Source organism: Olivibacter sp. XZL3 (assembly GCF_004368405.1).
Classification (GTDB): Bacteria; Bacteroidota; Bacteroidia; order Sphingobacteriales; family Sphingobacteriaceae; genus Olivibacter.
Genome location: NZ_SBJH01000008.1, coordinates 229,551 through 274,830 on the forward strand (window position 1 = coordinate 229,551; position 45,280 = coordinate 274,830).

Below are 45,280 nucleotides of genomic sequence, written 5' to 3' on the forward strand. Positions count from 1 at the left end.
TCGGTATAGCAACCATTTTCTGGGGAATTGTCGGCATGTCAGTCGGCCTCCTGGTAGCTGTACAACTGGTATGGCCGTTCATGAATTTAAACAGTCCCTTTACCACCTTTGGACGCATTCGGCCTTTACACACCAATGCCGTTATTTTCGCCTTCGTAGGTAATGGCATTTTTATGGGGGTCTACTACTCGTTGCAGCGGCTTCTCAAAGCGCGGATGTATAGCGACCTACTGAGTCGCATTCACTTCTGGGGCTGGCAGCTCGTTATTTTGGCCGCCGCCATTACACTGCCACTGGGTTTTACCACATCACACGAGTATGCGGAGCTTGAATGGCCTATTGACATCGCTATAACCCTTATTTGGGTGGTTTTTGGTATCAATATGTTCGGTACCATCATCAAAAGACGCGAGCGCCATATGTATGTGGCTATCTGGTTTTATATTGCGACCTTTGTAACGATTGCGGTACTTCATATTGTAAACTCCGTTGAATTACCCATTTCGGCCTGGAAAAGTTACTATTTATATGCGGGTGTACAAGATGCTCTTGTACAATGGTGGTATGGTCATAACGCGGTCGCTTTCTTTTTGACAACCCCCTATTTGGGCATGATGTATTACTTTCTGCCTAAGATGGCCAATCGGCCAGTTTACTCGTATAAGCTTAGTATATTACATTTTTGGTCGCTCATCTTTATCTATATATGGGCCGGTCCGCACCATTTGTTATACACATCTTTGCCGGGTTGGGCGCAGTCATTAGGCGTTGTGTTTTCCATTATGCTCATTGCACCAAGTTGGGGAGGTATGATCAATGGCTTATTGACTTTACGCGGAGCGTGGGACAAAGTGCGTGCTGAACCTACCTTAAAGTTTATGGTCGTCGCCTTAACGGCTTATGGTATGGCCACTTTTGAAGGGCCTATGCTCTCTTTAAAGCAAGTAAATGCCATTGCTCACTTTACCGACTGGATTGTTGCGCACGTGCATGTTGGCGCATTGGGCTGGAACGGTTTTATGACCTTCGCCATCTTATATTGGGCAATACCGAGAATATACGGAACTACGTTATACTCTAAAAAATTAGCGAGCGTACACTTCTGGGTAGGTACCCTTGGCATTCTTTTTTACGCAATTCCGATGTATTGGGCGGCCGTGGTGCAAGGGCTTATGTGGAAAGAGTTTACTCCAGAAGGCGTTTTGAAGTACCCAAGCTTCTTAGCCACTACCCTACAAATTTTACCGATGCATATGTTACGGGCCGTTGGTGGTACGCTGTACCTGAGTGGTGCTTTATTGATGACATATAACCTCGTCCGTACGATGCGGAAAGGAAAGTTGATCGCAAATGAACCTGCTGAAGCGATGGCTTTAGCGCCTCTTCGCGTCAACGAGAAATCTACACATAGAAGATTAGAGAGAAAGCCAGCACTTTTCATGGTTCTTGCGCTGATCGTTATACTGATTGGCGGTATGGTGGAAATGATGCCAACTTTTATGATCTCGTCCAATGTGCCCACGATTAGCAGCGTGAAACCTTATACGCCACTGGAGCTTCAAGGGCGGGATATTTATATCCGGGAAGGCTGTGTAAACTGCCACTCGCAAACCATCCGTCCCTTCCGTTCAGAAACAGCCAGGTATGGCGAATACAGCAAAGCCGGTGAATTCGTATACGACCACCCTTTTCTCTGGGGATCAAAACGTACCGGGCCGGATCTGCATCGGGTGGGCAAAAAATATCCAAACAAGTGGCATTATGATCATTTGATGGATCCTACTATTACTTCGCCCGGTAGTATTATGCCTCCTTATCCTTGGTTGATCAGTCAGGAATTGGATACAACTAGTACTTCCAGTAAAATCATTGCCATGCGTAAATTAGGCGTTCCGTACCCTGACGGGTATGAACAGCAAGCGAACGCCGATTTGGTTAAGCAGGCAAAGTTGATCGCCGATGACCTGAAAGAAAATCAGGTTGATGTAATGAGTGACCGAGAAATTATTGCCATCGTGGCCTATCTCCAGCGGTTAGGAACCGATATAAAAGTAGCTGAAAAATAGATTTTTAAATATGTTTAAGCAAATAACTGATTTAGGAGGTAATGAGTGGTACCTTATTATCTCCCTATGGATATTCCTTGTCTTCTTTATTCTGGTTGCTGTGTTGCTTTTTAGAATGCGCAAGCCTTATAGCGATTATATGAGTCAGCTCCCATTGGAAGAAGAGGAAGCCAGACAAGGTATTAACTGACTAAAAACAACAGCATCGTATGAACAATTTTTTATTACGGATAGATCCTGTCGCAGCTGTGGAAAACAGCCTTGGTAGCGGAAATATCCATCGGGATATCTTAATTATTACCCTTTTGGTAGTAGCCTTGCTTGTGTTGGTCGCAGCTGTTGTGTTGCACAAAGCGTTTAAGACCCTTATTCGTGTCACCATGCCCGAGATCGAGTTAAGCGAAGCCGCTAGCGCTAAGGCAAGAAAAGCGGAGCGACGTGAGCGCTTGAAAATGCGGTGGAACAAACTAATGGGACTGCGGCCCTTGGCAGAGGAAGAGGACTTATTGATTGACCATGCCTATGACGGTATTAAAGAATTGGACAATCCCACTCCAGTGTGGTTTATGGGACTTTTTTATGCAACAATGGTCTTTGGTCTGGTTTACTTTTCCGTATATCATGTTTTTGGCTGGGGATTGAATCAGGACGACGAATATCAGCAGGAAATGTTAGTAGCGGAAAAGGAGCGTCAAGTATACCTGGCCAGTCAAGCCAATAATGTAGACGAAAACACGGTAGAAATAGACAATAGTGCCGAAATCTTGGCGGAAGGCAAGGCTGTATTTAATCAAAATTGCGTTGCTTGCCATGGGGCGCTGGGCGAAGGCGGAATTGGACCTAACCTAACGGATGCCTACTGGTTACATGGCGGTAGCATTAAAGCCGTATTCAAGACAATTAAACGAGGTGTTCCGGATAAGGGTATGATTGCCTGGGAACAACAATTGTCGCCGGGACAGATCGCTCAAGTGGCCAATTACATTTTGTCGCTGCAAGGTACCACGCCACCAAACGCTAAAGCGCCTCAGGGCGATCTCGATACAGAGGCGAGCGTGGTGAACTAATGATTGAAAGTTAATAAGCAAAGCACATGAAGAGCACGTCTTTATCGGTTGATGCGCAAAAGGAAAAGCGTCGGTGGATCTACGCCAAAAAAGTGTCGGGCAGTTATTTCGCATATAGGCAATACGTCGGATACACTTTATTAGCATTGCTCCTATCGGCGCCCTTCCTTAAAATAGGTGGAGAGCCATTGCTTATGTTCAAAATTATTGAGCGCAAGTTCTTTGTCTTCGGTTCGGTTTTCTATCCGCAGGATCTGCACATTTTCGTGTTTGGAATGCTGATTGCCATGGTTTGTATTGTGCTATTTACGGTAGTATATGGTAGGATCTGGTGCGGTTGGGCTTGTCCGCAAACCATTTTTATGGAGTTAATTTTCCGACGTATAGAGTACTGGATCGAGGGTGATGCGAATCAACAGCGACGGCTGAACAAGGGGAGTTGGACAAAGGAAAAACTTATAAAAAAGGTATCGAAGCATGCTGTCTTCTTTTTGATTTCCTTTCTGATTGCGAACCTTTTTTTAAGCTATATCATTGGCGTTGATGCACTTGTAGGCATCATCACTGATCCTGTGCAAAGTCATTTTGCCGGTTTTGTGTCCATCATGTTGTTTACGCTCGTCTTTTATGCGGTATTTGCCTTTGCGAGGGAAATAGTATGCACCACTATTTGTCCTTACGGCCGATTGCAAGGTGTGCTTTTAGACGACCAAAGCATTTCTGTCGCATATCACTATAGGCGTGGAGAGCCTCGCGGTAGCATTCGAAAAGCGCAGGCGGACAAAACGCTGGGGGATTGTGTGGACTGCAACTTATGTGTTCAGGTCTGTCCTACCGGAATAGATATCAGAAACGGAATACAGATGGAATGCATTAATTGCACGGCCTGTATGGACGCCTGTGACGGTGTTATGGAGAAGGTTCGCCGACCGAAAGGACTGATAGGGTTCTATTCGCAAAAGGAAATCGAATTTGGCCCTGAACGGAAGAAGAATGTGCGAGCCATTGCGTACAGCGTAGTATTATTGGTGCTCGTCGGAATTTTTTGCGGTTTGATCTTAAATAGAAGTGTTGTGGACGGAACCTTACTCAGAGCGAGCGGCACCAGCTATATTTTCAGAGATGATGGGACGGTGACCAATTTATATAATATGGAACTTACGAACAAGTCGTCTAAGAAGATTCCTTTTGGGATCAGCAGTGCAGACAGACGCTTTCAGGTACAAGTGTTGAGCGATAAAAAGATGTTGGCTGCAGGCGAAACGCTGCGATTTTCTCTATTCCTTATTATACCGAAAAAAGAAGTTGGCACCTACAAAACCAGCGTGAAGCTCTGTATCGGCTCCGAAGGAAAGGTGATAAAGAAAATGAAAACGAACTTCGTGGCGCCTCCGGTAGCTCAGCAAAGAGGGGCGAACTGAAAGAGTAGACTGTAAATTTAGATAACACCATATGAACTGGGGAATGAAGATTGTAATAGGGATGGCATTAGCCATGTCATCCATTGTAGCTACCGGCATTTACATGGTAAGCAAAGACACAGACAGTTTGGAAGAGGCAGATTATTACGAAAAGGGTTTAAACTATGAACAAGCCTATGAAAAGAAAGAGAACGTTGTTCGCTATCAGCGGAAAGTGAGTTTAGACATTTTGGGTGACAGCTTGGTGATTTCGTTTGCCGAAGTCAACAATAAAGGGACGATTGAATTCTTAAGACCTTCCAACAGGTCATTAGACCAACAAATCCCGTTTTCTACCCTACAGTCGTCCTACACAGTTCCCCTCGGCCGCCTTAAGCAAGGCTTATGGCATATTAAGTTAAGTTGGGAAAGTAATACGAGATCTTATTTCCAGGAGGAAAATCTGTATTTAAATTAAAATAAATCTGTAAACACCCTGAATATATGGTACTTGCCTTTTTCATCGGATTGATAGCCAGTGTGCACTGCGTAGGGATGTGCGGGCCGCTGATGTTTGCATTGCCTATCGAAGGCGGTTCTTGGTTTCATCATTTGAGTCCTCAATTGCTGTATCAGTCTGGCAGGATTTTGAGTTACAGTTTTTTAGGTTTTCTGTTAGGGATGCTTGGTGCAGGGGCCGCTCTAAAAGGATGGCAGCAATATGCAAGTTTGCTCAGCGGGAGCATCTTGGTTTTACTGGCATTTTTCTATTTTATGCAGCGCTATGGTTTTGGACGCCGCTCTTACGGAGATGCTTTCATTCAACCGCTGTTAAATAAAATGGGTTTTTGGCTGCGACGCCCCGGAGGCCACTTTATGGTAGGCATATTGAATGGTTTCTTGCCTTGCGGAATGGTTTATTTAGCCTTGGCCACCGCGCTAAACACGGGATCTCCCTTAAACGGTGCCCTTTTCATGGCGTTATTCGGACTGGGAACTATGCCATTATTGCTTTTAACAACTACTTTTGGCCGTTACTTCATGGGGCGACACCTAAAGGTGCGATTTGCGAGTCTCCTTCCTGTGCTGTTTTTGGTTATGGGCATTTGGTTTATCCTTCGAGGTGCTAACCTTAACATCGCCTACTTAAGTCCGCTTCTCTATCCAGAATCAGGCGGCATGTTCTGTCGGTAGTTTATTTTCGAAATAGCCGTTTAAAAAAGCTGCTTTTCATTCCGACAAACCAGTCGTCTCCCCTTTTTTCCAAGCTATAGGTATTAATATAATTGCCCTGTCCTATTGCGCCGCGGCCGGTTGACAGATCAAAAGCATGGCGGTGGTACGGACATATTAACTGTTTGTTTTCACACCAGCCTGTACTCAAATCCGCGCCGGCATGTGGGCATTTCCAGGCCACGGCAAAAAGCTCCTGGTCGTAATTGACCAGACAAATTGTTTTCCCAGCAATGCTGAGCTTGGTAATGCTATTTAATGCTGGCATCGATGCTTTGTCGATTTTATACCAATGGATCATGCTTTATTATTTGTTATTGGTCATTTCTGATTGCTCCGTGCTATATGCTGAATCATTCTCTTTAGGTGAATTTAATGAAAAATTATTAAACTGCTAATTGATGGAAGACCTGATACCTTCCTACAATCAAAGGAAGCGATATGTTTGGCTGGTAATGGGTTGTCGAGATGAACAGCATTGGATATAAAGCCCAGTTTAGTTAAGTTTGCATTATGTTAACGGCGGCGGAGAGATACTCTAAATTGATCAAGGAAGAAGCGAAACGTTTAGGTTTCGTTTTCTGTGGCATTGCTAAAGCCGAGTTTTTAGAGGAGGAAGCGCCCCGTTTAGAAAAATGGTTAAAGGAGCAGATGCATGGAGAAATGCACTATATGGAAAACCATTTTGACAAACGGCTGGATCCACGTCTTTTAGTTGACGATGCCAAGTCGATTATTTCATTAGGTTTTAATTATTACACGGCTGACTTACAAAAAGATAAGGATTCACCGAAAATATCCCGATATGCCTATGGTATGGACTACCATACGGTCATCAAAGAAAAACTCAAGTCGCTTCTGCACGTGATGCAAGATGAAATCGGAGAAGTGGGTGGAAGAGCTTTCGTCGATTCGGCACCTGTATTAGATCGTGCCTGGGCCAAGCGGTCGGGATTAGGTTGGATTGGCAAAAACAGTAATTTAATCAACAGACAACAAGGCTCTTTCTTTTTTTTATGTGAATTGATAGTTGATGTAGCGCTTGCTTATGACGTCGCCGCTACAAAGGATTATTGCGGAACCTGTACTCGCTGTATAGACGCTTGTCCAACTGAGGCTATCGTTGCGCCGCAGATTGTAAATGGAAGCAAGTGCATCTCTTATTTGACGATAGAACTTAAAAATGAGATCCCGGATGATTTTGTTGGAAAGATGGATAATTGGATGTTTGGATGTGATGTATGTCAGGATGTTTGCCCGTGGAATCGTTTTGCAGAACCTCATCAAGAAGAGGCCTTTAAGCCCCATCCGGACTTATTGGAGATGACGAAGCAGGATTGGGAGGAAATTACCGAAGAAACTTTTCAGCGCGTTTTCAAGAAATCGGCTGTCAAGCGTGCAAAATTTTCGGGTCTGACGAGAAATATCAAATTTTTGGGTAATCGTTGAGTGATAGTGGAATAGTAAGGAGTAGGGAAATTGTTAATACCTCCCAGCTTTACCGATTACCTGATACCTAGAATGAGTCAGTATTTTCCCTTTTTAACTAATTAACTTTTTACAGATGCGTTTTATTAAAGCAGGGCCTTCATAGATAAAACCGGTGTATAACTGCACAAGCGAGGCACCTGCAGCCAGTTTTTCCATTGCATCGGCTTCACTATGGATACCGCCGACACCAATGATCGGAAAAGCCTTAGCTGATTTTTCAGAAAGGTACCGGATCACTTCTGTTGAGCGTTTTGTTAACGGCTTCCCGCTAAGACCTCCCGGTTCATTTTTTAACTTTTCAGGGGCATGAAGGCCTTCTCTGGAAATGGTGGTGTTTGTCGCAATTACGCCTGCTATACCGGTTCTTGTTACAATTTCGACAATATCATCTAACTGACTGTTGGTTAAATCGGGCGCTATTTTCAATAGAATGGGACGGGATATGCCATTTTTCAAATTACGCTGTTGTAACGTATTTAGGATGTGTGTAAGCGGCTCTTTTTCCTGCAAGTCTCGCAAGCCAGGTGTATTCGGCGAGCTGACATTTACCACAAAGTAATCGACCACATCGAAAAGCGCATCGAAACACAGAATATAGTCCTTTACAGCATCTTCATTTGGGGTTAATTTATTCTTTCCGATGTTTCCGCCAATGATAACATCTCCCCTTTTCTTCAGGAATTTTAACCTCGTCGCGGCCACGTCTACCCCTTGATTGTTAAAGCCCATTCGATTAATCAGCGCTTCATCGGCCGTTAAGCGAAACATTCGAGGCTTGTCGTTACCTGGTTGTGGTTTCGGAGTAACCGTCCCGATCTCGATAAAGCCGAAGCCTAAGTCGACCAACTCATCAACATATTCGGCGTTTTTATCAAAACCAGCGGCAAGGCCTACCGGGTTTTTAAATGTCAAACCAAAAACTGTCCTTTGTAAACGCGGATCTTCGTAAGTGAAGGCCGCTCTGATCAGTTTACTTCCTCCCCATATTTTATTTGCAGCTTTTAAGCCCCCGGTCACATTATGATGTGCTGTTTCCGGGTTCATTAGAAAAAAAAATGGTTTGACGAGTTTATACATGGCGCAAAGATGATGAAAAATAGGCAATGAAACAATTAGCTGACGTAGTCAACATAAAAAAATTCGTACTTTTGCAGCCGCTATGATAGCTATAAATAATTTAACTTTCGAGATAGGAGCCAGAGCATTGTATGACGATGCGAATTGGCATATAAAACCAGGTGATAAAGTAGGGCTTATTGGTGCCAATGGAACAGGTAAAACGACACTGTTGCGTATCATAGTAGGCGAATATACCCCTACCTCGGGGACAATATCGATGGCAAAGGACCTAAAGATAGGTTATTTAAATCAAGATTTATTGTCCTACGAATCCGAAAAAAGTATCTTACATGTGGCCATGGAGGCTTTTGGACGGCAGAATCAGCTGCATACGGAGATTGAGTCGCTGCTTAAAAAGATGGAGACCGATTATAGTGAGGACCTGATCAATAAGTTGAGCGACAAACAGATGGAGTTTGAGGCTTTGGACGGCTACAATATCGAGTATAGGGCACATGAGATTTTGGCAGGCCTCGGATTCGATGAGGAGCAACAAAACAGAAAGCTCTCCGAATTCTCGGGAGGATGGCGCATGCGTGTGATGTTAGCGCGGATTTTGTTGCAGGCGCCGGACATCTTATTGCTTGATGAGCCAACGAATCACTTGGACTTACCCTCTATTAAATGGTTGGAAACCTATTTGCAGGCATTTGAGGGTGCTATCGTAATCGTTTCCCACGACCGTTATTTTCTCGATCGGGTGATTAATAAAACGGTAGAGTCGCGAAAAGGAAAACTTACTTTATACGCCGGTAACTATAGTTTTTATTTAGAAGAGAAGGCTTTGCGGAATGAGATCCAAGCCGGACAATTTAAAAACCAGCAGGCAAAAATTAAGCAGGAGGAGCGTTTAATTGAGCGTTTCCGTGCGAAAGCGAGCAAAGCAAAGATGGCGCAATCGCGTATCAAAGCGCTCGAGAAAATGGAACGTGTTGATGATGTAGATGACGACAATCCTACTGTTAACTTTAGCTTTAAATTCAGTAAACAATCGGGACGCCACGTTGTCCGTTTAGAACATATTACCAAAGCTTATCCAGGAGTACCAATTTTAAAGGATGCCCATGCGGTTATTGAAAAAGGCGATAAGATTGCGTTGATTGGTGCCAATGGTAAAGGAAAGTCAACGCTGCTGCGCATCATTGCTAACGCCGATAAAGATTTTGAGGGAAAGAGCGAGACGGGGCATAATGTTACGACCACATTCTTTGCGCAGCATCAACTGGAAGCGCTTCATTTAGAAAACGAGATCCTTCAGGAATTACAAGCCTTCGCTCCGAAGCATACAGAGACCGAATTGCGGTCAATTTTGGGATGTTTCCTCTTCACCGGGGATGATGCCTTTAAAAAGATCAAAGTGCTTTCGGGAGGTGAAAAGTCGCGCGTAGCCTTGGCAAAAGCACTGACAGCCGACGCCAATTTTTTGATTTTAGATGAGCCGACCAACCATTTGGATATTCAATCGGTTAATATTCTGATTCAAGCCCTTCAACAATATGAAGGAACATTGATTACTGTATCGCACGATCGCTACTTTTTGGACAACGTAGCCAATAAGATTTGGTATATTGAAAATCAGGAAATCAAAGAATATCCGGGCACTTATAAGGAGTATGAAGAATGGTCGTCGAAGCGGCCAACGGTAAAGGAAAAGGCATCAGCGCAAGCTCCTGTAAAGAAAGAAGAAAGTAAAAAAAGCAACAATACCAACTCTGAAGCGGTCGATAAAAACAAGCAGCTGCAGAAATTGAATAAGGAATTGGCCTCTTTAGAAGAAAAGGTGGCCAGTATAGAAAAGGAGATCACGGCATTTGAAGAACAGTTAGCCGACGAGAAGTTGTACAGTGATGCCGAGCAACTAAAAGAAGTCAATTTACGCTACAGCAATAAAAAAGCAGAATTAGCAGCATTCCAAGAAAAATGGGAAAAGTTGGCAGAAGAAATATTGGCATATGAAAGTGTATAAGCCTATAGGAATTGATATTGACGGCGATTGCCTATCTTTGACCCATGAATAAAAAATTTGCGAAGGAATCATTCACCATTATGAATGAGCTGGTATTACCAAATGACACCAACACCCTTAATAATTTAATGGGAGGGCGGTTACTACATTGGATGGATATAGCTGCTGCTATATCGGCTCAAAAACATTGCAATCGAATCGTGGTAACGGCTTCGGTCGATAATGTATCGTTTCGGCATCCGGTTAAACTAGGGGATGTCATCAGTATTGAATCGCAAGTGACAAGGGCTTTTAACACGTCGGTTGAAGTTAGGCTTCAGGTGTATGCGCAGAACATCCCCTCCGGTAGCAGAATCAAATCGAATGAAGCTTTTTATACCTTCGTTGCCATCGATCAAAATTCGCGGACCATTGCTGTACCTGAATTAGTTCCTGAAACGGAAGAAGAGAAAGAACTGTTCGACGGTGCATTGAGGCGGCGTCAGTTGCGTTTAATCCTTGCAGGCAAAATGAAACCGGCAGAAGCCACTGAGCTATCCAACTTCTTCAATCAACTCAATTAGAAATAATCGGTTGCCTAACGCCGCTCGTTGTAAGGTCATTCATCTATTATAGCGAATATTGGCTTAGAGCCAATCTTCAAGAGCTCAGGCGCTGTTTCAGCGCAATTAGTTACTGAGCTCTATGATGCGATCGAATTCCTCGCGAGCCAATGGCATCACAGATAAGCGCCCCTGTCTAACGAGTGCAATGTTTTGCAATTGTGGATCTGCCTTTATAGTTTCCAAGGTCACGGGATTTTTCAAGGTTTCGAAAGGTGCTAAATCAACAACCACCCACCGCTCATCATTTGTGGTGGGATCCTGGTAAGCCTCTTTGACGACTTTAGCAATTCCCACTACTTCTTTCCCTTCATTGCTATGATAAAAAAGCACCAAATCCCCATTTTTCATTGCCTGCAAATTGTTGCGCGCCTGATAGTTTCGTACGCCGTCCCAAAACGTTTGTTTGTCTTCTAAAAATTGCTCCCAACTGTATTTAAACGGTTCTGATTTAACTAGGAAATAGTTCATATAATGTAAGTACTAAGATTGCTGCGAATATAAGAAAAAGAAGCGTTTAAAGGGGCTTAAATGGCGATTTAGGTCAAAATAAAAGGAGCACCGGTAAGCGCTCCTTTTAAAAGAACAAGAAATTTTAAATTTTAATGTCCGCTATGCCCGTCTACTCCATGGGCATGTCCGTGCGACAACTCTTCTTCGGTAGCCTCACGAACGTTTAAGATCTCAATGTCAAAATGTAAATTTTGTCCTGCCATAGGGTGATTCAAGTCAACTACTACGGCTTCGGGGCTCACCTCTACCACTCTAGCGCGGAATTGGTTGCCTTGATTATCTTGCAGGGGAAGGATTTCTCCCACGGGAGGAATGCCCGACTCTTTAAACATATCGGCTGGCAACTGGGCAACAGCACTTTCATCTTTCTCACCATATGCATCAGCTGCAACGAGTTCGAAATCAATGGTATCGCCTTGCTTAAGACCTTCAATGTTCTCTTCGAATTTCGGCAACATCATTCCTACCCCATATAGAAAAACAAGCGGATTGGATTTGTCTGCCTCTTCAACAAACTCTTTCTCTCCGTTGTTGATTGCGTGCAATTTGTAAGTAAGCGCTACGACGCTGTTTGGTGTAATGGTCATTTTTGTAAAATTATGGAAACCTGTTTTATCAGATTTCCGGTTTAAAAATTAATTTTTCTACGTCCTTCAAATTATCAACTGGTAAACTACATGTATTGTTTTTGCAAACATAAATTAGATTGCGCGCTGTGATCCTGTCCTTTAAAAGGGGAAGGTTTTCTGTGTTTCCCCCCAATATAACCTTATTGGGAATATAAAGACGCTGATCTATTTCACTACGTAGTACAGGCGCATCCGGACCAGTAATTGCTATTTCATTGAATCCGTAAATTTCTTCAAGCAGCCGGATACTCCAATTTGAATAGGCGGAACCGTATGTTTTAATCTGCGGGAAAACGTTAGCCAGCAATTGGGCTGAAATCTCACTATAGGTGACATTATCAAAAATTGCGCCTAACTTATATAACTGATGGGCCATCACCGAATTTGAGGACGGGATTACATTATCCAATACCTCATATTTTCGGGTGATCAGGACATCGGCTAAATCGGAGGTGTAATAGAAAGCGAACGAATTTCTATCGAAAAAATGTTCAATAACATAATCACTTAGGGATTTCGCTTTATCGAGCCACGCTTTGTCAAACGTCGTCTCATAGAGCGTAATAAACGCCTCTATGACAAACGCGTAGTCGTCTAAAAAGCCGATAGTCATCCTAAAAGGAGTTTTTGGCTGGTGCGAAAGGGCACCGTCCGATGTCATCAGATTATCAACGATAAAGGTCGCATTCTTTTTTGCCGCGACAAGGTACTGCTCCTTATTAAAAGTTCGATATGCGTCTAAATGAGCCTTCAGCATCATCGCGTTCCAACTTGTTAAAATCTTATCATCGAGACCAGGTCTCGTTCGCTGTTCTCTATAACTTAGCAACCTTTTTTTAATGGTAGCCAAGTAGTCTTGCCATTCGTCGGGCTTATATCCGGCCTCCACTGCCAGTTTGTCAGCGTCAATTTCAGTTTTCAGGACATTGGTTCGCTCCTCTTCCCAGTTGCCATTGGCTGTGGCGGAAAAATACTGAATAAATAAGTCCGCATCCTCCCCTAGTACCTGTTCCAATTCTACCAGCTGAAAAGTGTAAAACTTGCCTTCCACGCCTTCGCTATCCGCGTCAAGTGCACTGAAAAAGGCGCCGTCTTCCGAACTCATCTCGCGGCTAACCCACTCCAGTGTCTCTTCGACTACCCTTTTGTAGACGGGATCTTGCTTCTGCAAATAGGCTTCGCAATATAGACTTACCAGTTGCGCATTGTCATAAAGCATTTTCTCGAAATGTGGGATATGCCATTCTTTGTCGACCGCGTACCTAGCAAATCCGCCCCCCACTTGATCATAGATTCCACCGGCGGCGAGATGTTTTAACGTAAAATGCGTGTGGTCTAGGATTTCCTTGTCTGCTGCTAAATGACCGTAACGAAGGAAGAAAAGCCAATTGTTAGGTAAGGGAAATTTAGGCGCGCGTTGATATCCGCCGTAAGTTGGATCGAACATGGCCTGCCATGGTTTGACAATATCCTGTAAATCTTCCGGATTGTACTTTTCAGGAATGCGATTGATGCTAAATGTTTCGCTGTCGGTAATTCCTTGCGCCAACCTTTCTGCATAATCAATTGCTGTGTGAGGTTCGTTTGTCCACAGTGCCTGTATCTGATTCAGCACATTTACCCAGTCTGCCGGCCGAAAATAGGTGCCCCCGTAAAGCGGTCTGCCATCAGGCAAACAAATGCAATTTAAGGGCCATCCGCCACTGTTTGTCATAAGCTGCACGGCCGTCATATAGATCTGGTCGATATCCGGCCGTTCTTCTCTATCTACTTTTATAGAGACATAATTACTATTCATTACTTGTGCAACCTCTTCGTTTTCAAAGCTTTCTCTTTCCATGACGTGACACCAATGACAGGCAGAATACCCGATGCTAACAATAAGGAGTTTATTCTCTGCCTTGGCTTTCCGAAAGGCTTCATCGTCCCAAGGATACCAATCTACCGGATTATGTTGATGCTGTTTAAGGTATGGAGAGCTTTCGTTTTGAAGATGATTTGCCATAATAATATCTGTAAAGGTAGCATTTTTGGTTTTACGATCGCAGAAATGTGTGTATTAATGCGCCGTCCCGCCTTTTTATTGACCTGGTTCGCATATTCTTTATGAGTGCTGAGCAAAAAATAATATCCGATCCCAGCTTATTAACACAAACAAGGCCAAAGGTGTTTTTTAGATAAAAGAAAGAAGCCTTATCATTTCCACTTTAAAATTTTTACTTTTAGGTCTTTATTTTTCAACCATGCTCATATCACATATCGAGATTTTTAGATTTAGTATTAAAATGGAGCCTTTTGTTATAGCAACGGGCACGATGGATTACGCACAGAACACCTTAATAAAGGTTTATACCGATGTAGGGCTGATTGGATATGGCGAGTGCTCTGCCTTTCCAATGATTGTTGGAGAGACACAAGACACCTGTTTGGCACTTGCTCGGGACTTTGCTCGTATTTGGAAAGGTAAAAGCGCCCTCTCATTGGAAGAACGTTTAGCCGATCTTGATGCTTATATAGCTCGAAACGCTACTATAAAAAGTGCATTCGACATGGCCCTGTACGACCTTGCAGCCAAGCATGAAGACAAGCCTCTTTACGAATTTTTGGGAGGCGCAGTTAAACCAATTACGACGGATATTACCGTGGGTATTGGTACGCCTGATGCGATGGCAGAGAAAGCTTTATCTTTTGTTAAAAATGGGGCGTCTATATTAAAAGTAAAATTGGGTAAAGAGCCAAGGGAAGATATCCATCGGATACGCGCCATACGCCAAGCAATCGGCGATGACATTCCGATTCGCTTGGATGCCAATCAAGGCTGGAGCTATGAAGCTGCCGTGGAGGTGCTGTCGGCTCTTGCAACCCTTAACATCCAATTTTGCGAACAACCGATGCGTACCTATTGCGACCATTTATTACCTGCATTAAGGGAAAATGTATCCATTCCTATTATGGCCGATGAGAGTTGTTACGATCATCATGATGCTGAGCGCCTGATCGGTACGCACAGTTGTGATGCCATTAACATTAAGTTGGCCAAATCCGGCGGTATACATGAAGCGTTGAAAATACATCGGGTTGCCAAACAACAGGGAGTGCCCTGTATGATAGGTGGTATGTTGGAAAGCCGTTTGGCTTTGTCAGCAAACGTTCACCTTGCCTATGCTTGCGAAGGTGTTGTATATCACGATATGGACACCTGTATGATTGGGCATTTAGAAGATCCAATTGTGGGAGGTGTAAAATTTAACGGTTACGACGTTAGCTTAGGAGAAAGGCCCGGCATTGGCGCCGACGTCGACCCGTCCTTTTTGAAACAGTGTGAACGCTGGCTGGTTTAAGTCGTATTGGCTTCCAGGCTTGCGATGACTGGAAGCCGACCAAACCTGCTTATTCAAACGTGATCTTTTCCGGACCCGAAACTTTATTAATGTGACACTCGCAGCGTCCGCCGCTTATCACAAAATCCGTTGTTTTTGTTTGTCCGGTAGCCGGATGTGTGGCGCTAACCTGTACGGTATCTCCCTGTATACTAAGGACGCTTTTATCGCCATCAGTGGCCACCAAATAAAACTGATTTAACGTGGTCGCTGATTCGCTTTCTGCACTGGGAAGCTTTTCTCCTTTTGACTTAAGCCTAGCCGAAAAATTTTTGACTTGTAGCGTATCACCGCTACTGTCGGTGAAGACAACTCCCACGGTGCGAAACTCCATTGTACATGCTTTCGGTGGGCAGTCGACCGCTGCCTGCTGTCCTCTTTTAGTCGTACAAGACAAAAGTATTGTAAGGACTGCTACCATTGGTACGCCGATTCTAAAAGATATCTGTTTCATTTTCAATAGTTTTTTGAGCCATCGCATTTATATGTTCGACCGCTATAAAGGTAGATATTCTCACTTACAAAAGCGTTTTCGGTCGGCTACCTGCTTAGTTTTGGCCGAAATTAACGCTACATAAGCCCTTAATGTTTTTGACAATTTTACAAAAAATACTGATTAATGGTGCCACAATTAGTAAATTGCGCAAAAATCTACATATATTATGACATATTTAGAGAAGCTGGCCGCTATCCGCGAGCAGATGACGGATCAGCATATAGACGCCTATATTATCCCTTCATCCGATCCACATATTAGCGAGTATCTTCCGGATCGCTTCAAATGTATTGCCTTCGTTTCCGGCTTCACCGGTTCTGCCGGGACGGTCGTTATTACACAAGACTTTGCCGGCTTATGGACGGATTCACGCTATTTTGTACAGGCCGCTGACCAATTAAAAAACAGCGGTTTTGAACTGGTGAAGCTCAAAACACAAGGCGTTGCAGAATATATAGACTGGTTAGCCGAACGTTTGCATGCAGGAAATACAGTAGCATTCGATGGAAAATTAGCGTCCGTCTCGGTCGCTAAACAATTGATTAGCCAGTTGCAACCGCGTAAGGTGTTAATCAACGGAACTGTCGATCTGTTGGAAGCGATATGGACAGATCGGCCACAACTACCTAAAGAACAAGCCTATATACTCGAAAGTGGACTTGTTGGGGCTAGTGTCGCTGAAAAAATCTCCAAAGTAAGGGAGGCGATGCGGAAACTCAATGTTGATCATCACCTGATTTCTTCTTTGGACGATATTGCGTGGCTTTTTAATTTGAGAGGAAGTGATGTTAAATGCAATCCGGTGGTGTTAAGTTTCGCGCTTGTTGAACCGGAGGCAACCACTTTGTTTATTGACCGCGAGAAGTTGAAACAAGCCGATGTTGCAGCACTTGAACAACAAGGGGTACAGCTTGCCGATTATGATTCGTTGGAAGACGTATTGGGTCAGTTACCCGCAGGCGAAACCGTATTGCTGGATCCGAAACGGACCTGTTATGCCGTGTATACGCAAATACCACAATATGAACATGTCATTGAAGCTTTGAATCCAAGCACGAGTTTGAAAGCGTGTAAAAACGAGATCGAAGCAGAACACACACGGCAAACGATGGTGAAAGACGGCGTTGCGCTTACCAAGTTTTTTAAATGGCTAGAGGAACATGTAGGAGAAGAGACGCTTACAGAAATCAGTATTGCTGATAAACTCTTGGCATTCAGAAAGGAACAGTCGGGATTTGTAAACGAAAGTTTTGATACCATAGCAGGCTACAAGGAGCATGGTGCCCTTCCTCACTACAAAGCCACAGAAGAAAATAAGGCGACCTTGAAAGCCGAAGGTTTATTACTTGTGGACTCTGGAGGGCAATACAGAACGGGTACGACGGATATCACCCGTGTCGTTTCTTTAGGAGCTGCAACGGACACCGAAAGAACGGACTATACGCTGGTGCTGAAAGCAATGATTGAAGGTAGCACCGCGATTTTTCCAAAAGGCAGTAAAGGATACCAGATAGACGCAATCACACGAAAACCACTTTGGGATAGACTCCGGAATTATGGGCATGGAACGGGCCATGGCGTAGGTTTCTTCTTAAATGTTCATGAGGGGCCACACGTATTGAATACCGCAAACATTGACATTGCGATTGAGGAGGGAATGGTCACATCGATTGAACCCGGCTTATATCGTGAAGGCCGTTACGGCATTCGGATTGAAAATTTGGTGTTGAGTGTTCGTGATCAGGAGACTGAATTTGGCGAATTTATGGCTTTTGAAACGTTAACCTTATGTTATATCGATATCAGTTTGGTGGATAAGGCTTTACTGGATCAAAAACATATCGACTGGCTAAATCAGTATAATAATATGGTTTATGAACGCTTGTCGCCTCACTTGGAAGAATCGGAAAAACAGTGGTTAGCTGATAAAACACGAATTATATAAACAAAAAAACCAAAGCCGCTCCTGTTAAAGCGGCTTTGGGTAGAATGACTCTTCTTTTCAACAAACAACTATTTATCGTCATGCCACATATAGCACCCGTAAAACAAGACACACCGGCAAAAGCTTTCGAAAGATTATTGGAAGTATTAAATACCCTCCGTTTGGAATGCCCTTGGGATAAAAAGCAAACGATGGAGTCGTTAAGGCACCTGACGATTGAAGAGACCTACGAATTGGCCGATGCAATATTAGACAAAGATCTAACGGAGGTCAAAAAAGAACTGGGCGACATTATGATGCATCTGGTTTTTTACGCGCGTATAGCCGAAGAAAATGACGACTTCAGTATCGTTGATGTGCTCAATAGCGTATGCGATAAGCTCATCAGTCGGCATCCACACATTTATGGTGATGTGGAAGTAGCGAATGAAGATGATGTAAAACGTAATTGGGAACAACTAAAACTAAAGGAGGGTAATCGTTCTGTCTTAGCGGGCGTGCCTAACAGTTTGCCAGCGTTGGTGAAAGCCTATCGAATACAGGAAAAGGCAAGGGGTATTGGGTTTGATTGGGAGGATAAAAGTCAGGTATGGGAGAAAGTAGAGGAAGAATTACAGGAATTCAGAAACGAATTGGACATCACGAAAGGCGAGACCGTGGAATTAGAAAAAGCAGAACAAGAATTCGGCGATCTTCTGTTTTCATTGATTAACTACGCCAGATTTTTAGGGATCAATCCAGAAAATGCTTTAGAGAAAACCAACAAGAAATTCATTCACCGGTTTAATCATTTAGAGAAAAGAGCTAAGGAGAACGGCAAGAATTTAAAAGACATGTCCTTGGCTGAAATGGATGTTTATTGGAACGAAGCAAAGCAGTTGTAACGCTCTATTATATAAGCGGGTCGGTTTATCATTATAGAAACCGACCCGTAATACATCGTTTTTAATCGCTATTCAAGGTTACTCTTCACTGTTGTTTGGAATAAAGCGTATTGAACAATAATTTAAAGGTACTATGTGCTTGCCCCCGAAAAGTTATTTCAGGACCGAAAGCATATAGTTTTCCCTTCCCGACAGAGGCCACAAAAGAAGTGACACCGCCCTTTAGATATTGCTGTCCCCAAGCCCAGCCACTATGTAGCGGTTTATCAGTATCGAACCAGGATAACACCTCCACTTCGTCACGCTTCGCAGGATCGATTTTGAATACCGGACTATTATTGAATACAATATCTGCATATTCGGTCATTCCCCAATTTGCTTCTTTAGTACTATCTATTTTAGTAGTTAAAATGCTTCCCGGAATATAATAAGACGTATTCGGTAAGGGGAGTTCCTTTCCTTTATCGGTGCTTACCAACGCATTTTTTACGGGTAGATTGAATAAGTAGGCTAAGCTGGTGCTGCTGCCGACGGTAACGATGGTCCCGCCTTTTTCGGTAAAATCCCGCAGTTGTGGAATCGATTTATCGATAGTGACACTTCCCAACATCGATCGATATTTTTCGGGGATCTCTTCGGGAGCGGGTTGACGGAGGCGCCGCCTTTCGGACTGACCTTCTGCATTGGGTATACCTCCGCTGATAAATAAAATCGCATCATACTTTTTGTGCAAATTCCCTGCGTCGATCTCTTGCGGATAAATAAGTTGAAAAGCAAAATGGTACTGCTCCATGATCCATCTTACCCAACCTGAAGGTATAGAGCCGCCGTACTGATCAAAAAGGGCAATTCTTCCTGTTTTTATTTCCTGTATCTGTGCAGGCTTTTGTGTAGCCTCAATTACTTCTACTCCATAAAGCGGGCTGTTTTTTTTCAAAATTTCTGTGCCTTTGGCGGGAATATAAAAAGATCCACTTGGCAGATTTTCTGATGAGGTGTTTATCCTATAAACAGGCACGTTGTTTTTCAATAATTCATTCACGACAATAAATGAGTTATTTACGGCCGAACTTAATAAATAACCGTTCCGGCTCGTTTGAAACGCTTTCGCAGATGCTGTTTGTAATTCGCCTTTTGGAACCATTTGAAGTGGCACATCAACGGCATCAAAGATTCTGTCAAACTCAACCCCCATTTGAAAGGCTAATGTCCACCCCGCGGCATCATATGGACGAATAGGAGGCCCACCGGGATATTCAAAATCGTTTGGATAGTTCTGCGGCTCAAACATGTCCAACACATGAGGGCGGAATGCCTGATCGGTTTTAACGACGTAGGAACCGGCAGGATAACGTTTCGTTCCAACGGTAAAAGGAGCCGTTGCTTTATTCACCTTTATACCTGTTTTCAATAGCGCATTGATAAAGTTTACCGCAGTGGGGAAATCGCGCTGATCGGCTGAAATAATATAAGCCCTCGGGTCGCGCAGGGCGGGATTCTTAAAAATAGCATCATAATATTTCATCGGTATATTATCGCGGTTCCCGTAGTAGCCTAAATCCTCCTGCTGTGCTTTTAACAGACCGGCATCCTTATCGCGGTTATACTGTGTTTTTATCGAATCAATATATTTTGGATAAAGCGTCCAATGATCTTTCCTGCCGTTGAGAATGCTATTTTTACCCATCCTGTAAATATTGAATAAGACCTCCTCTTTATACCTTGCTGCATAGTCCAATACGGCATAATTTAACGATACCGAATAATCAATAGATTGTCTGAAGTGCCAGGATTGAGGAAGTACGGGGTTAGGTGTATTCCCATTCGGTATCAAGCGATCCGGAACAAGCGGAATGCTGGTGGGCGTGGGATTCCCAATGATCTCTGTCAGCAGTCCGATCATATTGTGGTATTGTGTGGTAGTACGCAAACCACCATTATACCAAGTGCTGAAGGTAGATCCTTTAAGACGGGTAAAGCCCGGTTTATTTTCTGCATTCAAGCGATTATACATGGCTGCGCCTAAGGCGTCTATGCCTGTCATCATTAAAGGATCAAACACATAATTGAAGGGATCTCTGTAAGGCGGACCGGCGAGTACACTGCCGGGAGGGCCCGTTTGATGGTGGTTATACATAATTTGCGGCAACCACTCCAGATACAGCTGCCTGTTCATATTCCATGACTCTTTCATGTTGGCAATGTAAAAGTCGCGGTTATTATCATGGCCGATATACTTCTGGTAAAGAACCGGAACATTGGTGTTTCGTTTTAATGTATCACTGTCCTTCATATACCAGTTACCGACTAATTCGTGTCCGTCTGGATTGGCGCTCACCAATAAAGTGATCACATTTTCCAAGATATGTAAAGTTTCGGGATCATTTCGGCTAAGCAATTGATAGGCAGTTTCGATAAGTTGGTTAGTGCCGACCACTTCCGTTGCGTGTAAACCGCCATCTATCCACACCACGGCTTTGCCTTGGAGGGCTAAATTGCGTGCTTCCGTATCCTCTAAGTCTTCCGCCAGAGCCATTTTCTGCGCAATCCGCTGAAATGTTTCCAATTGTTGCAGGTTTTTTGGCGAAGTGATGACCAGCATGTACTGTGTCCGCCCCTCTTCAGTTTTCCCTATGTCCACTAATTTCAGTCGATCAGACAATGCTGCCAGTTTTTTATAATAAGCCTCCGTTTCGGTGTAATTGGTAAGCTTATAGTCCTCCCCTATGGCAAAGCCAAAATGTTCTTTTGGGCTCGGGATTTTCTGTGCCATCAGCTGCGTGGCGACTAAGAAATACAAAATGAAACCTAGTTTGATCTTTTTCCAACTCATATTAATAGATTATTGTGTGCATATATTAAGGTTATTACTTTTTAGGGTGTGTGTTTATCGGTCCTCAAACCAGGCCTTTCTCATTTTTCTCGTCATTATTAATGGGATTGTGTGCCAGCCGTGGGGGTGGGATTTTGCAATCCTTGCGAAACTGAATAGACTTGATATAACTGAAGGGTTTGTATTGAGCGCGGTAAAGAAAGGACTTCCGGATCCTTCACTGAGTAGTTATCTAAGGCCATATTCAGATCATAATTGAATAAAAATGCCCGCAGCTCAATGAAAAGGCTTTACGATTGGTTATTGCTAGTGCAATCTTATATAAAAATGACTAAAAAGCAAAAAAATAAAAGAAATAATTTTTCGTTCTCCCTAGATGCATCCAAATTATTTAAATCGGATGGCCTTAATGGGGGTTATTCTGCTAACCAAACCGGATGGTACCAATAATGCCAAAAGACATAAAAGGGCAGTTCCTACATTAAGCCATATGATGTCTTGTATGCTGATATTGATCGGCACATATGATATATAGTAATCTTTTTCATCCAACTTGAACAAATGGGTGTAAAATTGTACAACGCAAAGACCAATACCTAGAATATTTCCCAGTAGTAAACCGAAACCAATGAGGCGAAGTGCATTATAGAGAAAGACCTTACGGATGGAAAAATTAGTAAGACCAAGTGCTTTGAGAATGCCAATCATATTAGTGCGCTCTAAAATGAGGATGATGAGTGCGGATATCATGTTGATACTGGCCACTAAAATCATGAGAATTAGAATGATTTGGGAATTGATATCTAACAGGGCCAGCCAATCAAATATTTCTGGAAATTGAGAAACAACGCTTACCGATAATAATTGGATAGGCAGCATGTCTAACACTTTTTCGTTTACATCTTCCACGTTTTCGAAGCTGGTGGTCGTGATTTCATAGCCGCCTACCTCATCGTTGGTCCAATTGTTCAAGCGTCTGATAATTGATATGTCGCCGATCACATAAGTTTTGTCGATCTCCTCAACGCCTAGATTATAAATGCCTACAATTTTGAATTTCCGCTTTCTAAGCGGCTCCTGAACAAAGTACATCAAAAAATCGTCTCCGAGTTTAAGCTTCAGCCGATTTGCCGTATAACTGGAAATAAGTATCTGTTGTTGTGCAGGAATGCTATCTGTAAAGTTGATTACATTCCCTTCAACAAGTATTTTGCGAAGATGCGCTTGGTTGTAGGTACTATCAATTCCCTTTAACACGACGCCCTCTATCTCGTCTTCCGCGTTAATGATTCCTGGTTTGGTGGCAAAAGCATTTAATCGCTCGACGCCATCGATTTTTTGTAGTAAAAGTAGGCTATCCGGCCGGATGCGAAATGGCGAGCTTTCGTATGCACTATTCAAATTATGCTTATAAACCGTGATGTCGCCGTTGAAGCCTCTCTCTTTTTCAATAATACTACCTTTGAAACCCTTTAAAACAGCAATAGCGAGTATCATAACCGAAATGCCCAACATAATGCCGGCAATAGCCACTTTGACTATCAGTTTCGAGTATCTTCGAGCACCGCTTTTAGCAATCCGGTTTGCTAAGTATAAGGGAAAATTCAAGTGTGATAATATATTTTGTACCTTAGCAAAGGTAAAAATTGAAGTCTTTTTAAAAAAACGTAAATAGAAAATAATGCGAATTATATTTATGGGTACCCCTGAGTTTGCAGTAGCCTCGTTGGCGGCGCTGATAGAAGCGGGGGAAGAGGTTGTTGCCGTTGTTACCGTAGCGGATAAGCCAGCCGGAAGAGGCCAGAAAATACAGGAGTCTGCGGTCAAAAAATTTGCCCTATCCAAAGGCATTCCCATTTTACAACCTGATAAATTAAAGGATTCCGCTTTTATCGATGCGCTCAAGAGTTATCAGGCGGATCTACAGGTGGTAGTGGCCTTCCGGATGCTGCCGGAGATCGTTTGGAATATGCCGCCTAAAGGTACCGTTAATTTGCATGCTTCGCTCCTTCCCCAATATCGTGGAGCAGCGCCGATAAACCATGCAATCATTAACGGAGAGCGTGAAACAGGTGTTACCACTTTCTTTTTGCAGCATCAAATAGACACCGGAAATATTTTGCTAAGCGAGAAGGTGCCTATAGGTATAGACGACACAGCCGGCGACTTGCACGATAAATTGATGCATGTAGGGGCCGATTTATTGGTAAAAACTGTACAGGAAATTAAAAACGGGAATTACCGAGAGATACCTCAGACCCTCATTGCTGAAGAACAAGCGCTGAAGCACGCGCCTAAGATTTTCAAGAACGACTGTAGGATCGAATGGAATAAAGACGTAGGTGAGGTCTATAATTTTATTCGGGGACTGAGCCCTTACCCTACTGCTTTCACCACGTTCCAGGGAAAAACATTAAAAATTTTCGCGTGTCGACCGCTTAGAGGACACTTAACAAAAGAAAAAGAGCCGGGTAGCATGGTAACGGATGGCAAACATTATTTATGGTTTACAACAGTCGATGGTTGTATAGACGTGCAAGAGCTCCAACTTGAAGGAAAAAAAAGAATGTCTGTTGAGGAATTTTTACGCGGCGTGCGATTGGAATAAGCCAAATCATTTCGATAAAAAGAGAATAGTAAGGACAGTATGTATAGCCTGACCTTACTGTTTTATTTTGACGGGATTATTCTTCATCTAAATCGGAAGCAAGATGCCATTTGCTTAATTTGTCTTGCAAGTTCTTTGATAAGTGATTGAAGTAGCGCTTCTTTTTGTATCCCATAACCCAATAGATGCCATGGATAGCATTCGTGAGGAACATTTCATCCGCTTCATGCAGTATCTCTGGACTTATTTGTGCTTCTACCACTTCAATACCATACTCGTTCGCCATCTCGATGACCACTTTCCGCATGACACCTGCAATACACCCCTCACTTAAAGCTGGCGTATATAAGGTTTTGTTATACCAAACAAAAATGTTGGAGCTGAGCGACTCACAAAGGAATCCATCGTTGTTCAGAATCAGTATATCATCGCAGCCCAAACGCTTACGTTCGATACCCGCGAGCACGTAGATGAGTGCGTTACTACTTTTAAGGTGCGACAGACTATTAACAGGCTTTTTATGTTCACGATAAACATCGATGATGACGCCTGTTTTATTTAATTGATATCCGTCATGTTCCAGTGGGCTCGCTTCTAAAAGATAATTCGCTTTATTTGTTTCCGGGCTGTATAAGCCCGCGCCTGCTCTATAGACATTCAATCGTATTCGTGCATCCGTACCTAACTTATTTTTTTTAACCAGTTCAGCGGTCTTTTCGCGCAGGAAATAGGCGTCAAATTTGGCAGCGCCTTCCAGATGGAGCAGATTCATACCGGCTTGGAGCCGATCAATATGGTATTGCAAAAAGCGTATATCGCCGTCCATCCAACGCATGGTCTCAAAAATTCCATCTCCATATCGGAAACTTCTGTTGTTGCTTTGTATAACCGGCTGACTCTCCAGCATCAAATTGCCGTTGCTATTTATATATCTATCGTTCATTGTTATTTTAACGTGGAAAAGGAAGAATAATTCTGTAAAAATTACTTATTTCGTTCGTATTGCACATAAGACCGCCATTTTTCCAGGCAAACAGCGAAGTCCTCAGGAAGGTCTGTCTCGAAGTACATAGGCGTTTTGGTCTTCGGATGTATGAATCCCAAACTCTTTGCATGTAAAGCCTGTCTGGGTAATATCGCGAAGCAGTTATCGACAAATTGTTTGTACTTGGTAAATACCGTTCCCTTTAAAATTTTATCGCCGCCGTAGAGCGCGTCGTTAAATAGCGGGTGTCCGATAGACTGCATATGGGCTCGAATCTGATGCGTACGGCCTGTTTCCAACTGACATTCTATTAAGGTGACATATCCGAGACGCTCCAGCACTTTAAAATGCGTAACGGACCATTTCCCCTTATCTTCACTATCGTAAACTGACATGACCCGTCTGTCTTTTAGGCTTCGGCCGATGTAGCCGGAAACGGTTCCGTCTTCCTGAAGATCGCCCCAAACCAAGGCTACATATTTGCGCTGAATAGTATGATCGAAGAATTGCTTTGCTAGATTTGTGATCGCCCACTCGTTCTTTGCAATCACCAATAAACCACTGGTATCTTTATCAATGCGATGTACCAAGCCCGGTCTTCCGTCGTTGCCGGGAAGTTGGGGTAACTGGTTGAAATGATAAACCAAGGCATTTACTAAGGTTCCTGTATAGTTGTTATAGCCCGGATGTACGACCATTCCTGCCGATTTATTGACAATCAACAGATCGTCGTCCTCATAGGCGATGTCCAAAGGAATATTTTCGGGATAAACCTCTGTATCTCTCGGCGGATGAGGCAACACGACCGTAATCACATCTCCCGGCTTTACTTTGTAGCTGGCTTTAATTGGTTTGCTATTAACCAATACGTTCTCGGCTTCGATGGCATTTTGTATTCTATTTCGAGAAGCGTTCTCAACCCGATGCATTAAAAATTTGTCAATTCGCAATAGTGCTTGCCCTTTGTCGACTATTATTCTTAAATGTTCAAATAAATCTTGTTCGCTGTTCTCTTCGATATCGAATGCTTCTACTTCTTCTGCCATGGCACAAAAGTAACTATTATTTGGTTTTCATTGCGTGGTCTGATAAAAATAAGCGCGCATGTCAACGTGTTGTTTTGTTCTGCTGTCATCAAGGGATGTAGAAGGTTCCAGCAGGCAAATGATGTGGTCCCTTGCCCTCGGCAGGTCAGCCCTGCTTCCGGCTTTTTTCGTAGACAGCTTTTAATCGTGGCGGTAGCTTTTTTATTGCCTCTTCAACTATTTCAGAAGTTCGTTGAAAGCCAATGCTTCATCCGTTGTAGACAGACCTTCTTCAAATGCAGATGTGAGTTCTCGTGCAAATTCTTCTTTGCGCTAACTTCGGTTGATCACTTTCAATGCCTGATGTCGAGTTACGGTATAGAGACAGGATTTAGGAAACTTTCGATATGCAATTCTGATGAACGGTTCCAAATCGTTGAGAAAATGTCCTGCACGACGTCCAATACTTCGTCATCATCTTCAGAATTTTGCATGCATATGTGATCATGGCCTGCCAATATCTATTATATATCTCTGTAGAGGCTATAGGATTCCTACCTCGCAAAAATTCGGGTAGTTCTTCATCCATATATGCACCGTATCGAGACATTTCGTTATGTATTCTGAAAGGAAAGTAATGAAAAATTAACATGAATTGAATATTCCGTTAATATTTCCAATGCAAAAACGCTTTGGAAGCTCATTTTCGTCCAATTGTAACAAAATAAAATGTCTTAACTATGCAAAAGACAGGCAAAAAAGCGGTGAGTTCTTTTCGATAAGTTGGAACCACTGTAAGCGGAGTAACATAAGTGTTACAGTCAATTCCCCGTTATCTATTTCGATAAAGCATAATTTAGTTATTAATTCGTGTTAAAGATGGGCGTATTATTCTGAACCCGATTTAAATAGTAGTAAAGTTATCCTTAACATAAAAACACTATATGAGATTGACATTTATCAATTGGGATATAAGTCCTGAAATTTTTCAACTGTTCGGATTTCCGATACGATATTATGGCCTACTATTCGGTGCCGGACTTTTATTGTGTATTCTTCTACTCAAAGGTGTATTCAGACGAGAAAATCTCAGTGAAGCAGCTTATGAAAACCTGTTTATATATGGGTTTATAGGAATATTTGCCGGAGCCAGGCTGGGACATTGTCTTTTTTATGATTTCTCTTATTATTCACAGCACCCATTGGAAATCATTTTACCTATCCAACAAGACGCACAAGGACATTACCACGTTGTCGGATTTCTGGGACTAGCCAGTCATGGCGGTACGATTGGTCTGATTATCGCTTTATTACTTTATTCAAAAAAGATTAGTAAAAAGCAAAAATAAGCAAAACGGTTAAAACCTTTGCTATACAAGGCTTTATAAAAAGAGTAGTCTTAGTTCGGAAGTCGGTGTCTGGTAGGTTTTGGGCTTAAAATGACAAGGTTAGGTTACTAATTCGTTACCGATTGACAAAGGTAACGATATAGCTTAACTGATTATATTTCAGTCTTTTGCACCCTTTTCTACATTCCCTTGTAACTCAATGTAATTTAATTTTAAACGTTAAACATTTGAGTTATGGAACAGGCAAAAAAATCGACGTTCAAACTGCTTTTCTATTTGAAAAAGAACGAACTGAAAAAGAACGGTAATGCCCCGATTATGGCACGTATTACCGTTGACGGAACCCCTAAGACTTTCGGAACAAAGTTAGAAATTGACCCCAATAATTGGGATTTAAAACACGGACGAGTTCAGGGCAAAAGTGCGCAGGCATTAAGCATTAATAAAAAACTTGATAATATACGTGGGCGTATCGACAAGATTTATGAAGATATGCTGAAGCACGAGGGCTTTGCGACCGCCCAAAAAGTAAAGCTATCATTTTTGGGTGTCGGCGTAATGGATGATGCAATACTTAAAGTCTTCAACGACCAAAATGAGGATTTTAAAAAATTGGTCGAAAAGGAAGAACGCTCACAAAGCACCTACAACAAGTATATCACAGTTTACAATCATCTTACCACGTTTATAAAGGAACGCTATCATCGTGACGATATGGCTTTTCGGGAATTGACTTCCGATTTTATCCGGGAGTTTGATTTTTACCTCCGGTATGATTTGCAGTCCTCCCACAATACAGTTTGGGTGTACACGATGCCTGTATTAGCCCTTGTGGAACTGGCTATTAAAAAAGGCTTGATACGTGATAATCCTTTTCAGGATTACGAAATCAATATGGAAGAAACCGACCGGGGCTATATCCTTAAAGAAGATGTTGAAAAGCTGATGATGTGCGTACCATCGCACCAACGGTATGAACTTGTAAAAGACCTGTTTATTTTCAGTTGCTTTACAGGACTTGCTTATGCGGATATTAAGAAACTGACAAGGAACAACATTCAATCATTCTTTGACGGTCATCAGTGGATTATCAGCAGGAGAAAGAAATCAGATATTGCTTCAAATGTTCGGTTAATGGAAATCCCTAAACGTATCATTGAGAAATATCAGGGTACGACAAGGAATGAATTTATCTTTCCGGTTCCGACCAATGCAACCTGCAATACTCACATAGGCAAACTGGTTGAAAAGGCAGAAATCATTACGGAGCAAAAAGTAACTTTTCACACGGCAAGGCATACTTTCGGAACAATGTTTTTGACCGAGGGCGTACCGCTTGAAAGTCTTAGCAAAATGATGGGGCATAAAAATATTTCCACCACACAGATTTACGCTAAAATCACAAGCCAAAAAATCAGTAAGGATATGGATTTAGTTACCCCTAAATTCAAGGCAATGGAAGAAGCGTTTATGATGGCAATCTAATCAGCTTTTATCTAATCTCAATGAGCAGAACTTAACGGTTCTGCTTTTTTTATGCCTATCTTTTTGTGTAGGTAAAGCACATTTATTTTCCTCTACGCAATCCAACGCTGTAAAAGAGCTTATTACCTACTTCAGAAATAGAAAATTGAAAAACGAAACCCTTATCTAACGCTCCCTGCTATTCCATTTTTCAAATCCCTATTACAGGCTATCATAGCCTGGTCATTAATGCCATAAAAATTTAGAACAGAAAATTTCCACAATCAACCGGTAAAAAGGCAGCTAAGTTATAGCGGGCAGCCACCTCACACGCCCAACCAAAAGACTACGGCATAATGGCAAGGCAAAATGCTGGCTTCGCCGAATTGCTGTGTGTTGCCTTGCCACCCTCCGGGACTTATTCCGTTTCCTTTCGGTTTTACGCTGTTGCCCGCTTGGATTATCTGCTTTCTTTTTTCCGGTTTTTCTTTTGGAAAAATTTATGCGAAGCGAAGCGGAGCAAACCACAACGGGAAGCGGGAAACGAGAAAAGCGAGTGAGTAAATAACATTTTTTCAAACATCAAAATTTTAGCATTATGGCACACAACATCAATTTCAACGAGCAAACAGGACGTCATTCATTCTTTAGCGTTCAACAAAAAGCGTGGCACGGTTTGGGGCAAATCGTAGAGCAATACCCAACAAGCGAGGAAGCAATAGTACACGCAGGTTTAGATTACGAGGTTATCAAATCCCCACTGTTTACACAGGGCAGAACAATGAGCATAGGCGAAAACGGAGAACTGATTGAAGCCAATGACATCTTAGTACCTAACAGTTTCGCCACCCTCCGCACCGACACCAATACACCGTTGGGTGTAGTAGGCAAAGACTACCATATTGTACAAAACCGTGAGGCGTTCAATTTCTTTGATGCTATTGTAGGCGGAGGCGAGGGAATATTGTACGAAACCGCAGGAGCATTGGGTAACGGGGAGCGTATTTTTATTACTGCCAAGCTGCCCGACTATATCCGTGTAGGTAACGGCGACGATGTTACAGAAAAGTACATCTTCTTAACCACAAGCCACGACGGTAGTGGAAGTATTACCGCAGCGTTTACACCTATCCGTATCGTATGTCAAAACACCCTGAACGCATCATTGCGGAGTATGACCAATGTAGTGCGTATCAAACACACGTCAGGAGCAAAACAACGCCTCGAAAATGCTCACAAGGTTATGGGGCTTGCCAACACACTAAGCACGCAGTTAGAGAACATCTTTAACGATTGGGCTAAAGTAAGGGTAACAGACCGAGAAGTAAGAAAGCTAATCCAGTTGGCACTTTGCCCGAACAAAGAAACGCTTAACCTGCTCAAAAAAGGTGCGGAAGATGAAGTTTCCACCGTGTTTAAAAACACCGTAGATGATGCCTTTGAATACGCTATGATAAGCGACACCCAACAAATGGCAACTACCAAAGGCACATTATTCGGGGCTTACAATGCTGTTACAGGTTACTTTCAGAATGTACGCAATTACAGGGATGGCGAAGCCAAACTACAATCTATTGTAATGGGCGGTACAGCACAGCTAAAGACACAAAAAGCCTTTGAACTGTGTACAGACTTTGCCTATTCAGGAGCAGAGATTTTCAACTTCAATTAATCATCAAAGGCGACTGCCTGCAAAGGTGGTCGCCTACTAAAAACAAAAGATATGAAAGCATTAGATAAAATGGACAACCTCGATAAAGCGGGCTTGTTGTGCAAATTGTTTCCCGCAGAACTGGAGAACCTGCAAAACGCTATAAAAACGCAATGCGACTACTTCCTGCAAAATGAAACCGCCTTTCGTGAGGGTTGGTATCAAAAGGGATTTTTTACCGCTGAATTTTGGTACAGGCTTGTGCAGAATGCACAAAAAGGCATAGACAAGAATGAACCACTTTGGAAACGCCCGAACTGGTTTACAGACCATTTTTTTGACGGACACAATTCAATTTTCGCTATCCACTGCCTGATTGAATATACAGAGGATGCACAATGCGACCCGCAATTAAAACAGGCGATACACCTGCTTTTCGGGAACGACAAATTTTTACAGATAACCTTAAACGATAAATAATTATGGCTAATTGGTGCAACAACTGGGTTGTTTTTGAGGGAACAGCCGAAGCAATAGAGCAGATAACACAGCTATTCAAATCAATGGCTGAACAGGAACAGAAAGACAACTGCGGGCATTTACCCCATTTCGTACAGGACACGCACGGAGATTATTTCTACAATATCAGTCAGGACAATGAAAGTGCGGGTGTATTCCAGTATGAAACAAAATGGTCGCCAAATACGGATGCCGTTAAGCAGATAGCCGAACATTTCAAAGTGAATTTCACACAGGACTATGAGGAATTAGGATGCTTAGTATATGGTCAGGCAATATTTGAAGAAGGAATACTAACGGATACCTGTTTAGATAGCCAGGACTTTGACAGCTATGAATTAGACGAGGAAACGGACACCTACCATTTTGAGGGAACAGAGTACGACAGCGAATGGGAAATACTCGACACTTTGTTAGAGCGTAAAAGCGAAAATCAATTAAACACCATTAAAATTTAGAACGATGAAACTATCAGATAAAGCGACAGCACATATTTTGGTTAAAGCCAACAGCGAATGGGATAATTGCGAGTTTGCAATTATCCACCTATCCGAAGAATGGAAAACAGAACAGGCAAAACGGCTTGCATTAGTTAAGCCGTTAGAGGGCAATCACTATTTCTGCTCAATGAATTACTATGATACAGCAGTAGATTTTTATAGGACAGGCGAAAACGACAACCCGAATATTGAAGAATTGCTAAACGGTAATGAATGGATATTTGTGGAGCTTGACGAGCAAGAGCAGGAAACGTTTACCGTACCTGAAAACCGACTGGACTGTTACAGGCTTGTATTAAGGGCAAACGGTACAGGCTACTATACAGCATACGGGAAGCATACGAGCGAAGAATTTTGGACGGAAGAATTTTTATTAACCCAATTAATTGCTTAATCAGAAAAATCAAATTTCAAATTATGACACGTTCAAATCTTCACATCAAATTGAGTAACGGTAAATCCCTTGTATGCGTTGCCGACAGCAGCAGCGCACCCGAACAGGGCTATATCGTTGAAAGGCTTTTTTTGCCCTTGTTATCCCTTGATAACAGCGAGCAAGAACTCTTAATGCTTAAAGAGTATTGCACGATGGATGAAAGGCGGATAAACGCATATTACCGCTATTTAATAGACCTTACCACTAAAGAAGTTAAGTTTTTTGAAGAGCATTACAGTTATACCAATGACACTTTCAGGAAAGGAAAGGATATAACGGAAAGATACTACGAGTATTTAAAAACGATTAACTAATACAAGCCGCCTGACCCGAAAAGTCGGGCGGCAAAAAGACAGATCCTCCCGATGGTCGGGCAGTCTTTTTGCTTTAAATTGGTGCAATCCCCTTTAGCAAAATGCACCCTTACAAATCCTTTTCATTTTACCAAACAGGTTGCAGCGTTATTGCGTGGGATATTCGTTATCCCATAATTAGATTAGAGTGATTACTTTCTTTCGTGAGTTCAGCGGAAAAGAAAGTAACAAAGAAACCTGCTATTGCGGAAACTGTTTGTAATATTCTTTTGCTACTTCAGCTACACCTGCACTGAAATAACGCCCTCCGTCGTTTAGTACCGTGATGGCTTTTTTGAGTTCTTCGGGGTCTGCGCCTTTCAGGATATACCCTTTTGCCCCGCTATTAAGCATTTTAACCACATCCTGCACATCATCGTTAATACTAAAAGCCAAGATTTTGGTTTGCGGATATTTTTCAAGCAATGCTTTAGCAGTTTCAAAACCATTCATTACAGGCATATTTATATCAACAACCATTATATCGGGAATAACTTCAATTTGCTCCATTTTTTTCAGTGCTAATTTGCCGTTTTCCGCTTCAAATACGATTTCAAAATTATCGTCGTCCCGTATAAAATCGCAGATACCTTTCCTAAGTAAGTCGTGGTCGTCTATCATTCCTATCTTAATTATTTTTTCTTTACCCATTTTCTTCTTTTGATAAAATTGAAAAATCCGTATTTAGACTTAGATAAATCAGATGTTCTGTCAACGTGAGGTAAGCCATTATTAACCGTAATGTCCCTGACCTTAAAATGATTAAGCCATTCTTTAAAGTGTGCTATTTCGTGAGGCTTGAAACGAACAATTTCCCCGTTTTTAAGAGATACGATAAAAACATCAATGCAGAGAGTGAATGCAGATAGATGGGATGCAGGATAGTCAAATTCGGGGTAAAAAATATGCTCATTCTCCATAGCCTTAATGTTTTAGGTTGTGGATGCCTGGCACAAAAAAAGAGCGCAGGCAACTACACTTACCGCACATTGAGGCACTGGTATGCCCGACAACGAATAAGCGAGCGCCCACGCCTTTTGACGTGAGCGTTCTTACTTATCTGTCCCGTTGTCTAAAAATTACCAGTTTTCAATGTGGGACTTAAAGCAAAAACACTTTAAGTATTTTCTATATTTTCGACAACAAAGATACTAAACTCGTGCCTTTTTGACTGCATATAGTACAAAAAAGATTACAGTCAAACTGTTTTTTGTGAAATATAATTCTGTTCAAGTATTGTCAGAATATCGCTTTCCTTATAAATAATCTTACCGCCTATCTGTATATACGGCAGGATATTGTCATCACGGTATTGCTGTAAAGTTCGTTTGCTGATATGGAGCAGCTTACACACATCTTCGCCCGACAGGTATATTTCCCCGTTCATTACAGGACGGTAATTTTTCAATATACTTTCGATACGGGTTCTTAGCAGCGTTATCATTTCCTGATGGGCAATGATTTCGTCATTCTCGAATAAATCCATTTTCAACGGTATTGTACGGCTGTCCGGCTTCGAGCAAAGCCTGTACATCCGAGCGTTTATAATAATTCTTACGGTTCAGTCGGGAATAGGGCAATAGTCCTTTGTCCTTATACGTCTGCAAAGTCCGCTTGGTAATGTTCATCATCAGACACACTTCCTGGTTATCGAGCCATTTTTCTTCTTTGAAAATTGGCGTGTATTTTTTCGTAGCATTTTCGGTCAGTTCCAAAAGTGCTTTCAGCTCATTTTTCATTCCCTCCAGTACGGACTTTTGTATTGTGATTACTTCCATAGTTTGCTCAATTTTGCTGTGGAAGTCGAATTTATAAAGGCTTATTGCAGCGTTGGAGAATGTTGCAGGATTTGGCTTTGAAAGGCAGCGTTTGGCGTTAGTAGTAAGATTTGGTACAAAAAAAGCCCCGAATTTCGGGGCTATGATTTGCTGCTATTTTATTTTGCCAACTTCAGTATTCTATATGCACCTCTTGCCACAATCACGAATACAATTGCCCCAATAATCAAATCCGGATAACTCGAATTGAGCCAATTGACCAATAATCCCGCAATGATAACACCCGAATTGATTATAACATCGTTGGAAGTGAAAATCATCGAAGCCTGCATATGGGCTTCTTTGCTTTTGTTCTTTTGTAATAGATAAAGACAAAGTACGTTTGCAATCAACGCCAAAACAGAAACAACAATCATTGTTTTGAAATCAGGCATCGCTTCTATTCCGATAAAACGTCTGATAACTTCAACAAAACCGATAACGGCTAACAGAATTTGAAAGTAACCTGCAAATTTGGCGATATTGTTTTTTCTTGCAATCGTACCCCCAACAGCAAACAATGCCAAAGCGTAAACAATACTGTCTGCAAGCATATCCAAGCTGTCTGCTATCAATCCCATTGAATTGGAAAAAATACCGAACAACATTTCCAATCCAAAGAAAACGAAATTGATAATCAGTACAGTCCAAAGTAGTTTCCGTTGGTCATTGCTTGTATCTGTTTCAAGAACTGCATTGCTTTCTTCAGTTGAAATCAATGACGTATTCAGGTTTAATGTTTCCAAAGCCGAAAAAATCGGCTCTGGTTTTCCACTATGGTAAACATTTAGTTTTCTACTGGGAATATCAAATTCCAATGACTTTACCATATCGAAATCCTGCAATTTCATACGGATTAATTGCTCCTCACTTGGGCAATCCATTTTAGTTATATTGAATATGGTTTTATTCATCTTCTTAAAGTCTAAATTTTATTCCGCCATTAATGACAAATCCGTCCAATGGTGCATAAATGTCTTTAAATATAGGATTACTAATTGTACCTGTATAAATGTTGCCAAAACGTGTCTGCCTTGTATCAAGGAAATTTTCAAAATTGACATATAACGAAAACCTTTCCCAAATCTTTTCAGCCATAAATCCACAAGTCCAATAGTCTTTTCCTGTTGTTCCATCGTTCAGCTTTTGCGGGCTGAAATAGTAGGCTTCTAAACCAACTTTCCATTTGTCTTCGATTTCATACATTAAAACCGAGTTAATACGGTGTTTTGGGGTTAACGGGCTTTCGGTAGTTGTTGCATTTTGGTGTAACTGTGCATCTGTATAAGTGTACCCTAAAAATAATTTCACATCATCGTAACCGATTTTGATATTGGTTTCTGTTCCTTTTGTATGGATGTAACCAGTAGAGTTTACAAATTGATAGAGATTAGCTGATGGATTTTCAAGTAATAGAGGATTATTCAAATAGGTATAAAAGAATAATTGATTGATACTGAATGACCAACCATCGCCAATATTAGTGCGGTAATTTATATCTGCATTTCCACCATAACTTTTTTCCAGTTTATTGGTTTTATTGTTAATTGGCATTACGTTTTGATATTGTAAGCGTTCGCTTTCTTCGGTAAAGATAGTGGGTGTTTTATATCCAAATCCGCCGCCAATCCTTGATGTTAATCCGTTTGCAATATGGAATAGCGCCGATACTCTTGGCAAGAATACAGCCCCATAATCTATAACATAATCCGTTCTTAAACCTGCTTCCAATTGAAGCCAATCCGTAGCTTTAAAATTATTTTGGACGAAAGCCCCAAATGTGGTTTGCCTATAATCTCTTAACGGAAATACTGTAATCTGCTTTTCTTTAAAATTGTCCGTCCAAATATTAACGCCTGTTACCCATTCTGACTTTTCTTTGCTGTAAGTATAATTAGCTTCCGTAAAAGTGGCTGTTTGCGTTCCCTCAAACTCGTAAGTGGGAATAGCCGTATTGCGGTTAAAATAACTTACACTGTTTTTGATTTGAAAAGAACTGTTTTCATTAATTAAATGGTCAAAAACAAATTGTGTGGAATAGCGTTGTGTTTTGTTTTCTTCAAAATATTGATGCGTATTATCCCCTTTGCCCTTGATGTAAAGTATATCGCCGCCCAAACGGTTCTCTATGGTTGTATTGATGCCAAAATTCAGTTTCGTTTTATCATTGAAGTAAACAAATAATTTAGGGTTCAATACGAAGCGTTCAAACTTTGGAATGGCGGAAAAACCAATTTTTGCAGGGTCATAAGCTCCGTTTCTGTTGTGCGAAGCGAAAATAGTTGTTCCAATTTTATTGAATTTTTGCCCATAAAAACCATTAATGTCTAAACCTCTCCCTGATGTTCCGTTGATATGAAAGCGTAAATCTCTTTCATCAGTTGGCGTTTTGGAAATCAAGTTGACTAATCCTGCTATTGCTCCACCTCCGTAAAGTGTAGAAGTTGAGCCTTTGATAACTTCAACCTGCTTTAAATCAAGTGGCGGAATTTGTAATAAGCCCAAACCACTTGAAGCTCCCGAATAAATCGGAAAACCGTCTTTAAGGATTTGTGTATATCGTCCGTCAAGTCCCTGAATACGGATACTCGCATTGGCACTTGTGGGCGACGTAGTTTGTACGTGAATACCTGTACTTTCTGCCAAAAGCATACGAATATCTCCCGGTTTCATATTCCCTTTTTCTCCCAACTCCTCACTTCCAATAAACTCAATACGTGTAGGAATATTTTGTATGCTTCTTGTACTTCGGGTAGATGTAATTACAACACCCTCTAATTCCTCTGAATTTTCTTTGAGCAGAATTTCAATAACATTGGTATCCTTTAGTGGAAATTCTATTTTTTCAATAAACTCTTCAAAGCCTACGTAGCTAAAATGTATCTCCTGTATTCCATCAGGAATATTCGATAATATAATCTGTCCTTTTTCGTTCGAGGTTCCTCCAATTGAGGTGCCTTTTATAGATGTTGTTACACCAATCAAGGGTTCTTTTGTTTCACTGTTTTTTACAACAATGTTTAATGTATTTTGTGCATATACACAAAGGTTGAGTGCCATAAAAAATGACACAATGAGTATTTTTTTCATTGTAAAAATGATACTTAATGTATATAAATAAGCTATGACGATGCAAAGACATCGCTTTTTAATTAATTTGTGCTGAAAGCATTATACATTAAGCAAGTTGCGGGGGACGCCAAATGGAAAATGGAAAATCAGAAACAGGTGGGGTCAGCATATTTCCTAACTTCCGTTGCGGTTCTTTTACTGAATGGACAATAGAGAAATGAAAAGTAGTTAAAACAAATCCTGTACAGGTGTTGCAACTAAAAAAAGGCGAGCAACATCCCTTATTACAATCTTGGTCATCCTGTCCGTTTTGTCCTTGTTCGGTAGTATGCTTCTGCATACATTTATCCTCAATAAAAGTCGGTACTGCTGATAAAAGCAATACATAGGCGGCTAATATTAAAGATATAAACTTCACCATACAAAGTTAAATAAAAATTAATTGCGTTAGCTCACAAATCTTGTGGAGGTAGTTAAAGCGAATAGTTTTTTTATCGAGATTGTTCGGTTTTTACTTCAGGCTGCTGTTTTTCCTTTTTCTCACGGGAATAAACCCACAGTGACAACAGACCGAAAATAATCAGTGCGTAAGCTATCCATTTACCAACCCTTTCAATCAATTTAATGAAAACCGAACTTTCATAAGATGAGAAACCCTCTGCTCCCATAGGGCTGCGCCTGTAAAACTTCCTGCGGTTAATCCAGTAACGAAGTCCCAAGCCTGCAACCAAAAATATGATACCTATAACCAATGATGCGACCATAACAAAAACACTTTATTTCCACTGTTTGAATTTACGAAAAATATTTGTTTCAGCCTGTAAACGATGTGAATTAAATGCGAAAGAGGCTTACCCCAAAAGGCAAGCCTCTTTCATTGTTTATGGAAATAAAACCTTACTCAACACTGAAATAGATTACAAGGATAAGAAATTATTTCTTTTGAAATACACTGCCCGGCTGAAAATTAAAAACGGCTTACCAATCAGATAAGCCGTTTTTTTTTGAATTGAAATACTGCTCTTAATCGCTGCTGTTAAACTGAAAAGTTATCTGCTTTTCATTCCCGAAGCTGTCCGAAATCCAAACGTCAAAAGACTGTGAAACGGCAGACGTTGAAGTGTAGTACAGCCTGAACTGCTCCGTTGGTAATTGGTACAGGTCATTGGGCTGATACGGCGGTTCGTTGTAGTATTGCAATGTTCCCTGCCCGTCAAATTGAAAGTAACGGAGGAAATACTGCGTATTGCTGTAATTGCCTGTACGCTGTATGGTAATGCGTATTTCTACGGTCTGCCCGTTTGCAACATCTTTAGGCACTGGCATTACATTGACCTCGAAAGGAAAATTGTTCTGTATTTCGAGGTCATCATCTTTGCTGCAAGATACCAACGTAACCGAAGCTGTGAGGATTGTCAGGAATACATATAGTGGCAGTAGCCCCGTTCTGAATTTATTGAATATTGCTATCATCGTTTTTACGTTTTAAAAGTTAAACCTTAATCCCACACCTGCTGACGGTCGGAACTGTTGTAAATCCGTACCCCAAAGGATTTTTGTACGCCCTTGCAGGACTAATACAAAACGGTCGGACAGGTACGTTTCAAAAGTGAGGCGACCGCCTGCACCGTAGATAAAATTATCTTCGCTCAATATCTTCGCACCGTCGTACAACATTGTTTCGCCCCGGTTGATGGTTTCGTAACCGACCACACCTGTTACGGCGAAATTCAGCGTGATGTTCTTACGGGCATCGCCCAACAAAAAGAAGCTGTAACCGCCCTCTGCGGAATAGGTTTCCTGCGGTATGCGGAGGTCTTTATACCCGTGGTACTGGTGGGTATATTCCAACGCCCAAAGCTGATAGTTACCATTCTTACCGTTTACCGTCATTGCTGCGCTGATGTAGTAATCATTGCCAATCTTATCATCGGACAATACACCTGCACTTATTTCCAATCCTTTCTGCTTCGGCAGCATTCTTTGCGCCTGTGCAGCCGTGATGCCTATCAGGACAAACAGCACGGTATAGATATACTTTTTCATATAATTGCTATTGCTTTAAAGGGTTATTAAAATTTCAGGTGCATATCGTCAATCAAACGGGCTTTGATTAAATCGGAATTTTCGACGTGCAATGTTTGATGCCTGCCACCGTTTTTCTCGAAAATCTCAATCAGCAGTACCTTATCATCGGCAATGGTAAACTGGTCTAACAGGAACACATTTTGTTCGGTCGATTTTCCGGAAATACCGTCCAATGGCTTGTAAGTTCTCAAAGGAGTTAAAGGGCGTTCCTGGACTACGGTGCGTTTAGCTACCTTTTTATCCACTACTTTGAAATTGATGAAATCAATCTCGAAAGGAACATTGGCACGGTTTCTCAATTCAGTATGGAAATAGTATTTGCCGTTATGTATGTAAATCCCTTTTAGGATAAACTGAATGCCGAAACTCTTAGCACCGATATGCTTTACAATGCGTTTGTCTTTCTTGTAAATGGTTTCCAAAAGCAAGCCTGCCAGTGACGGCGAATTGTTGCCCAGTTCTTCAAAAAGCACATCGTTACCTTTGGCTTTATCCACCGCTTTTTGCATCGTGAGCAGGTCATAGCTCATTGCCTCCGGGTAGGAACTGTAATACACGTTGAAACTATAAAAACGTCCGTCATTCGTAATAACGGAAAAATTCGTTTCCGGCTCAAAGTCCCTTACAGATGCTTTTACACGCAACACGTTTTCCGCATCTTCGGCTTTCCCTGCAATAAGGTATTCGCTGCCCAAATCCACGTAACGAATGGCAGTCGGGAAAATCAGGTGCGAGGTTTTATCGTAGGTAACTTCCATACGGTACGGCTCTATCTTGCCCAATGCAAGTGGTGTTCTGATGCTGTCCTGTGCATTAGATTGTGCAGCAAAGCCGAGTATAAGGGCAATAGCCCAAAAGGTTTTTAAATGATTTTTCATTGTTTTATTTATTTGAGTTCAACATTATTTTTTAGATACAAGAAAGACCTGATAGCCTGCTTTGAGTGCAACCTTTGGCGTTCTTACTTTCTTAGCGAAATAGCCCGAAATACCTTGCACTGCACTTTTACTTAGGTCAGAAGTAATTTGCTGTCCAGGAGTAGAACTCATACTGAAGCTCGAACCTGTGGCATTGCCCATATTGGCTACAATGTCCGTAACCGCATTTCTTTCAGGCGAATACGGAACATATAAACCTTGCTGTCCGTCCAAATCATAAATAGTAATATCTACCGGGATGATATTGCCCTCCAGTTCTACCGAAGTAACTTTTAATTGTAACCTGCCATTCTGAAATTTGGCATTAGCCGTTACAATTGTTCCTTTGGGGATGGTACGTTGCGGGGTTTTGGCAGGCTCTAACAGGCGTAAACGCACACCCGTTTCGCCAACTACCGTTTGGGCTTCGTGTACACAGGCTTTGATACTGTTTTTAGGCTGTACCACCTCTTCAGTAGAACCTGCGGTATAGAACCCCCTGTTTTTTGTTTGGCTCCAATCGGCTGCAAAGGCACTGTCCGACGGTTCACGGTACAAGGCTGATACAATGTTCTTTCTTGTTGGTGTGAACGATACAAATTGCTCTTTTTGGTTAGCACCCGCAGCAGCAGGAGTTGCACCGATGGCAGGAGCAGCGTTTCCGGTATTGGCATTTTGGGGAAGATACTTTGCTGCCATTTCATAGGATTTCTCCATTAATTTGAGTTGGTCGTCAACGGTGGCCACAGGTGGCACATCTTTTTCCGACAACTTTGCTTTCAGTTCGTCCACTTGCTTACGGAGTTCCATTGTTTCAGCATTGTCATTATTATAAAATGAACCCAGTGTGCTTTGTGCATTACGGTAGCTGTTCAATGCAGAATTTCCGTTTCGTCCCGAATTTCTGCCACCACCGCCAAAGCCGTTGCTTTCTTCATCTTCTTCAGGTAAGTTTTCTTCATTGTCAGCAGATGCACTGTCTTCAGTATTCCAATAATCAGAAAGCGTGGTTAGCGCATTCCGCTTTTCCTGCTCTTTGCGTTCGAGCATTTCCTGCTCATACGCCTTGCTTTTATCATCGGGCATCCCTGCTCCGGTAGCCTGCGGTACAGCATCGTTCAACCCGATATTTTCAACCGCTTTTTTATCTTTCGACGGTTTAAATATGAGGTACATACAGCCGAGAAATACCACGCCCATCAAAAGGAATATGATTGGCTTTTTGAGCTTATCCTTATTGCTCTTTTTATTATCCGGCAGATTTGATGCTCCGTTTTGGTCTTCTCCCTCAACGAGAAAGCTGACCCTTTTTTCATTTTCTTTCATAAATCTGATTTTTTAAAATTGTTGATACACTATCCTGCAACCTTGCAGGATTTTTACTTTTAAGGACAGGGTTCTCGATATGCTCTATGACCATACCGTTACCGGACTTTGAGGTATCGTACATCACTTTGCCAATGACCGCTACGGTAAGCAGCAGATAACCCACAAAGAAGTACAGCGTATATCGGTGCTGTTTGCGCAAGGGCAACGCCCGCCAACGTTCGTCCAACTTGTCAAAGTATCTGTCCATATTTGCTCTTAATTTTTTCATAGCCTTACTATTTCTGTGTTACAGCTTGAAACGCTTAGGACTTTTACCCGCCTGTTGCTTCGGCGCATCGTTAACCAGTGCGACCGCTTCCGTTAATTTGGGTGCGGACATTACGGACAGGTTTGCCAGTTCCGTTTTTTTGAGTAATTGCCCAAAGCCGTCTTTCTTGGCTATTTCCATTCGGCTAAGAGAGAATTTTCCATTCAGGTATTTTACCCACATATTGCATTCTACACAGGGCTTGTCATCGCCCGACCATTGTAGGTAGCCTGTCAGCAGTAAGTCCTGCTTAGGCAAACTGTCTGCACCTTTTTGGCAGCTTTCGAGGTATTCGCTGATGCTGTCTTTCAGCTTTCCGGCATACGCTCCCTGCGTATGGAAATACCCGTTATATCCTTTGTCGGTAAGGATTTTTGCGAACGTGCTTAAATCTGATAATGCTTCCATAAGATTGTTTTTTTAGCGTTCGATGACCTCTATATCCTTATTTTCCACGACTGCAAATTTTTCAATATTGAAGCCCTGCGGATTATTGTCGGAACGAACGGAGTTGACGAGATAGCAGGAAGTAATCAGGTTACGCCTGGTTACGTTGCTTGACCGGATAATGAACTGTTTGGCATAAGTACGCACTGCATAAGGGTAGTTGTCGAAATTGCACAAGACACTATCCACCTCGATGCGTTGCTGCACGTTCCCCGAAATGATACGGCTGTAATAGCCCTTTTCCGACAAGTCTTTGTAGTAATCAAAAGCACTTTTATCGGCAAGGTTGAATGCCCTGCTCATATTGCTTTCAATAGCGTTCTTGTCGGGCGCAAGCGTAAAGAACAGTTCGTGAAATCTCCTTACGTGTTCCCTTGCCTCAACCGGGCGGTTGATGCTCGCATCCTGCGATAAGGCAAGCATCAGGGATTTGCCGTTATCCAGTACATAGATTTTTTGGCGTTGTTCTTCTGCAAAGCGGTAGGAACGCCATACGGTGTAACCTACCACGATAATGCAGAGAACCGCAAACACAATGGCATATAATCTTATCTGCCTAAAGCTGTTTTCGATATTTCTTAGCGTTTTAAATTCCATTTTTTAGAATGATTAATGATTATTTATTCATCAGTTTACCGCCGATGTTTCCAACTGTTGAACCTGCGCCTGCTCCGGCGATGTTTCCGGCTTTCATTGCTGTGGAGTTTACATTGCGGGTAAAGTTTCCTGCGCCTCCGGCTTGGATTACCCAACCTGTTACTGTCGGGATAGTGAAGTACCCGATGATGCCGATAATCATAAAGATGATGTACACGGTATTGCTTGTATCAGGTATATAGGTAGGGTCGGCAAGCATTGCTATATCCCGTTCTAAAATGAGGGATTGTATTCTTGCCAACATTGAGCTGAACAAATCCGAAACGGGAAGCCATAGGTAAACGCTGACGTACCTCGTGAGCCATTGCGAGAGCGTGGACTGAAAGCCGTCCCACACGGAAATAGCAAAGGCTATTGGTCCGAGTATGGACAGGACTATCAGGAAAAACGTTCGTATGGTATCAATGACCAAAGCCGCCGCCTGAAAGAGTATTTCCAATAGATTGCGAAACCAATCTTTTAAGGCTTTCTCTATCTTGTAGGCTTGCCTGTCCATATACATACCCGCCATCGTACCAATGTCGGAGGGCGACCATCCCAGTTCGTCCAGTTTTTTATCAAACTCTTCGTCTGATACCATATAGGCGGTTTCGGGGTTCCTGACCATTGCCTCGTATTCCAACTGGTCTTTCTGCTGTTGCAGCTTGTTAAGGTCAAGCACCTGGTCTTCGAGTATTTGGTGGGTTCCTACCACCACCGGGCTTAATACCGCATTTATGGTTCCCAGTACAATGGTTGGGAAGAACATAATACAAAGCCCCAAAGCAAACGGGCGCAGCAAAGGGAACATATCAATAGGTTCGGCACGGCTTAAAGCCTGCCAAACCTTTAATGCCACATAGAACAATGCTCCCAATCCCGCCAAACCCTTAGCAACTGCCGCCATATCGCCTGCAAGTGGCATCATATCATCATAAAGCGACCGCAGGAGTTCGTGAAGATTATCCCATTCCATAGTTTACCAGTATTTTTGGTTAGCAGTTCCGTAGAGTTCAAGCACTCTTTGGGCATCGTTTTTCTTTTTCGCTCTTAGGTAGCTTACAGAAATGTTTTTGTTGGTGTAGTAACGTACAAGGCTGTGGTAATCCTTTACCTCTTTGTACACACGGTCAATAACATCCATACGCTCTTTGTCATTGAGTGAAAGGTCTGTGGCGGTTATAATCTGCTTCAACTCTTTTAGCAGTTCGGTACTTTCATTAAGCAGTGCAGAATAACCGTTGCCGATAGCGACCAATTCCTGCGGTGTGAAATTTGGGTCGTTCATCATCTTGCCAAAATTCTGCACGTACATTTCGGACACATCCCCGACCAACAATACCGTTTGCTGCACCTTACGGGCATCTTTTACAAGGTTGTTGATGGCTTTCAGCTTGTCGTAGTATTCCTTACCCTGGTCGTACACTTTCTTCACTTCGTTGAAGTTCTTTATCACATTGCTCACGGTCGAAGAAGTCTGTATGATTTCGTTCGCAGAGTTGATAATTCCTGAAGCCAGGTTTGCAGGGTCAGTAACTACAAACTGGGCTTTTGCTGACGGTGCTACGGCGAGCATTAATGCCGTACACACCAGATACAATACTTTTTTCATTGTTTCTGAATTTTAAAATGTTAATGACTATTGATTTACTTTGTCCCGCCTTTGCATTGCGATATGCTTAATGGCGAGTTCTACATTACCGTCCAGTTCGGAAGCAAGCTGCATTACTTCCATTTTTTCGGTTTCTTCGGTTGTGTAAGCGAGGTATTCCTCCAAACTAACTTCAGTGGCATAGACTGCCGAGTGCGTACCACCTAAGCCAATCCAAACCTCTTTGTACAGTCGGCTTGCATCGTTGTTCATATTGATGGAAAGTACCTGCCCTTTCTCTTTGTCCGTAAGTCCGAGCATCGCCTGTATATCATCGAACTTGTTCATATACTTGCGTTGGTCAAGCAGGATTTTACAGTCGGAATTGTTGATGATACTTTCTTTCACAATAGGCGATTGGATAATATCATCGACCTCTTGCGTTACGACAATTGCTTCTCCGAAGAATTTGCGGACAGTTTTAAGTAGGCTAAGCATCCAGCGCCTTATCGTATTGCTACGTTAGGTTTCCAAACACTCGCCCCCGAACCGGACTTACACG

Annotated in this window: 48 protein-coding genes and 1 pseudogene (1 of these 49 running past the window's edge); 21 read left to right on the forward strand and 28 right to left on the reverse strand. The window is 42.2% G+C overall.

What is annotated here, in order from left to right; genetic code table 11:
• The 6 genes in view from ccoN to EPX21_RS03460 are tightly spaced (at most 43 nt apart) and all read left to right on the forward strand, a layout consistent with a single transcriptional unit that may run on beyond the window.
• A protein-coding gene (ccoN, locus tag EPX21_RS03435) for a cytochrome-c oxidase, cbb3-type subunit I (RefSeq protein ID WP_134088285.1) crosses the window boundary here: on the forward strand, nt 1-2,066 show its 3' portion. Its footprint begins 46 nt before the window's first position; 2,066 of the gene's 2,112 nt are visible here — the last part of the coding sequence; its start codon lies beyond the left edge, outside the window; it ends in the stop codon at nt 2,064-2,066.
• Between the two features lie 10 nt (nt 2,067-2,076).
• Complete coding sequence (locus EPX21_RS03440) at nt 2,077-2,256, forward strand: hypothetical protein (RefSeq protein ID WP_134088286.1); 180 nt, start codon at nt 2,077-2,079, stop codon at nt 2,254-2,256.
• Nucleotides 2,257-2,275: 19 nt separating this feature from the next.
• Nucleotides 2,276-3,133 (forward strand): cbb3-type cytochrome c oxidase N-terminal domain-containing protein, encoded by an 858-nt coding sequence (locus EPX21_RS03445; RefSeq protein ID WP_134088287.1) that lies wholly within the window; start codon nt 2,276-2,278, stop codon nt 3,131-3,133.
• A 26-nt stretch (nt 3,134-3,159) separates the two neighbouring features.
• Complete coding sequence (ccoG, locus tag EPX21_RS03450; protein ID WP_134088288.1) at nt 3,160-4,554, forward strand: cytochrome c oxidase accessory protein CcoG; 1,395 nt, start codon at nt 3,160-3,162, stop codon at nt 4,552-4,554.
• Nucleotides 4,555-4,597: 43 nt separating this feature from the next.
• On the forward strand, nt 4,598-5,011 hold the full coding sequence (locus EPX21_RS03455; protein ID WP_166670670.1) for a FixH family protein: 414 nt from the start codon (nt 4,598-4,600) through the stop codon (nt 5,009-5,011).
• Between the two features lie 26 nt (nt 5,012-5,037).
• Nucleotides 5,038-5,727: a sulfite exporter TauE/SafE family protein gene (locus EPX21_RS03460; RefSeq protein WP_134088290.1), complete on the forward strand. Its 690-nt coding sequence runs from the start codon at nt 5,038-5,040 to the stop codon at nt 5,725-5,727.
• Nucleotide 5,728: 1 nt separating this feature from the next.
• Here the strand turns inward: EPX21_RS03460 and EPX21_RS03465 are convergent, their stop codons facing one another.
• Nucleotides 5,729-6,067, reverse strand: a complete 339-nt coding sequence (locus tag EPX21_RS03465) for a Rieske 2Fe-2S domain-containing protein (protein WP_134088291.1) — start codon at nt 6,065-6,067, stop codon at nt 5,729-5,731.
• Nucleotides 6,068-6,279: 212 nt separating this feature from the next.
• On the opposite strand from EPX21_RS03465, the gene queG reads away from it, so the two are divergent.
• A complete protein-coding gene (queG, locus tag EPX21_RS03470; RefSeq protein ID WP_134088292.1) occupies nt 6,280-7,215 on the forward strand; it encodes a tRNA epoxyqueuosine(34) reductase QueG in 936 nt (311 codons plus the stop codon).
• Nucleotides 7,216-7,308: 93 nt separating this feature from the next.
• Here the strand turns inward: queG and EPX21_RS03475 are convergent, their stop codons facing one another.
• Nucleotides 7,309-8,334 carry a quinone-dependent dihydroorotate dehydrogenase gene (locus tag EPX21_RS03475; RefSeq protein ID WP_134088293.1) on the reverse strand — a complete coding sequence of 342 codons (1,026 nt, stop codon included), beginning with the start codon at nt 8,332-8,334 and terminating at the stop codon, nt 7,309-7,311.
• 82 nt (nt 8,335-8,416) lie between these two features.
• Between EPX21_RS03475 and EPX21_RS03480 the strand changes: the two genes are divergently transcribed.
• Together EPX21_RS03480 and EPX21_RS03485 are read left to right on the forward strand one after the other, a co-directional pair.
• Nucleotides 8,417-10,342 (forward strand): ATP-binding cassette domain-containing protein, encoded by a 1,926-nt coding sequence (locus EPX21_RS03480; protein WP_134088294.1) that lies wholly within the window; start codon nt 8,417-8,419, stop codon nt 10,340-10,342.
• A gap of 44 nt (nt 10,343-10,386) precedes the next feature.
• Nucleotides 10,387-10,905 (forward strand): acyl-CoA thioesterase, encoded by a 519-nt coding sequence (locus EPX21_RS03485; protein ID WP_134088295.1) that lies wholly within the window; start codon nt 10,387-10,389, stop codon nt 10,903-10,905.
• Nucleotides 10,906-11,010: 105 nt separating this feature from the next.
• On the opposite strand, the gene EPX21_RS03490 is transcribed toward EPX21_RS03485, so the two are convergent.
• The 3 genes from EPX21_RS03490 to EPX21_RS03500 all read right to left on the reverse strand — a co-directional run bounded on the left by EPX21_RS03490 (nt 11,011) and on the right by EPX21_RS03500 (nt 14,091).
• A complete protein-coding gene (locus tag EPX21_RS03490; protein ID WP_134088296.1) occupies nt 11,011-11,415 on the reverse strand; it encodes an EVE domain-containing protein in 405 nt (134 codons plus the stop codon).
• 131 nt (nt 11,416-11,546) lie between these two features.
• On the reverse strand, nt 11,547-12,044 hold the full coding sequence (locus EPX21_RS03495; RefSeq protein ID WP_134088297.1) for a peptidylprolyl isomerase: 498 nt from the start codon (nt 12,042-12,044) through the stop codon (nt 11,547-11,549).
• A gap of 28 nt (nt 12,045-12,072) precedes the next feature.
• Nucleotides 12,073-14,091, reverse strand: coding sequence for a thioredoxin domain-containing protein (locus EPX21_RS03500; protein WP_134088298.1), 2,019 nt, complete (start codon nt 14,089-14,091; stop codon nt 12,073-12,075).
• A gap of 238 nt (nt 14,092-14,329) precedes the next feature.
• On the opposite strand from EPX21_RS03500, the gene EPX21_RS03505 reads away from it, so the two are divergent.
• Nucleotides 14,330-15,427, forward strand: coding sequence for a mandelate racemase/muconate lactonizing enzyme family protein (locus tag EPX21_RS03505; protein ID WP_134088299.1), 1,098 nt, complete (start codon nt 14,330-14,332; stop codon nt 15,425-15,427).
• A gap of 49 nt (nt 15,428-15,476) precedes the next feature.
• Here EPX21_RS03505 and EPX21_RS03510 read toward each other — a convergent pair whose 3' ends face one another.
• Complete coding sequence (locus tag EPX21_RS03510; RefSeq protein ID WP_134088300.1) at nt 15,477-15,920, reverse strand: hypothetical protein; 444 nt, start codon at nt 15,918-15,920, stop codon at nt 15,477-15,479.
• Between the two features lie 208 nt (nt 15,921-16,128).
• On the opposite strand from EPX21_RS03510, the gene EPX21_RS03515 reads away from it, so the two are divergent.
• Together EPX21_RS03515 and mazG are read left to right on the forward strand one after the other, a co-directional pair.
• Complete coding sequence (locus EPX21_RS03515; RefSeq protein ID WP_134088301.1) at nt 16,129-17,907, forward strand: aminopeptidase P family protein; 1,779 nt, start codon at nt 16,129-16,131, stop codon at nt 17,905-17,907.
• A gap of 80 nt (nt 17,908-17,987) precedes the next feature.
• Nucleotides 17,988-18,791 (forward strand): nucleoside triphosphate pyrophosphohydrolase, encoded by an 804-nt coding sequence (gene mazG, locus EPX21_RS03520; protein WP_134088302.1) that lies wholly within the window; start codon nt 17,988-17,990, stop codon nt 18,789-18,791.
• Nucleotides 18,792-18,876: 85 nt separating this feature from the next.
• Here the strand turns inward: mazG and EPX21_RS03525 are convergent, their stop codons facing one another.
• Nucleotides 18,877-21,624, reverse strand: coding sequence for a M14 metallopeptidase family protein (locus EPX21_RS03525; RefSeq protein ID WP_134088303.1), 2,748 nt, complete (start codon nt 21,622-21,624; stop codon nt 18,877-18,879).
• Between the two features lie 387 nt (nt 21,625-22,011).
• The gene (locus EPX21_RS03530) at nt 22,012-23,232 is read right to left on the reverse strand and encodes an FtsX-like permease family protein (protein WP_134088304.1); all 1,221 of its coding nucleotides are present in this window, start codon (nt 23,230-23,232) and stop codon (nt 22,012-22,014) included.
• Nucleotides 23,233-23,305: 73 nt separating this feature from the next.
• Between EPX21_RS03530 and fmt the strand changes: the two genes are divergently transcribed.
• A complete protein-coding gene (fmt, locus tag EPX21_RS03535) occupies nt 23,306-24,232 on the forward strand; it encodes a methionyl-tRNA formyltransferase (protein ID WP_134088305.1) in 927 nt (308 codons plus the stop codon).
• A gap of 76 nt (nt 24,233-24,308) precedes the next feature.
• Here fmt and EPX21_RS03540 read toward each other — a convergent pair whose 3' ends face one another.
• Nucleotides 24,309-25,175 (reverse strand): aminotransferase class IV, encoded by an 867-nt coding sequence (locus tag EPX21_RS03540; RefSeq protein WP_134088306.1) that lies wholly within the window; start codon nt 25,173-25,175, stop codon nt 24,309-24,311.
• Nucleotides 25,176-25,216: 41 nt separating this feature from the next.
• The gene (locus EPX21_RS03545; protein ID WP_134088307.1) at nt 25,217-26,263 is read right to left on the reverse strand and encodes an RluA family pseudouridine synthase; all 1,047 of its coding nucleotides are present in this window, start codon (nt 26,261-26,263) and stop codon (nt 25,217-25,219) included.
• A gap of 923 nt (nt 26,264-27,186) precedes the next feature.
• Between EPX21_RS03545 and EPX21_RS03550 the strand changes: the two genes are divergently transcribed.
• From EPX21_RS03550 to EPX21_RS03585, 8 genes are all read left to right on the forward strand, one after another.
• On the forward strand, nt 27,187-27,591 hold the full coding sequence (locus tag EPX21_RS03550) for a prolipoprotein diacylglyceryl transferase family protein (protein ID WP_134088308.1): 405 nt from the start codon (nt 27,187-27,189) through the stop codon (nt 27,589-27,591).
• Between the two features lie 234 nt (nt 27,592-27,825).
• Entirely contained in the window at nt 27,826-29,076 is a 1,251-nt protein-coding gene (locus EPX21_RS03555) for a site-specific integrase (RefSeq protein ID WP_134088309.1), read from the forward strand.
• Nucleotides 29,077-29,411: 335 nt separating this feature from the next.
• A complete protein-coding gene (locus EPX21_RS03560) occupies nt 29,412-29,615 on the forward strand; it encodes a hypothetical protein (protein ID WP_134088310.1) in 204 nt (67 codons plus the stop codon).
• Nucleotides 29,616-29,653: 38 nt separating this feature from the next.
• Complete coding sequence (locus EPX21_RS03565) at nt 29,654-30,727, forward strand: DUF932 domain-containing protein (RefSeq protein ID WP_066436458.1); 1,074 nt, start codon at nt 29,654-29,656, stop codon at nt 30,725-30,727.
• A gap of 51 nt (nt 30,728-30,778) precedes the next feature.
• The gene (locus EPX21_RS03570) at nt 30,779-31,186 is read left to right on the forward strand and encodes a hypothetical protein (RefSeq protein WP_066436456.1); all 408 of its coding nucleotides are present in this window, start codon (nt 30,779-30,781) and stop codon (nt 31,184-31,186) included.
• Nucleotides 31,187-31,188: 2 nt separating this feature from the next.
• The gene (locus tag EPX21_RS03575; protein WP_066436455.1) at nt 31,189-31,683 is read left to right on the forward strand and encodes a hypothetical protein; all 495 of its coding nucleotides are present in this window, start codon (nt 31,189-31,191) and stop codon (nt 31,681-31,683) included.
• A gap of 4 nt (nt 31,684-31,687) precedes the next feature.
• The gene (locus EPX21_RS03580) at nt 31,688-32,119 is read left to right on the forward strand and encodes a hypothetical protein (RefSeq protein ID WP_066436453.1); all 432 of its coding nucleotides are present in this window, start codon (nt 31,688-31,690) and stop codon (nt 32,117-32,119) included.
• A 23-nt stretch (nt 32,120-32,142) separates the two neighbouring features.
• Complete coding sequence (locus tag EPX21_RS03585) at nt 32,143-32,475, forward strand: penicillin-binding protein (protein ID WP_066436448.1); 333 nt, start codon at nt 32,143-32,145, stop codon at nt 32,473-32,475.
• 240 nt (nt 32,476-32,715) lie between these two features.
• Here the strand turns inward: EPX21_RS03585 and EPX21_RS03590 are convergent, their stop codons facing one another.
• From EPX21_RS03590 to EPX21_RS03675, 18 genes and pseudogenes are all read right to left on the reverse strand, one after another.
• Complete coding sequence (locus tag EPX21_RS03590; RefSeq protein WP_066436445.1) at nt 32,716-33,165, reverse strand: response regulator transcription factor; 450 nt, start codon at nt 33,163-33,165, stop codon at nt 32,716-32,718.
• Entirely contained in the window at nt 33,147-33,434 is a 288-nt protein-coding gene (locus tag EPX21_RS03595) for a hypothetical protein (protein ID WP_091520313.1), read from the reverse strand. Before EPX21_RS03595 ends, EPX21_RS03590 begins: the two co-directional genes overlap by 19 nt.
• Before the next feature lie 278 nt (nt 33,435-33,712).
• Nucleotides 33,713-34,000 carry a helix-turn-helix domain-containing protein gene (locus tag EPX21_RS03600; protein WP_066436443.1) on the reverse strand — a complete coding sequence of 96 codons (288 nt, stop codon included), beginning with the start codon at nt 33,998-34,000 and terminating at the stop codon, nt 33,713-33,715.
• Complete coding sequence (locus tag EPX21_RS03605; protein ID WP_066436440.1) at nt 33,981-34,292, reverse strand: helix-turn-helix domain-containing protein; 312 nt, start codon at nt 34,290-34,292, stop codon at nt 33,981-33,983. Before EPX21_RS03605 ends, EPX21_RS03600 begins: the two co-directional genes overlap by 20 nt.
• 158 nt (nt 34,293-34,450) lie before the next feature.
• Nucleotides 34,451-35,245, reverse strand: coding sequence for a cation transporter (locus EPX21_RS03610; RefSeq protein WP_013632606.1), 795 nt, complete (start codon nt 35,243-35,245; stop codon nt 34,451-34,453).
• A gap of 4 nt (nt 35,246-35,249) precedes the next feature.
• Nucleotides 35,250-37,421 carry a TonB-dependent receptor gene (locus EPX21_RS03615; protein WP_134088311.1) on the reverse strand — a complete coding sequence of 724 codons (2,172 nt, stop codon included), beginning with the start codon at nt 37,419-37,421 and terminating at the stop codon, nt 35,250-35,252.
• An 88-nt stretch (nt 37,422-37,509) separates the two neighbouring features.
• Nucleotides 37,510-37,824, reverse strand: a complete 315-nt coding sequence (locus tag EPX21_RS03620) for a hypothetical protein (protein ID WP_013632608.1) — start codon at nt 37,822-37,824, stop codon at nt 37,510-37,512.
• 70 nt (nt 37,825-37,894) lie between these two features.
• Nucleotides 37,895-38,167: a molybdenum ABC transporter permease gene (locus EPX21_RS03625; protein WP_066436434.1), complete on the reverse strand. Its 273-nt coding sequence runs from the start codon at nt 38,165-38,167 to the stop codon at nt 37,895-37,897.
• Nucleotides 38,168-38,426: 259 nt separating this feature from the next.
• Nucleotides 38,427-38,876, reverse strand: a complete 450-nt coding sequence (locus EPX21_RS03630) for a DUF3872 domain-containing protein (RefSeq protein ID WP_013632610.1) — start codon at nt 38,874-38,876, stop codon at nt 38,427-38,429.
• A 12-nt stretch (nt 38,877-38,888) separates the two neighbouring features.
• Nucleotides 38,889-39,449, reverse strand: a complete 561-nt coding sequence (locus EPX21_RS03635) for a conjugal transfer protein TraO (RefSeq protein WP_013632611.1) — start codon at nt 39,447-39,449, stop codon at nt 38,889-38,891.
• Between the two features lie 26 nt (nt 39,450-39,475).
• Nucleotides 39,476-40,369, reverse strand: a complete 894-nt coding sequence (gene traN / locus EPX21_RS03640) for a conjugative transposon protein TraN (RefSeq protein ID WP_066436433.1) — start codon at nt 40,367-40,369, stop codon at nt 39,476-39,478.
• 24 nt (nt 40,370-40,393) lie between these two features.
• Nucleotides 40,394-41,734, reverse strand: a complete 1,341-nt coding sequence (gene traM / locus EPX21_RS03645) for a conjugative transposon protein TraM (RefSeq protein ID WP_013632613.1) — start codon at nt 41,732-41,734, stop codon at nt 40,394-40,396.
• On the reverse strand, nt 41,721-42,005 hold the full coding sequence (locus EPX21_RS03650) for a hypothetical protein (protein WP_013632614.1): 285 nt from the start codon (nt 42,003-42,005) through the stop codon (nt 41,721-41,723). The genes traM and EPX21_RS03650 overlap by 14 nt, the downstream gene beginning before the upstream one ends.
• 18 nt (nt 42,006-42,023) lie before the next feature.
• Nucleotides 42,024-42,452, reverse strand: a complete 429-nt coding sequence (locus EPX21_RS03655) for a hypothetical protein (protein ID WP_013632615.1) — start codon at nt 42,450-42,452, stop codon at nt 42,024-42,026.
• Between the two features lie 12 nt (nt 42,453-42,464).
• Nucleotides 42,465-43,088 carry a conjugative transposon protein TraK gene (traK, locus tag EPX21_RS03660; RefSeq protein ID WP_134088312.1) on the reverse strand — a complete coding sequence of 208 codons (624 nt, stop codon included), beginning with the start codon at nt 43,086-43,088 and terminating at the stop codon, nt 42,465-42,467.
• Nucleotides 43,089-43,107: 19 nt separating this feature from the next.
• On the reverse strand, nt 43,108-44,103 hold the full coding sequence (traJ, locus tag EPX21_RS03665; protein WP_125202207.1) for a conjugative transposon protein TraJ: 996 nt from the start codon (nt 44,101-44,103) through the stop codon (nt 43,108-43,110).
• Between the two features lie 3 nt (nt 44,104-44,106).
• Complete coding sequence (locus EPX21_RS03670; RefSeq protein ID WP_134088313.1) at nt 44,107-44,739, reverse strand: DUF4141 domain-containing protein; 633 nt, start codon at nt 44,737-44,739, stop codon at nt 44,107-44,109.
• 27 nt (nt 44,740-44,766) lie between these two features.
• Nucleotides 44,767-45,237 (reverse strand): annotated as a pseudogene (locus EPX21_RS03675) (TraG family conjugative transposon ATPase); the annotation flags it as partial.
• Nucleotides 45,238-45,280: the final 43 nt, after the last annotated feature.

Coding starts and splice junctions, on each gene's coding strand:
- EPX21_RS03515 (WP_134088301.1), top strand. CDS start 16,129: ATGACATATTTAGAGAAGCTGGCCGCTATCCGCGAGCAGATGACGGAT.
- queG (WP_134088292.1), top strand. CDS start 6,280: ATGTTAACGGCGGCGGAGAGATACTCTAAATTGATCAAGGAAGAAGCG.
- EPX21_RS03650 (WP_013632614.1), bottom strand. CDS start 42,005: ATGAAAAAATTAAGAGCAAATATGGACAGATACTTTGACAAGTTGGAC.
- EPX21_RS03505 (WP_134088299.1), top strand. CDS start 14,330: ATGCTCATATCACATATCGAGATTTTTAGATTTAGTATTAAAATGGAG.
- EPX21_RS03510 (WP_134088300.1), bottom strand. CDS start 15,920: ATGAAACAGATATCTTTTAGAATCGGCGTACCAATGGTAGCAGTCCTT.
- EPX21_RS03485 (WP_134088295.1), top strand. CDS start 10,387: ATGAATAAAAAATTTGCGAAGGAATCATTCACCATTATGAATGAGCTG.
- traM (WP_013632613.1), bottom strand. CDS start 41,734: ATGAAAGAAAATGAAAAAAGGGTCAGCTTTCTCGTTGAGGGAGAAGAC.
- EPX21_RS03590 (WP_066436445.1), bottom strand. CDS start 33,165: ATGGGTAAAGAAAAAATAATTAAGATAGGAATGATAGACGACCACGAC.
- traN (WP_066436433.1), bottom strand. CDS start 40,369: ATGAAAAATCATTTAAAAACCTTTTGGGCTATTGCCCTTATACTCGGC.
- EPX21_RS03465 (WP_134088291.1), bottom strand. CDS start 6,067: ATGATCCATTGGTATAAAATCGACAAAGCATCGATGCCAGCATTAAAT.
- EPX21_RS03605 (WP_066436440.1), bottom strand. CDS start 34,292: ATGGAAGTAATCACAATACAAAAGTCCGTACTGGAGGGAATGAAAAAT.
- traJ (WP_125202207.1), bottom strand. CDS start 44,103: ATGGAATGGGATAATCTTCACGAACTCCTGCGGTCGCTTTATGATGAT.
- EPX21_RS03460 (WP_134088290.1), top strand. CDS start 5,038: ATGGTACTTGCCTTTTTCATCGGATTGATAGCCAGTGTGCACTGCGTA.
- EPX21_RS03580 (WP_066436453.1), top strand. CDS start 31,688: ATGAAACTATCAGATAAAGCGACAGCACATATTTTGGTTAAAGCCAAC.
- EPX21_RS03440 (WP_134088286.1), top strand. CDS start 2,077: ATGTTTAAGCAAATAACTGATTTAGGAGGTAATGAGTGGTACCTTATT.
- EPX21_RS03455 (WP_166670670.1), top strand. CDS start 4,598: ATGAAGATTGTAATAGGGATGGCATTAGCCATGTCATCCATTGTAGCT.
- EPX21_RS03545 (WP_134088307.1), bottom strand. CDS start 26,263: ATGGCAGAAGAAGTAGAAGCATTCGATATCGAAGAGAACAGCGAACAA.
- EPX21_RS03620 (WP_013632608.1), bottom strand. CDS start 37,824: ATGGTGAAGTTTATATCTTTAATATTAGCCGCCTATGTATTGCTTTTA.
- EPX21_RS03475 (WP_134088293.1), bottom strand. CDS start 8,334: ATGTATAAACTCGTCAAACCATTTTTTTTTCTAATGAACCCGGAAACA.
- EPX21_RS03630 (WP_013632610.1), bottom strand. CDS start 38,876: ATGATAGCAATATTCAATAAATTCAGAACGGGGCTACTGCCACTATAT.
- EPX21_RS03490 (WP_134088296.1), bottom strand. CDS start 11,415: ATGAACTATTTCCTAGTTAAATCAGAACCGTTTAAATACAGTTGGGAG.
- EPX21_RS03525 (WP_134088303.1), bottom strand. CDS start 21,624: ATGAGTTGGAAAAAGATCAAACTAGGTTTCATTTTGTATTTCTTAGTC.
- EPX21_RS03560 (WP_134088310.1), top strand. CDS start 29,412: ATGGCAAGGCAAAATGCTGGCTTCGCCGAATTGCTGTGTGTTGCCTTG.
- fmt (WP_134088305.1), top strand. CDS start 23,306: ATGCGAATTATATTTATGGGTACCCCTGAGTTTGCAGTAGCCTCGTTG.
- EPX21_RS03500 (WP_134088298.1), bottom strand. CDS start 14,091: ATGGCAAATCATCTTCAAAACGAAAGCTCTCCATACCTTAAACAGCAT.
- EPX21_RS03655 (WP_013632615.1), bottom strand. CDS start 42,452: ATGGAAGCATTATCAGATTTAAGCACGTTCGCAAAAATCCTTACCGAC.
- EPX21_RS03575 (WP_066436455.1), top strand. CDS start 31,189: ATGGCTAATTGGTGCAACAACTGGGTTGTTTTTGAGGGAACAGCCGAA.
- EPX21_RS03625 (WP_066436434.1), bottom strand. CDS start 38,167: ATGGTCGCATCATTGGTTATAGGTATCATATTTTTGGTTGCAGGCTTG.
- EPX21_RS03495 (WP_134088297.1), bottom strand. CDS start 12,044: ATGACCATTACACCAAACAGCGTCGTAGCGCTTACTTACAAATTGCAC.
- EPX21_RS03635 (WP_013632611.1), bottom strand. CDS start 39,449: ATGAAAAAGTATATCTATACCGTGCTGTTTGTCCTGATAGGCATCACG.
- ccoG (WP_134088288.1), top strand. CDS start 3,160: ATGAAGAGCACGTCTTTATCGGTTGATGCGCAAAAGGAAAAGCGTCGG.
- EPX21_RS03600 (WP_066436443.1), bottom strand. CDS start 34,000: ATGGATTTATTCGAGAATGACGAAATCATTGCCCATCAGGAAATGATA.
- traK (WP_134088312.1), bottom strand. CDS start 43,088: ATGGAATTTAAAACGCTAAGAAATATCGAAAACAGCTTTAGGCAGATA.
- EPX21_RS03570 (WP_066436456.1), top strand. CDS start 30,779: ATGAAAGCATTAGATAAAATGGACAACCTCGATAAAGCGGGCTTGTTG.
- EPX21_RS03565 (WP_066436458.1), top strand. CDS start 29,654: ATGGCACACAACATCAATTTCAACGAGCAAACAGGACGTCATTCATTC.
- EPX21_RS03540 (WP_134088306.1), bottom strand. CDS start 25,175: ATGAACGATAGATATATAAATAGCAACGGCAATTTGATGCTGGAGAGT.
- EPX21_RS03555 (WP_134088309.1), top strand. CDS start 27,826: ATGGAACAGGCAAAAAAATCGACGTTCAAACTGCTTTTCTATTTGAAA.
- mazG (WP_134088302.1), top strand. CDS start 17,988: ATGCCACATATAGCACCCGTAAAACAAGACACACCGGCAAAAGCTTTC.
- EPX21_RS03670 (WP_134088313.1), bottom strand. CDS start 44,739: ATGAAAAAAGTATTGTATCTGGTGTGTACGGCATTAATGCTCGCCGTA.
- EPX21_RS03550 (WP_134088308.1), top strand. CDS start 27,187: ATGAGATTGACATTTATCAATTGGGATATAAGTCCTGAAATTTTTCAA.
- EPX21_RS03445 (WP_134088287.1), top strand. CDS start 2,276: ATGAACAATTTTTTATTACGGATAGATCCTGTCGCAGCTGTGGAAAAC.
- EPX21_RS03585 (WP_066436448.1), top strand. CDS start 32,143: ATGACACGTTCAAATCTTCACATCAAATTGAGTAACGGTAAATCCCTT.
- EPX21_RS03480 (WP_134088294.1), top strand. CDS start 8,417: ATGATAGCTATAAATAATTTAACTTTCGAGATAGGAGCCAGAGCATTG.
- EPX21_RS03615 (WP_134088311.1), bottom strand. CDS start 37,421: ATGAAAAAAATACTCATTGTGTCATTTTTTATGGCACTCAACCTTTGT.
- EPX21_RS03595 (WP_091520313.1), bottom strand. CDS start 33,434: ATGGAGAATGAGCATATTTTTTACCCCGAATTTGACTATCCTGCATCC.
- EPX21_RS03610 (WP_013632606.1), bottom strand. CDS start 35,245: ATGAATAAAACCATATTCAATATAACTAAAATGGATTGCCCAAGTGAG.